Below are 55,570 nucleotides of genomic sequence, written 5' to 3'. Positions count from 1 at the left end.
GCAAAAAAGTGCTTCTAGACTAAGCATGAGGGCAAACCAGGCATGAGATTTTGCATTTTCAGCCTATCGGGTTTGCCCCTTTCTTGTCCCAGTTCTTATCCCGAACTCAGGTTAGATAAGTAGCTAGGTGTAATTATTTGTCAGACACATTGAGACTTCACGTTCGACTAAGCGCCCTTCGGCTTGAGCGCTCCGGTCGAAAGCTCACGCCGAAGTCTCAATCTCTTTTGTGTGAGCGGGTTGAGCGCAGTCGAAACCCGGTCTCCAAGTGGTGCTTAATTTAGCCCTCCTACTTAGATGTGCAGCGGCAATTAAGAAGCGCTGCGATCGCCCACACTAACCTTCGATAAAGTCAATCATCTCACGCATGGAGCCAGGTTTAGTCACTACTAGGATGGTTGAACCTGCTTCCAGCACTGTGTTGCCGTTAGGAATTGCCAGTGCCATGTGTGGATGTGGTTGATAGCCGATAATCAGTGAACCGGACGGAAAGCGCCGATCTTGCGCGATTTCTGCCACGCTGCGATCAACCACATTGCAGTTTTCTGGCACGGCTAGCTTCAGCACCTCAATCTGTCCTTGCTCAAAATGCATCATTGATTCCACCTGGGGATATTCGATCGCATTTGCCATCGTTGAAACCGCTAGGTCGATCGCGTTAACAACGTGCGTTGCTCCAGCAATGCGGTAGGGCTCTGTGAAGTCTCGATGCCGCATTCTGGCAAGGATGTGGTGCACGCCGTTGTGCTTTGCCAGCATAATCATTGCCAGATTTAGAGCATCGTTTCGCAATACGGCTGCCAGTGCATCTGCCTTACGAATACCGGCTTCGAGCAGCACTTCTGTATTAACCGCACTGCCTTCAAACGCCATCACGCCAAGCTGTTCGCGGGCATAACGGCAGGCATTCGGATCAATATCAATCAGTGCTACGGTGTGCCCCAGGTCTACTAATCGTTGCGCCAAACCTAAGCCAACTAACCCTGCACCACCAATAAGTACGTACATTGCTTCAATTACGCTTTTGCATGAAGAAATCTTGGCATGGTTGGATGCCATGCCGAGCCGATCGTCAGCTCACTGGCAGTTTAAGCTTCTACTAAGTAAATGGTCATAAGTAAACAGGGCTTTTCGTAAGATGGGTTAGCAATAGCGTAACCCATGCTGTTCAAGGATTTGATGCGTTACGGTTACGCCCTTTAGTGAAGCCATACCGCAGGCTTTACACATCCTACGTTTAATTAGGGTGACCTGCTTAGTGATAGCTAATGGTTCAGTGCCGTGCTGACTTGATCATAGTGCTTTTTACTCTGCCTGCAACTGCTTCTCCACCGTCCTCTGAAGCTGTAGCTGCAAGGGTGCGTCTGGTTGGATCAAAAGACCAGGACTACTGGCGACCGTTGGTTCTAGTTGAGCCATTGTCCACAAGAGCCAGCGACTGCCAGGAGGCAAGGTTGTTAACCCAACTGGATTCTGCGTCAGCCAAAGCAAGGGAGCATCGGGCAACTGCTCTGCACGAACGTCTTCACCCGCTTGAACGGCTGCCAGCGTTTCGAGGACGGCTTGGCTCCCCTGAACGAGGCCGGTGCCTGCCGTCCACAGCCTGACGCTGAAATTGTGGCGTGTTGCATAAAAGTAGAGGGACGCAGCCGCAACAACCGCTTGCTCAAACGGCTCGATCGAATTGGAGGGATCAAGCTCCGGTTGCCAGGACATAGCGCTATCGAGACAAATAATAAGTTCCTGACCACTGATAAATGTTTCTAGCTCGCGTACCCGCAGTTCACCGTAGCGAGCGCTCGTACGCCAGTGAACAAAACGAATGGGATCGCCCCAACGGTAAGGACGGAGCGATCGCGTTAGTCCTTCGCTGGCATTTTGGGCATGGCGATCGTGGGTAAACTGCAAGCTGGCATCACGACCGATCGCATCAACTAAGGGGCATTGAGTCAGAGGTAGAACCGTGGGATAAACCACGGCGATCGCGGCGGCTGTTTGCGATCGCCGGCACCAAAAAAGTCCTAATGGGGCAGCTGTTCTCAAATTGACAGTATGCCAACGATAAATGCCGCGTCGCTCCACTGTTTGCTGGTAAACCCAGTGATAACTGCTGTGTGGCGCAATTACTTCGATCGCGGCTGACACAGGTGGTGCTAATACAAAGGGCAACTGATCTTGAATCTGAATCAGGAGCTTTGGCTGCTTTGTCTTATTTGCTACTACCAGTTCAACCGTTAGCTGATCCCCCACTGTAACCGGAGCGATGGGACATCGCTGAAGCTGGATACGGCGCAGCATTCGTTCAGGCAAAATGGCTGCGATCGACAACAGGGCAAAACTGATGCCGCTGATAACATACAGCCAGCCCGCTAACGTATTTGTCGCTGAAATGAAGAAGAAGAGCGATAGCCCTCCTAGCAGCCAGCCACTGTAAGCCGGTGTTACCCAGTGAATTTCCAGCCAGTCAGCGATTCGTTTTGCAATGCTCATTAAAATTGCTACGCTAGACACACAAAAGTTGAACGAAGAATAAAAGCTTAAGCGTCTGGCAAAGCAAGCGCAGGGTTAGAGAGGTTTGCCTGAGCAGCCCTAACTTGTGATTTGAAACACTTAGCGCATCTCCTATCCCCCCTTAGAATATGCAAATTATTTCAAAGTGCGCTTTCCTAATAAACCCCTAAAGCTATCTAGGACGTTTTGCCATCAAAATAGACCTTTAGAACGGCTTTTGTGACGGTTAAACCCAGGTGTTGTTACGTTTGATTTGCGATCGGGTGAAACTGTCGAGCGATCGAAGTCCTAAAAAAGCAGCTCAGTGTAAGGTTACTCGATACAATAAGTGGATATTTGTCAGGCGTGTCGATACACTTCTAGTTGTGTTCAGCGAACTAGTAACGACTTAAAGCTAGCTTACCCATTCTGCTATTAATCGAACTAGTCTGTGTCAATTGAATAGCTTTGATCAAAAAAGACCTACCAGAGAAATACTAATGTCCGGCTTACCTGCACCTCGCCCCCAGGATCAACCATCCACTGCACCACCGCCGCCGCCCCTTGCGATGGCTGTACCAAGTCGCACTAAAGTGACTAATTCCATCGAACAGATGGTTCGAGATGCTCATGCTAGACAGGCATCTGACATTCACATTCGCATCGGTGAATTGCCACGCTTTCGTATCCGGGGGCAGATGGTGCAGCCGCGAGATCAACAGAAAGTCACACCTGAACTGTTCAAGCAATACTTAGGAGAAATTTTATCGGACAAGCAGCAGGCAGAATTTGAACAGAGTAAGGAACTGGATACTGCCATTTTTTATCCAGGTTTTTTGCGCTGTCGGGTTAATTGCTTTGAAACGTTGACCGGTGGCGCGATCGTGTTGCGCTTGATCTCACTAGAGGTGCCGTCAATTTTGAGCTTGGGGTTGCCAGAAGTACTTAAAGATCTAGTCAGTCAACCGCAAGGCTTGATTCTCGTTACTGGCCCAACGGGTTCTGGTAAGTCAACGACTCTGGCGGCAATGCTACGCCACTTGAATGAAACGATGACGCGGCACGTCGTCACCATTGAAGACCCAATTGAGTATGTTCACCCGTCTCAGAAGTGCTTGATTAGCCAGCGGGAAGTGGGGTTACATACTCATGAGTTTCACCAGGCGCTACGGGCAGTGCTGCGGGAAGATCCTGATGTAATTCTGATTGGGGAAATGCGCGATCGCACGACAGTGGAGACTGCTCTTAAGGCGGCTCAGACAGGGCATTTAGTTTTGGGCACGCTTCACACTCGAAGTGCAATTAATACTCTCAATCGTCTGCTCAACATCTATAACCCCGATGAGCAGCCAGCTATGCGAGTACAAATTACTGAATCGTTAATATCGATCGTGGCACAGCAGTTGATCCCCACAACCGATGGGCGACGTACGGCTGTTCACGAAATCTTGATCAACACGCCAGCGATGCAAGATTACTTACTGAAGGGTCAAGAAACGGATGCCTTCCAACTTATGGAAACGGACACGACTCAGGGGATGCAGGTGATGAACCAGGCACTCTGCGACCTCGTGTTGCTAGGTAAAATTAGCCCTGATGATGCTGTGAGGGTGTCACCGGATGCAGGCGATCTGAGGCGACGAGTGCGAAATGAGGGCTTTGACCCAGCGCGATCGTCTAATCGGGAATTCAACCACGCTTAAGCTAAACGTTAAAAACACGAAAGGGCTAAAGAGTTAATTCTCTTTAGCCCTTTCGTGTTTTTAAGCAGCTTTAAACAGGCGCTTTTACCTTATTTTCTGCCTGCCATCTTTTTCGCTTTATCGACCTTCCGTAAGCGGATTGACTGCGGCGTGATTTCAAGCAGCTCATCAGAACCGATATATTCCAGAGCGCGCTCAAGGCTCATCTCGACAGGCGCTTGGAGTTGTACCAGTTCTTCACCACCAGAGGCACGGTGGTTCGTCAACTGCTTACTCTTGCAGATATTCAGTTCCAAATCCTGGTTGCGGTTGTGTTCACCCACAATCATGCCCTTATAAACGCGGGTGCCAGGAGTGATGAAGAAAACACCCCGGTCTTCCGCGTTCTGCATTGCATAAACGGTAGAAACCCCTTCCTCAAAGGAAATCAGCACACCGTTACGCCGCGTTTCAATCTCGCCGCTAATGGCACGATACTCCAGGAAACTGTGGTTCATGATGCCAGCACCACGAGTCAGGCGCATAAATTCGCCCCGGAAACCAATCAACCCACGTGCAGGAACAACAAATTCCAGTTGCGTCCGGTTTGCCACGCCTACCTGCATATCCTGCATTTCGCCTTTGCGTTGACCAAGCCGCTCAATACAGCTACCAACGGCTTCTTCAGGTACATCCAGTACAAGGGTTTCAAACGGCTCGCGCGGCTGACCATTAACTTCGCGATAGATGACCTGCGGCTGCGACACTTGAAACTCGTAGCCTTCGCGACGCATAGTTTCGATCAAGATGCCCAGGTGAAGCTCACCCCGACCAGACACCAGGAACTTATCGGGTGAATCAGTTTCTTCGACGCGAAGCGCGACGTTGGTTTCCAGTTCACGGAAGAGACGATCGCGCACCTGGCGTGACGTGACTAACTTGCCTTCCTGCCCTGCAAATGGTGAATCGTTAACAGAGAAGGTCATTTGCAACGTGGGTTCATCAACTTTGATCAGCGGTAGTGCCTGGGGATCACCTGGATCAGTAATCGTTTCGCCAATGTTCGCGTTCGCAAAACCTGCTACAGCAACAAGATTGCCTGCGGAAGCTGATTCGATCTCAATGCGCTTCAAGCCCTCAAAGCCCATAAGTTTAGAGACTTTGGCTTTGACGATCGCGCCACTTTCTGTTACCAACGCTGCTTGCTGACCCGCCCGGATCGTACCGTTGTGGATTTTGCCAATAATAATGCGACCGAGGTAATCGGAATAGTCAAGCGTTGTCACCTGGAGCTGCAAGGGCTTCTCCGGGTCGCCAACTGGAGGTGGAACATGGCGCAAAAACGCATCAAACAGCGGTTTCATGTCCGTGGACTCATCTTCAAGGTGGTCTTTGGCAAAGCCAGCCAACCCAGATGCGAACAGGTAGGGGAACTCGCACTGATCGTCATCCGCACCCAGTTCCAGAAAGAGATCCAGCACTTTATCAACGGCAGTGTGAGGATTAGCTCGTTCGCGATCGATCTTGTTCACTAATACGATCGGACGCAAGCCCTTCTCCAAAGCTTTTTTCAGCACAAAGCGCGTCTGTGGCATAGGACCTTCGTTGGCATCCACAATCAGCAGACAGCCATCGACCATACCCAGCACCCGCTCGACTTCGCCGCCAAAGTCAGCGTGACCAGGTGTATCAACAATATTAATCAGCGTGTCTTTGTAGCGTACCGCTGTGTTTTTCGACAAAATGGTAATGCCCCGCTCCCGCTCCAGGTCGTTAGAGTCCATCACGCAGTCTGGAACCTCTTCGCCTTCACGGAAGGTACCTGCTTGTTTCAGTAGCGCATCGACAAGAGTTGTTTTACCGTGGTCAACGTGAGCAATGATCGCAACGTTGCGAATAGGAAGAGTCATAACGGGTTCCGTAGGGAGAGAATATCGAGAGGGACGTGGGACGGGAGGTTGGGAGCTATGAGCGCTGAACGTGGGATGAGAACGCTTAAGTGAGCTGCTGTTGAGCCTACTATTCAGCATTCGGCAACAGTGTTAAGCACTTCTTCAAGTATCGTTCCCAAACAGCTTTCCCAAAAAAGCTTTTTCAAAAACTCGTGCCAAGTCTAGTAAAGAAGCCTTAACAATTCTATCTTAGCTGTTGGTGTCACAAAGGTGTGTTAAGGAAGCCTTGTTTGGGGAGAATTTGGAGCAATGCCCTGTGATCGTATGGTATGCCTCCAGTTTTCTACCCTTGTAGAGTACTCTGACAGCACATTGACCGATATACCATGGATTCATCGTCTAGCGGCACATCATCGAGTCATGTCTAAGTAATGATGAGTGGTACTGACGACCGAACAAGGGCCTGTGCAACTGGATTACTTTAATTCTAGCTGGGATAGAGTGATGCTGCGATCACGATCGCTTGACGTTTCTCTTGACAAAGAATGGATCATTTTTGGCGCTTCTGGAAGGTTCAGATACCTGGGGCAGTTGTAGTAACAGGCACATGGTTGTGGATTTGGTTTGCTGTCGAAGATTTTCTATCAGTAAAATATTTGGCTGTCCCTTTTCCATTCTTCGGAACAATTGCTTTTTTTGTAGGATTAATATCCAGTGTGCTCGCCACACTCCATCAACGTTCGATCAAGAAGGGATGCTTAGCTGGCTTAGAGTTTTTTCTAGAAACTTTAGTCGGTTCATATACTGGATATACAATTGGATGCTTTCTAGTGAAGCTAATGGGTCCGATAAATGTTGGAGTGGGAGCAGCAGTCCTAGTCATGACAGTTTCGGGCATAGGATTGATTATTGGAGTAAGTTGGCAGGGAATTGGTCAGCTAGTGCATCAAGATTTGCAGAAAAACCGGGCTTGATGAGTAGGGCTTCTGCGATCGCCCCACGCAACGTTTCTTTAGACCCGACGTGATAGAAATGCTGGCAAACGCGTCTTTCTAAATCCGACCAGCATTCCTGAATATGGCTGTTCCGACGGTACTGATTTTCAAACCACATGGATACTGCAAAACCGCAGGGCAGTTGCTTTGTTACAACCGCTAGTTTTTCCGCATCTGCTTGCTTCCAAGCGTTGTAGTAATCAGTATGGCGACCGATATACGGCGGATCAAGGTAGACAAAATCACTTAGTTGCGCTTCGGCAAGCGTTTGCTGCCAATCTGCGACTCGAAATTCCCAATCTTTGCCTGCTATTTGTTTCGCAACCCAATCAACTTGATTGGCAATTTTAGTGATGTAGCTTTGCGAAAAGCGCTGCGGTTTGCGACAAAACGGAACGTTGAATCCCCCCTTGCTGTTAAACCGCATCACGCCATTAAAACAGGAGCGATTCAGGAAGAGGAAGTCCAGGGAGGAAGCCGATTGATTGAAGCGATCGCGCACTTCGTAATAGTAATTTGCTCCCATTGTAAGAAGCTTATTGCCCTGATCTTGTAAAAATTCGGCTACTATTTTTCGATCAATATCGCCAGTTTGAATGCCTTGATAAAACGCAATAAGATGCTGATTCGTATCAGTCAAAAGGGCACATTTGGGTGCTAGATTAAATGCCACAACACCCGACCCTAGAAACGGTTCAATCCACTTCGATTGTGCTGCTTCGACCCATTGAATTTGACTTAGGATAAAGGGCACAAGCTTTGTTTTAATGCCCTGGCACTTAATAGGTGGAATTTTGACGTGCATGATTGGGAAGCTACCGCCAGTCGGTAAGATGAAGACACCGACTCTAGGACGATTGAGGCAATGAATTTACAGCAAGCGATTCCGGTGGAAGCGATCCGTTACGACGATCGCGGGTTGGTTCCGGCAATTGTACAAGATTACCTGGACGGCACCGTGTTGATGATGGCATGGATGAATCGGGAAGCGTTGCAGAAAACGTTAGACACGGGCGAAACCTGGTTCTGGAGTCGATCGCGTCAGGCATTCTGGCATAAAGGCGAAACCTCTGGGCACTTTCAGAAAATGCACGCCATTCGTTACGACTGCGATAGTGATGCGCTGCTTGTTAGTGTTGAGCAATTGGGTGACAGCGCGTGTCATACCGGAGAACGGAGCTGCTTTCATCGCGTGAATGATTCGATCGTCCCACCGCCAGCGGATATGCTGTCGCAGGTTTTTGATGTCATTTGCGATCGCCGCGATCGCCCGTCCGACAGTTCCTACACCTCTAAGCTGTTGGCAGATGGGGATAACAAAATTCTCAAAAAAATTGGCGAAGAAGCGGTAGAAGTCGTAATGGCATGCAAGGATGATGACCCCGACGCGATCGCAGGTGAAGTGGCGGATTTGTTCTACCACAGCCTTGTGGCACTGGCACACCACAATGTAGATCTGAGAGCGGTGTATCAGAAACTCCAAGAGCGACGACGCTGAGCAGATTCCCGACTTCTTAAAGAAGGGGAACTCACTGCTTGAGTTGTTTCATCATGCGATCGAGCCGTTGCAAAACCAGAATCGTGATGCTGACACTGAACGCTAACCCAATCCATAAGCCGTGGGCAACAGGCGTTGACTGATCCAGTGCCCAGCCACCGAGCGGTGGACCAATGAACGCGCCGATCGCCCAGCACTGCGAATTGACCGCCAAATATACGCCTCGCAGCGATTCTGGTGCCATCTCAACCGTAATCGATGAGGCTGATGGCATATAGGCAACCGTTGCCAGCGCCAGCATACCCAGAGCCAGGATTGCCCACAGCAGATGATGCGAAGAGACAACCCCCGTTACCCACACCAGCCCAAACCCTGCGCCCCATAATATGGCGGATAAGATCAAACCCTGAGCGCGGCTAAAGCGGTTGAGTACTTGCACGGCGGGTAACTGGCAGACAACAGCCACAACCATGTGCCAGGTAAAAAGGGCGCTCAAGGTCGGTGGCGAGAAACCAGTGGGTAGATTAGAAAGAAAATTGGTGAAGTACAGCGGCATCGTGCTGTTGATCTGCATTAGATAGGTTGTAAACAGCACATTCGCAACGGCATAGGTCAGCAAACGGCGATCGCGTAAGGCTTGCTGCCAATCTCTGATGGCTTTATGGTCGCCTGTCGGTTTATGCGATTCGGCAATCGCCCAATACACCACAGCAAACAGCACCACAAACGAGATCGCATCAATGACAAACAAGGCTCGATACGCGCCCGTTGTGCCAACCAATAGCCCACCGAGCACAACGCCTAGACCTAAGCCCAAGCTATCGCTAAGGCGCGTTAAGGCAAATGCCTCATTGCGCTGTGCAGGTGTCGTCAAATCAGCGACCATTGCCTCGTTAGCGGGCCAGTACAGTCCTATCCCCAACCCCATCAGCAGATTGCCAGCTACAAACACAAGAAAATTGTGAGAAATAGCAAGCACAATGGAAGCGATCGCTGACACAATTGCCGATAGCAGGAGCGTTCGTCGTCGTCCCCAAAACGGCGAGTCGGCAAACGAGCCGCCTAACAAACGACCGACTACTCCTGAAATTGACGCACTACCCAAACCAACACCCACCTGCGTCGCCGACAAGCCCACTTGATTGACGAAAAAGATCGGTGCGTAGAACAGCGTGAAGCCTGATCCCGTCTGAGAGAGCAGCCGTCCTGCCGCCAGCACCCAAACCTGATAGTTTAAAGCAGGTAACCAGGACAACAGCTTGGATTGGCGGATGGGCATGAACAAACCGTAAACAAGGAACAACCTCAAGTTTGCCTGAGTTTCCAGTATTGGAGTAAGCCAATTGCTGAAGTCGCGGCTGCAAAAGCACCTGTTACGCTTAGAATGCTGCTGCGCCCACCATTCCTACCCATTTCCAACGTTTGCGATCGCTCAACGTTAAATGATCAGCTTGAGTGGAAAACCCCTTTACCCTACAGCAATCGTTTATGGTCATTATCCAATGGCTATTACTGGGGCAATGTCAAAGCGATCGTCGGCAATATCTCCTCTGCCTGCTGCCCTGTTCTCACAATGAAATTAACCACTCGCGGACATTACAGCGTCAAAGCCCTCCTCGACCTGACATTGCAGCCAGCCTATGGTCCAGCGTCAGTGAAGGCGATCGCGCAACGTCAGGATCTACCCGCTCCTTACCTCGAAAAACTGCTGATTGAACTACGTCGCGCAGGCTTGGTGCAGTCCATACGTGGTGTACAGGGTGGCTATCAGCTCGCCCGATCGCCCGCCAGCATTTCGTTAGGACAAATTCTAGAAGCGGTTGGTGAAAGCATTGACCCGCTTCCCCGGCACTCCCCCGACGGCTCACAGGCAGAAGATTGGGTCACGTTTACCGTCTGGAATCGGCTTCACCAAAAGCTGAAAGAATCCCTTTACAGCATCTCGTTAGAAGACCTGTACTTTGATGCCCGCAGTTGGCAAGCGGCACAGGGAGAGGAGACAAGTTTTGTCGTGTAGAGGCGGTGAGGAGAGGGAGGTAAGGAGTGAGGAGAGTTGAAGGGTAGGAAAGCTTTAGCTTTTAGCTTTTAGCCTTCAGCCTTTTGCCTTTTGCTTATTGCCCATTCCCCACCAATGACTGCCCATTGCTTGTCATTACTGGCGCGATCGCTGCACCGTTGCCTTCTTCGCTGCCTGGTTTGTTGTACGAGCACTTGACGGTGATTTTAAGATTGCTTTGGGCTTTGCCGCTAGCAATGTAAGGAATACCAGCGTCGGCGCTGAGATTAACACCAAACTCTAGCGTAACTTCATCAACGTTCGCTGCGGCGCAGTTTTTGAAGGCATTCAGGCAATAAACGGTGTAGGTGCGGATGGTGTTTTGCACCATTTCCATTGATTGGGTCGGGCTAGGACGAAACGGCATTCTAGGATCGCCCAGACCTTTTGCGCCGCCTCGCCGCTGCTCGCCTTCTTCAATGGGAACCTGTGGCGCGATCGCGGACGTTTCAGTTTCATCCTGCGCTTCAATGTAAAGCACGGTGCCGTTATCGAGTTGGACGGGGACAATCTTGGTCAAAACGTTTCCTGCCAGTGAGGGTAGATGCGATCCTGATTTTGACCAAGAACACGTACTTTCCTTTAATGGGTGACACCCCTCATGTGATGCGATTTTGCTGTCGATTAATGACAATCGTCTGGCAACTGCGGTTATGAGAGGCAGGGTAACTACCTGGTGCTACGTAACAACCGTCACCCTTTGAGTGATCGAAGCGTGAAGCTCGTTGCAAAAAAGAGCGATCGTCCCCTTCAAAAGCTAGGCTGGATATAAGTGTACGGTCGTGTAGCAACTCGATGGGGGAACCATAGCCGCTCTCAATTATTCATGAACAAGACCCAATCAGCTTTCCCTGCTATGCATGGTTTTCTTAATCTCAATAAACCTGCGGGGTTTACGTCTCACGACTGCGTTGCCAAAGTGCGGCGGCTTTTACAGATGAAGCGCGTTGGACACGCAGGCACACTCGATCCAGCCGCGATCGGAGTGTTGCCGATCGCCCTTGGTAAAGCGACCCGTCTGCTGCAATTTCTCCGGCAGGATAAGGCATACCGAGCCACCGTGCGCTTGGGAGTGAGCACAACGACCGATGACTTAGAAGGTGAAGTATTGCTGGCTCATCCCGTTGCAGCGCTCGATTTGACGACAGTGGAAACAGCGCTTCAGCAGTTTCAGGGCACTATCCAGCAAGTTCCACCCAACTACAGTGCCATTCAGGTAAAGGGTAAGCGGCTGTATGATTTGGCGAGGGCAGGCGAACCGATCGCAGTCAAATCTCGCGCAGTGCAAGTGTTTAGCCTGGAAGTGCTGGACTGGCGATCGGGCGACTTCCCCGAACTAGATTTAGCGATTGCCTGTGGTCCCGGTACGTATATTCGGTCGATCGCCCGTGATCTAGGTACCGTCTTGAAAACGGGTGGCGCACTAGCCGCCCTTACACGCACTAGCAGCAGCGGCTTTGATCTGGCAGACAGCCTGACACTGGAAGTATTGGAAGCACAGCAAGAGCAAGATAGCTTTCAGCCCATTGAGCCAGTGGAAGCGCTAAGGCATTTAAGTGCAATTACGCTCTCGGCAACGATCGCCCGTCGCTGGTGTCAGGGGCAGCGCATTACGATTTATCCTACGGCTGACGATCGCTGGGAGAGCGTAGAAGATGGGGAGACGGGGAAACACAAGGATGCAGACAGTACTCAGGTTTACGCGGTCGATCCATTGCAACAACCGTTACGCGTTCACCATGAAGATGGTCGCTTTCTCGGCATTGGTAAGCCAACCGATACGGAAGTAGGGATTATCTTGTTATCGCAGATGGTCTTTGAGAGTGATGAGCAAGCTGCCAACTAGGTAGTGCCCGTCGAAGAGAACGCTAAGACAGACATAAACCTTGAAACCTCCTTTATGCCAGAGCTTCGATTCATCCCTCATTCTTTTGCCATAGGCGCGTATTAGCACGATCGTAACCGTGTCAGTACCAGCACAATTTCATCCACAGCACCTCTCACGGTAGCGGTTGAGGTGCCAGCATGGTTAGTTAAAACACTGAAGGCGAGATCGGGATGGTTGGGTGGCGTAAGGTAGCCAGAGAGCGCCACAACACCTCCGATTGTGCCCGTTTTGCCTTGTAGTTTGCCTTGTGCTGCTGTATTGCGAAAGCGATTTTTGAGCGTTCCGTTAACACCAGCGATCGCGAGTGAGTTGCGATACACTGCTGCATCGGGACGTTGTGCCATTGCCTGGAGGGTTTGCACCAGTGCTTCCGAACTAGCACGATTGCGGCTTGCCAAACCTGAGCCATCGACCATGCTGTACCCAGCCGCATTTACACCTAGAGGAGTCAAGGTTGCTTTGATAGCAGCAATACCGCTGGTGGTTGCATCCTGGTTATTGGCGGTCTGTGTCACTCCTAGCGTTTTCAGCAGCGTTTCGGCGTAAATGTTGTTGCTTTCACGATTCGTTTCAACAAGCAATTGCGCCAAAGGGGGTGACTCAACCGCCGCTAGCTCGACTAAACCAGGCGGGGCGGGTGTCATTTTCACAACGGTTGATCGCTGCACAACGATATTGGCTGCTGCCAGCACTGTACGAAACTTGTCGATTAAATAGTTGCCTGGATTGGGCACTGATACGGCAATTGTTTCTGCTTCTGACCCCACTCGCAGTTGCCCAGTCAGCCGCATGAGTGCCTGGTTCGAGGCACGGGCGGCATCTACAAACTCACTTCCGTTAGCCGAGACAGTTACCGTCTGATTGCTGGTACGCCATGTACGTGCGTCCGTTGGATCATCCCACTGCACACGCAATGGTTGCCCGACTCGCTGCGGAAACAAAGTGACGCCGATCGCATTTTGGTTCAGCATCAGGCTGTTGACTGGCGCACCATAACCCTGTGTCGTATCGTCTGCATCCCAATAGGGATTGGTGGCAGCGCCGCGAAAGTACGTATCGTCGCCAATCAACTGCTCTACCTGCTGCACACCTTGCTGACTCAACTGCTGCGCAAGGGTTTTGAGTTGCGGCGTCGTTAAAGTGGGATCGCCGTGCCCAACAATCCGTAGTGTTGATTGGCTCAGATTAGGCTGGGTGCGATCGCCCAAGACAGCCGTACGAAAGCGATAGTTGGCACCAAGAGCAGTAAGTGCTGCTGCTGTCGTCAGGATCTTGACGTTAGAGGCTGGGATGAGTAGCGTAGCTGCGTTACGGGCAAACAGCGTTTGACGACGAGTGGGATTATCCAGGGTTTGCACCAGAATGCCCCAACGAACGTTTGCCAGGGCGGGACGATTGGCAATGCGATCGATCGCGCCACCTAACTGTGCTGAACAAACAGCACCAGATGTACTTGCCTGTGCCAGCACAGTCGATCGCTGCAGACTCATTGGAGGTGACTGAGCGAAACTACGGGAACTTAGTGACAGCACGCTAGTGGCAAGTACAACTGCCAGCAAAGGCTTCATACTGCTAACAAAGTAAGCAAATTTCATGCAGTGATTCGATCGTGTGAGGAGAGATTTGAGAGCTATGCCTTTTGAGCCTGCGTCTATCCATAAAGTTCCGAGTGCGGGTAATGTAGACAGCTGTGTTTGGAAGAGCTTTGAATGGGCAATCAGCGTCACTTCATTAGAAAAGTTGCTTTGAGGCTCCACTATGCTGCTGGTACCAGTTCTGTAAAACGAGGCGATGAACTTCCCGCCAAGGAAGCTGCTGCTGTCGTGCAATCGCAGCACAGTCTTCATATTCAGGCTGTACGTTAATCGGGTGAGTGTCGGCATGATCGCGCCATGCCACTTTGACTTGTACAGCACCATAGACAGTCTCCACAGTTTGCATTTTGCGGTGGAGGATCGTGCGCTGCTGGAGCGATCGCCGAATGCCCAACGTCGTTGTTTCCCGAAAGATCACGTCTTCACAGGCAGACACGCCCTCCGGATGGCATACCACTGTTAGCAGCACACCGGGTCGTGCCTTCTTCATCCCGATCGCCTGGGTAAACACATCCACTGCACCCACAGCAAACAGCGCCTCATAGATATAGCCGATCGCCTGTGGGTTGAGATCGTCGATTTGCGTTTCTAGCAAAGCGATCGTTTGAGAAGTTTGAGTAGCGCGTTGCGCCGCATTGCTAGAGGGTTTTGAGTTTTGAGTTTTGAATTTTTTTTGATCCTCTGCTGCCCCTGCTGACCTTACTTCCCCTGCCTCCCTTGCTCCCGCCTCTCCCTTCTCTTCCCCAATCCACAAGCGCAAAATGTTTGGCAACGGCAGGCTGATCGAACCTGCACCTAAGCCTACGCGGAGCAGCGTCATGGCAGGCGGCGCACCAAACTGAGTGGCTAACGTGGTGGCGATCGCCGCTCCCGTTGGAGTAACCATCTCGCGCTCAATGCCGTTGCTGTAGATGGGCACCTGACGCAACTCAAACAGCTTGAGCACAGCAGGCGCAGGCACAGGCAAACGACCGTGTGCGGCTCGAATGGTGCCACCACCCGTAGGTAGGGGAGAACAGTAAAGGTGATCGATGCCCAACCAATCCAGCCCCAGACAGGTGCCGACAATATCGACGATCGCATCCGTAGCCCCGACTTCATGAAAGTGGACTTGTTCCGGCGGCACGCCGTGGATTGCGCCTTCTGCCTCTGCAAGCTTACGGAACACTGCCAAACTCCACGCCTCGGCTCTAGCTGGCAGTGCGGCGGCTAGAATCAGACGTTCAACTTCAGGCAGGTGGCGCACAAGGTCATGAGGGCGATCGGTCGCAGTAGAAGTCTGACCGTGAGTATGAGTTTCGTGGCTATGGCTATGCCGACTGCGGGTAGGGTCGCTGTCGTGTGAGTGCGCGTGAATCACGTCTGTTTCAGTTGCAGCAGACTGTTCTGTGGCAGAGTGAAGGTGGGGCTTGGCAGAATGCTCTGTCTTGGTATGGGCGCGATCGTCCGTTTCATGATGAGCAAAAACATTCAGGCTTAAGTCCACATGGACTTTCGTTGCCCGCTGCCCGTTACGCTGCACGTCTTCTGCCCATAAGTGATATTCCTTTTCAATGCCAAGGCGACTCAGCATTGCCAGTAAATAGTCTAGTGGCACACCCGCATCCACCAAGGCACCCAGGCACATATCACCTGCAATGCCAGTCGGACAGTCTAAGTAGGCAATTTTAGGCATTGATTCAGAAGGTCAGTGGTTAGTTGTTAGCAGGCAGGGGCAGAAGGCAGAAGGCTAAAGGCTAAAGGCTAAAAAGTACCGCGTCGCTTGCTTCTCTAAAAGTTGGCTAATCGCTTAAAGGCTAAAGGACAAAGGCTAAAAAGCTGACCGCTGACCGCTCTTCAAACTCTCTTCAAACTCAAAACTCTTTCATCCCTCATCCCTTATCCTTCATCTCTTTTCCCCTCCATGTCTACCCTGTTCACGCTTCATCCTGAAAATCCCCAGACGCGGGTCGTTGACCAAATTGTGGCAGCGCTACGGGATGGGGCGGTCATGCTGTATCCCACCGACACTGTATACGCGATCGGCTGTGACCTCAACTCTAAGAGTGCGATTCAGAGAGTGAGGCAGATTAAGCAATTCTCCAACGACAAACCGCTAACGTTTCTTTGCCCATCACTTTCTGATATTGCTCAGTATGCGGTAGTGAATGATCCGGCGTATCGGCTCATGCGACGGCTCATCCCAGGACCCTATACCTTTTTGCTGCCAACGACCAAGCTGGTGCCCAAACTGGTCATGCACCCCAAACGGAAGACAACAGGCATTCGCGTGCCTGACCACCCCATTTGTTTGGCGTTGCTCAATGCGCTGGGTAATCCCGTTATTTCAACCTCTGCCCATTTCATTGACCCGTCTGAGTCCAGCCATGCTGCGACCGAATCGAATGTTTCGCGCTTTGAACTCTTTGACAGTTTAGAAAAGCTGGTTGATTTGGTTATTGATAGTGATGTCGAACCAGGTAATCAAGCTTCAACGATTTTGGATCTGACAACTGAGGAACCGATAATTGTGCGGCGCGGTCTAGGATGGGAGGCAGCGGCAGCATGGGCAGTGGAAGCAAGTTAAATCCACTGGTCTAACTGTCTACTACTGGCAGCAGATTTTGATGAGGTTTCTACAAGGGCGATCGCACCCCCCTAACCATTAACGGCTGATGGGTGTAGGCTAAATCAAGCGCGATCGTTGGCGCGTTACTCTCAGTACAATTTCTAAGCATCCGGATAACCATCTGAAAAAGTGACCCAGCCTGACCTGCCTTAAACCGTAGCGGCTCATTTTCTATGTGTAGATGGCAGTGCTGAATCGAACGGGAGGAATTTTCAGAGTTGAGTGTTGCCTTGACTGAATCAACTTAAGACTCCCTAGCATAGCGGCGCAAAGCGCTACTCAAAACGTCTCGTTCCCTGATCTATTGTTCTCGTCCCTGTGCATTACCAGAGCCATGAACCTCGACTCAACTCCTTCTCGCCCCCCGACGGCAGACCTAACGGATGTAGCCCCTACCGATGCCCCTACCGCGATCGCCCAGCAACCGCTTGATGTTCGGGATGAGTCGGCTTACGAGCCAATGGCAAACGCTAGAACAACCGGCGACTTTTTGGACATCCCCACGCTGACAAGAATTTTGTCGCAGGAGCTTTATGCTGAGGTCAGTACGACTGGTAGCAACATTGAGCAACTCGCCAGCCGGATTGCCACCGAGGTCGATCGCATCTGCCATAAAAGTGGACGCATTCAAACCTCCGGCAGGGTGAGATCGTGGCAGCTCTCACTTGCCCGCCATCGCCTGCAAAAATGCCTGAATTACTATCAGCTTGGCTCCCGGCGGGGACGTGTAGACTTGCACAGCACGCTTGGCTCGATGGTGTATCGCCACATTGCCCCTAGTCGCTTGCAGCTTGGTTTTCAGGCACGTTACAGCCTAGTCGAAGACTTTTTGCAAGGGTTTTACACTGAGTCGCTTAAGGCATTTCGGCGCGAAAATGCACTACCAGAAGACTACCAGCCTCGCACACGGCTAGAGCTAGCGGAATACATGGCGTTTACCGAACAATACGCCAAGCGCCGAATCTCTTTACCAAATGGACATAGCCAGCAATTAGTCGTGCTGCGTGCTCAACGGTTTGGGCAACGACAACCGCTAGAAATGTCGATCGACATTGAACAGGCACTAGAGTCACCCAAAGGTGAGGAAGCAGAAGCACATAACCGTTCGCCGTTGGCACATCAGTTACGCGAACGTATGGTTGCTGATGCCGTTGATGCACCGTCTGAGGCTGTCTTGCGCGATCGGGTGATTGCTGAACTCATGCAGTATTTAGACGCCCAGGGGCAGACCGATTGCGTAAACTACCTGACGCTCAAGCTGCAAGACCTCTCTGCTCCAGAAATTGACGATGTGTTAGGGCTGTCTGCCCGTGAGCGCGACTACCTGCAACAGCGCTTCAAATATCACGTTGAAAAGTTCACCCTTTCTCAAAATTGGAAGCTGGTGCACCAATGGCTGGGTGCCGACATCGACCAAAATCTCGGGCTATCAACCCAGCACTGGCAGCGCTTTCTGAGTCAACTGTCGTCCGATCAGCAGCAACTCCTGACCCTCAAGCAAGCACAGGCAACCGATCAAGATATTATCAAAGTGCTGAAGTGTACGCCCAAGCAACTGCAAAAACGTTGGGGACAACTCTTAGAATTAGCACGACAGACGCGGAACCAGAATTAGAGAGCAGAGGGTAGAAGGCAGAGGGCAGAGGGCAGAGGGTTAGAAGTATGGTCAGTGGTCAAACTAACTTAAGACTCAAAACTTTATCCTCCTATTAGCCTCGATAAGGATCAGAATGGGTAGCCCAATGCTCATAATACGTGTGTCGGCTATCGTATTTGGCATAGTCCCATGCACGATGAAAGCGTCCATTTCAAACGTCGCCGTTCTACGGGCTTACAGCGTCGATCGCTGACGTGGCTACCGCTGAAGCTAGCAAGTGCTTATTTCATCATTGCTGCTTTGTGGATTCTTGGCTCTGATTTTTGGCTAGGTACGCTCGTTTTGCACCCAGACTCGCTAACCTCTTTTCAAAGCATCAAAGGTTTGCTTTTTGTCAGCGTTACCACCTTGGTGTTATATGGGCTGTCACGACGATCGTTCCGTCTCCAGCAGCAAGCAGACATGATGCTGCGGGAGAGCGAAGAACGGTTGCGGTTAATTCTGCAAAATATGCCCGTGATGCTAAGTGCCTTTGATGATCAGAACAATATGAGCATCTGGAACCATGAGTGCGAGCGGGTAACGGGCTATAGCGCAGCAGAAATAATTGGCAATCCCCAGGCAATGACGCTGCTCTATCCAGAGGCAACCTACCGTCAACAGATGGTTGCTACCTGGGCAAAGCGGGGCAACAACTACCGCGACTGGGAATGGGAAATGACCTGTAGCGATGGCAGCGTAAAAACGGTTGCCTGGTCAAATATTGCTGATTGCTTTCCCGTGCCTGGTTGGCTGTCATGGGGCATTGGTGTCGATGTTACCGATCGCAAACAGACGGAAGCTGCCCTTCATGCTCGTAACCGAGAAGTACTAACGCTGCACAAAATTTCGGAAATCACTCTTAAGGCGCAATCGCTCAAAGCTGCCTTTCAAGACATTGTGAAGGAAATTAGCGCGGCGACAGCCTTCCCGATTGTTGCGATCGAACTGTACGATGCGGCTCGTCAAGTCATGGTTTTTGAAGGGACGGAGGGCATTCCCCTACTGCCAGATGGTAAACCGATCGAAGTGCCCGTCACCCAAGCATCATCTAGAACCGTAGTGGAAACGGGGCAAATGCTGGTGGAAACCTACAATCCTCAAGAACCCAACAAGTTTGATACCCATCGATTGCTCGGTCAGTTGGAAATCAAGACCTTTATCTGTGTGCCGATGACAGTCAACCAAACCATTATTGGAGTTTTAAGCCTGGCACATCCTGAAGCGGTATCAACGAAAGATGACTTCTTGCAGTGGCTAACGAGCCTTGCCAACTACCTGGCAGTGTTAACCGATCGTCAGCGTACCGAGATTGCCCTACGAGAAAACGAGGAGTTCTTTAAACTTGCTCTAGACTTTAACCGTATTGGTAGCTGGGACTGGCACGTAGCTAGAAATGAGGTCATCTGGAACGATAATCACGCACGTTTGTTGGGCTTCGTGCCGGGTGAGGTGCAGGCAAGTTATCAGGCGTGGCGCAATCGCGTTCATCCTGATGACATCAGCCATGTTGAGGAAGCACTGACACAGGCATTAGCAACCAGGGCTGACTACGAAGCGGAATACCGCGTGATTTATCCTAATGAAGACTGTCGCTGGATCGTTGGTAGAGGGCGAGGTCTTTATGACGCTTCAGGTCAGGTCAACCGTATGATTGGGGTCGTGCTTGACATAACCGATCGCAAGCAGGCAGAGCAGAAAATCCAACAGTTGAACCAGACTTTAGAGCAGCAAAATCTTGTACTAGAGGCACTCGTTGAGCAACGTACGGCTGAACTCGTAACCTTCATCAATACTCTACCCGACTACATTTTTGTCATCGAGCGTGACACCATGCAAACGCTCTTCTGCAATGACCGAAATGCTTGGTTAGGCGGCTGTGAAAATCAGAATCAGATGGTGGGTAAAACGATCTTTGAGTGTTACGAACCCGAACTAGCTACCACTTTTGCTGAACAAAACCAGCGGGTCTTTACCTCTGGTGAAACCCTACATTTTCAGGAACACTACACCACATCTCTAGGCACCTTCTATTTTGATACCTACAAGATTCCACTCAAAAAGCCGAATGGTGAAGTTTACGCATTGATTGGTAGTTCCCGCGACATTACAGAATTAGTGGCAGCGCGTCAGGCGTTGAGCGATCGCACCGTTGAGCTTGAAAGCGTCAATCGCGAGTTAGAATCCTTCTCTTACTCTGTCTCCCACGATCTGCGTGCCCCCCTTCGGCACATCAGTGGCTTTGTTGCTGCCCTACGCGATCGCCTGCTGCAAAATGGACATCTGACCGACCCAACAGCCATCCACTATTTGCAAATCCTTCAAGACAGCAGTCACCAAATGGGTCTGCTAATCGACGGTCTGCTGACCCTCTCGCGGGTAGGACGGCGACAGATGGCAGCTATTCCTGTCAACCTCAATCAACTGGTAGCCAATGTCTTAGCACAATTGTCACACCACCCTGCCAGCGACACTGCCATTACTGGTAATGACGCCATACAGTTCATCATTGGCGACTTACCCACGGTTAAAGGCGATGCGACCCTGCTTCATCAGGTGTTTGTCAACCTGCTGGATAACGCCATCAAATTTAGCCGTCCGCACCCTGCCCCCATTGAAGTTGCTGCTTTAGCAGACGGCACCATCTTTGTACGCGATCGTGGCGTTGGCTTTCAGATGGAGTATGCCGACCAATTGTTTGGAGCCTTCCAGCGCTTACATTCACGGTCAGAGTTTGAGGGTACTGGCATTGGGTTGGCGATCGTGCAGCGCATCATTCATCGCCACAATGGCACCATTTGGGTAGAAAGTCAGCCGGGTCAAGGGACGACCTTCTATTTCAAATTGGGCGATCATCCATCAACACCTTAGAAATGGGAATTAAATAAGTTCGATCTTTGGTAGGGGCGGGTTTTGCTGTCAAAGCTATTGCAGGCTACCGTTTGGTCTGCTAAAACCCGCCCGTACAGTTTGCGATTGATTAAATTTACGATCCTTAGCTCTGTAAGCAGGATAAAGCGTTGCAATGGTAATCGGTTGCACGCTGCTTATAGTCATAGCCAGTGCGAGGGTTAAAGAGCCAACCTGTCTTAACAATCCGACTACAGCAATCAACGCTAATTAACACAAGCTATTTAATATTTCGCCTCTAGAGTATTATAGAGAGTGCGGAGCGATCGCGTTAAGCATGTTCAAATGACTGACAAACATGACGCAGATACGTGAGGGCATCTCGCAGATCGAACCAACTCGTATTTTGCTAGTAGAAGACGACCCCAACGATGTGGAGTTGATTCGGCTTGCGTTTCGCAACTATAACTTGGTGAATCAGCTTGATGTGGTCGCCGATGGCGAACAAGCGCTTCACTACTTACTGGGTCAAGAAGGCATACCGCTACGTCCACTGCCACGCTTTGTTCTGCTAGACCTAAAGCTACCCAAAATTAGCGGTATCCGCGTCTTACAAACTTTACGCAGCCATCCCCGCACACAGCAACTTATTATTGTCGTCATGACCTCCTCGCAGGAAGACAGTGACCTTAATACTTGCTACGATTTAGGGGTTAATAGCTATATTGTCAAGCCTCTGGATTTTCAGCAATTTTTAACCGTTACGCGGGATGTTGGGCTTTATTGGATGTTACTGAATAAGTCCCCTTTATTTCCCTTTTGAAATGTTTGTTATGTCTGATGGTCAGCAACCAACGCTTCAACCAGGGTTAATTATGCCATCAACTCTGCGTGTGCTGATTGTAGAAGATGAGCCAGTGGATGCTGAATTAGTTATCCTGGCTATGACAGCGGGAGACATTGAGCTGACGTACAAAACAACTGATACGCTGGCAGGATGCCAGCAGTTGTTGGAAAACCACTTGTGGGATGTGGTGCTGTCAGACTATCGGCTGAAAGGGTTTACGGCGTATGAGGTATTGGCGTTACTTCAGCAGTCAGACCAGCAAATTCCGCTGATTTTAGTGACTGGCAGTCTTGGTGAGGAGGCAGCAGTCGCATGCATCAAAGCAGGCATGACTGACTATGTGCTCAAAGATCGCCTGTTTCGTCTGCCAACAGTGCTGGAGCGATCGCTCCGTGAGTTTGAGCTACATCGACAGCAGCAAGCGGCAATGGCGCAAATTCAGCAGCACGCAAAACGAGAAACCATTATTAATCGCATTGTGCAGGCAATGCGTGGAACCCTGGTGTTGCATGATGTGCTGCAAACGACGGTTGATATGGTCAAAGAGGCTCTCTCCCCTACCTGTTGCCTTGTCGTTCGCCCCTCTGAGAGCGGTGAGATGATCGTCCGCACCATCAGCGACGCACCCCAAGACTGGAAACTGTTGCTCGGTAAGCCCTGCAATGTCTTTGGGCATCATGCTAAAGCTTTGAGGCAAGGTGAGCTTGTGGTGATCAACAAAATTCCTCAGTCTCCAGGGTCAGAGCTTCAAACACTTGCGGCACAGTACAACATTCATGCTTTTTTGCTCGTGCCCTTGATGCATCAGCAAGAATTTTTAGGTGAGTTGTCTTTGTATCAATGCGATCGCGATCGCACGTGGACAGCGGATGAAGTGTCGATGGTGAAGGCGATCGTTGACCAATGTGCGATCGCAATTCATCAGTCACAGCTCTTTCACCAGGTGCAGCAGCAAGCGCAGAAAGAGAAGCTACTCAACCAGATTGCCCGCATTATCAACTCTAGCCTTGATCCAACGTATATTTTGAAAGAAATAACCCGCTTGACGGGCACTAGCTTTGCGGTCGATCGCGCCTTTATTTTTGAAATTAAAGACGAGCAAATTCAGATTTTGGATGAATGGCGGCTGAACACCCAGGAACCCTCAAGGATTGCCACTACCTTTCCTGTAGCGGACTGGTCAGACCTGCTCGATCCTCATTCTGACTTCTACGTCCAGCGTGTCTTTTACACACCCGATTTGGCAACGCTTGAACAGACTCCTGCCAGGCTGATGCAGACCCGTGACTATCAAATTTGCTCAGTTCTAGCTGTGCCAATTTTGATTCGGGATCAACTTTTTGGGGGGCTTTGCCTGAACACCACGGCAAAACGAGAGTTTACAGAGAACGAAATTCACCTGTTGCAGCAAATTGGCGATCAGGCGGCGATCGCCCTCTACAATGCTCAAAGCTACGAGCGCTTAGAGCAACTGGTTCAGGAGCGCACTCATGAGCTAGAGCTAGAAAAACGGTTCTCTGACTCTGCCAATCGGTCGAAGAGCGAATTTCTTGCCAATATGAGTCACGAACTGCGGACACCCCTGACTGGCATTTTAGGGTTTTCTAGCTTGCTCCTTAAGCAGATTTTTGGTCCCCTTACTGCCAAGCAGCAACAGTATCTTGAGAACATTAGTGCGTGTGGTGATCACCTACTGTTGCTCATCAACGATCTCCTCGATCTGTCAAAAATCGAAGCAGGACGAGATGAGCTATTGCTGGAAGAGGTTTTTATTGAAGAAATTTGTACCGCTTGTCTTGCTTTTATTCGAGAGCAAGCGGACGATCGGGGCTTGCAGGTGAGTTTGGCGATCGCCCCTGAGGTCACAACCTGTACTGTCGATAGTCGTCGCCTGAAGCAAATTCTTGTCAATCTGTTGGCAAATGCCGTCAAGTTTACCGAACAAGGGACAGTGACGCTTACCGTTGAGAAGACCCAGAGTGCAGAGCCAAGGAGTAGCAAGTCCGGCTTAGGTAATCAGCCACCAGCCTTTATCCTTTTTCATGTTGCCGATACGGGCATTGGCATTGCCCCTCACGACATTCCGACTCTGTTTCAACCGTTTCAACAGCTTGATAGCGGCTTAAACAAAAAGTACCAGGGCACAGGCTTAGGTCTGGCACTTGCTCGCAAGCTGGCTCAACTGCATGGTGGCGATCTAACTGTTAGGTCTGAACTCAATCAGGGTAGTTGCTTTACCCTAAGCCTGCCGCACGGCAACTATGGTTAAAGTCGGCAAGTCCTTACCGCAGGTGATCAATAACGGTTTGTAAGCGCGATCGCATTGCCTCTGCCATGCGGTACGTGCGCGTTTGGGTTTGCTTCTCTCCCTGCTTGACAGACTCCCAGGGTTGCTCAAGCGGCTGCACATAGTACTGCAAGCGTGATCGCATTGCCCAAACACCCATTGAGGGAAAGAGTATAAATGCCAGCATCAATGGCGATAGTGGAAACAGCGGCAAGCCAGTACGACGGGCTAACCAAGGCAGGTTGGTCGCTAGTGGATGCAGCGCCTCACTGCCAATGCAGGCTACTGGCAGTACAGGCACGCGATCGCGCAAACTCAACCGCAAAAAACTAGGGTCAAACGTTGCCAATTGATAGCGCCGCCACCAACCTTTGCTTAAGCCCCGCCAACTTTCTGGCGCGTACAACAAACTGTTTTTTTTGGTATCACTGTTCTGTAGTGCTGCCTCAAAACTGTGCCGTTCTGCCCGCACACCACCTAGCACGTGTGCCCATCCGCTCGGTAGCCACCAGATCAGCCAAGGATGGTCAAAAAAGATAGGATGCGCTAGCGGCTGTACAAACCAATCACGCTGCTGGCTTAACAAGTAGCCCAGACTGACAAAATCCCACGGAAAGCACATCCCTGCATGGTTCATGGCGACGATGAGTGGACCGTTTGCAGGCAAATTTTCAACGCAGTGTAACGTGGCGCGAAAGTAACGAGTGACGATCGGTGTCAAAATCTCGCGCTGAAACGCTGCTTGATAGGCTGGGTCAGGTGTGACGGGCGTTGAGACGAGCGATCGACCCAGCAATCGTTTGACTTGTAGCCGCAACCAACGGCTTACCAGAGCGAGATAAAAACCACCTGGAAGCAAAAAGAGCAAGTATTCTAGCCAGTTCCAGCCATTGACATCAGGCTTGTAATGCTGCCAATGACGATTAAACAGAATAAGCCAACCGGGTGGATACCAGAGACAAAACCAATCAAACCAACCAAAGCGATAGGGTTGAGTCAACACACTAACCGGCTAATGAGGCTTCGCTCTCCGACGCTTGTCCAGTAGCAGGCAGCTCGAGACAGTAGCCTGCACCATACACAGTCTTAATGTAGCTGGGACGACGTGGGTCAGGTTCCAGCTTTGTTCTTAGATGACGGACATGGACCCGAATTGTTTCAATGTCGTCATTGGGGTCGTACCCCCAGACTTCTTTAAGGATCTCGCTAGGTGAAACGGTCTGTCCATGCCGTTGCAGCAGGCAGTGCAGTAGCTCAAATTCAAGGTGAGTCAACTTTACCGTTTGGTCGAACCAAATCGCCTCAAAACGCTCTGGCACAAGAGTTAGGGGACCGTAATTTAGAATCTCGCTGTGCTTGGCGGCTTGGGGAATCCGATCAGTTCGACGCAAGAGTGCCCGCACCCGTGCCAGCATTTCCTCTACTTCAAAGGGCTTGGTGAGGTAATCATCGGCACCGGCGTTAAAGCCTTCTACTTTATTCTGCGTCTGACTCAGAGCAGTCAGCATTAAAACAGGGATATCAGAGGTGCGTTCATCACGGCGCAAACGCTGACAGACTGTGAACCCATCGACTTTAGGCAGCATAAGGTCCAGCATGACGAGATCGGGCTGAAGCTGCAAAGCCATTGCTTGACCCTTGATGCCATCAGCCGCTTGGCTCACGTCATAACCAGCCATTTCGAGATTTACCGCGACGAGTTCTGAAATTGCAGGGTCGTCGTCGATGACGAGTATCCGGGGCATCGTTCAAAGGGAGTAAAGGAGCTGATTGCTTGCAACTGTTGAAGCAATACGAAGATGTCTGTACAAATTATAAGCAAGGAATCTAAATCTTTTTTAAAGAAACCAAATCTTCCTGAAAAGAAAAGCAGTGAGGTGGTTTCTTGAAGCCCTGCGGTACACTTGGGTTGACTGCTGGACCCAGATTGGTAAGGCAGCCCAAGCAGGCACTTTAGAGAAGTCGTACATCGAAAAGCCGTCCCTTGGATCATGCCCCAAATCAACTTAATCTTTAAGCTGGACAGAACCTACCGTTGTTAAACCTTTGATATTACTTGCAGTGACAGTGATCGCTCTGATCGGGGTGATGACTTACTCAGCCAGATTACGTCGCATTGCTGAAACCGCTCCTAAACTGGCGATCGCAGTCGATCCCGTCAGCGTTGTACCACTAGATGACTCAGCCACAGTTTCTACCGTTTCAGTTATCATCCCTGCTTACAACGAGGCAGAAAATATTGAAGCCTGTGTGCGGTCTGTTTTACAAAACGCGATAACCGCAGAACCGTTGGACGTGTGGGTGGTTGATGACCAGTCGAGTGATGCCACGCTAACGATCGTCCAAACGCTTCAGCAAACTCTTAATGATTCGCGCTTACGGGTGCTAGTGGGCAAACCGCGACCCGAAAACGAAATCTGGTCAGGCAAAAACTGGGCGTGTGTTCAGGCAGCGACGCAGGCGACCGGAGAGTTCTTGTTGTTTCTGGATGCGGATGTGAGGCTCAAGCGAGGGGCGATCGCTGCGGCAGTGAAAACGGTACAACAAAAGCAGATTGATTTACTAACCCTTTGTCCTGAGATTGTTTGTGGTTGCCTTGCAGAATGGTTGGTGCAACCGTGGATGATGAGTTTACTCATTGCCGGATTCGACTTTAATGAAGTGAATGACCCTGACGCTGAGGCAGCTTTTGCAGCCGGAATGTTTATGCTGTTTCGGCGCACTGCATACGAGCAACTCGGTGGACACCAGGCAGTTGCCGATCAAGCAGTGGAAGATGTTGAACTGGGGCGACGTGTCAAGCAGAAAGGGCTGACGCTCTACTATGCCGCTGGTGCAGAGCTGGCATCGGTGCGTATGTATCGATCGCTAGCTGCGGTTTGGGAAGGCTGGACTAAAAACTGGCATCTAGGTTCCCGTCGTCAGCTTTCTACGAGCCTTTTTTCAGCCACAATCATGGTCTGGGTTTGTGTGCTGCCCTGGTTAGCGTTAGTTGCCGCACTCTATCAAAGTGGCACCATTGGGTTCAGTCTCGTGAACCTGCTGGCGATCGTGCTTGCCCTGGTTGCGATCGGGTTACAGTACGACCTGCGTCGCTCCATTGAGCGTGTGACTGCTATGCCGCCCCGTTATTGGTGGCTCACAGGTATGGGCGGTGTGCTTGTGGCAGCGATCGCAATTGTTTCAATTATCAAGACCGAAACTGGCTGGGGCTGGACGTGGCGCGGACGGGCCTTGCAACTGCCAAATGCCGATAGTAACGTTGGGGCAAAAAGTAAAGGGTAATGGGGTCAGTGTCTAGCCGTTCAGGGAATTAACCAAGTGAAGAGAGCCACAAAAACAGCACTACAGCAACGTTCAAACGGGTCAGCCACAGTTATTTTCTTGTTAAAAAGTGAAGCGATCGAAGGGGAAGGAGGTGGGGCTGCTTCTAAAGGAAACGCTATCACTCAAAACGTGTTGGCGTAGTAGCACAGCAACGCCTGCCTCACTTCTTCTCTCCTCCTCACGACTCTTCCCCTTCTTCTACCACTCCAATGAAATTCGATATTATCGTCCATGTTCTAATCGAAATCCTTATTGTCATCGGTCTTTCCCGTGTCGTTGGGTTAGGTTTTCGTCGCCTTAAGCAGCCGTTAGTTATTGGTGAGATTGTCGCTGGAGTGATGCTAGGACCGTCCCTACTCGGATTGCTAGCACCCAGTTTGGCGACTGCGCTTTTTCCACCCGAAACGATTCCCTTTCTGAATGTGCTGGCTCAGATTGGGCTGATCTTTTTCATGTTTTTGATTGGGCTGGAGCTTGACCCTAAGTATCTACGAAGCCATCTCGATATAGCGGTGCTGGTCTCTCATGTCAGCATTTTGGTGCCGTTTTCGCTGGGATCGCTGCTGGCGCTGCTGCTCTACCCTCTGGTTTCAAGTGGGGTCGTCTCGTTTACAGCGTTTGCGCTTTTTTTAGGTGCGGCAATGTCCATTACGGCGTTTCCGGTGCTAGCGCGAATTATTACCGAGAATAACCTCCAGAACACGCGGCTGGGGACGATGGCATTAACGTGTGCGGCAGTCGATGACGTAACAGCATGGTGTCTGCTGGCGCTGGCGATCGCGGTGACGCGCACAAACAGCATGGCAGGAGCGATTCCTACTATTGTGCTGTCACTTGTCTACATTGCGTTTATGGTGACGGTGGGGCGGAAGTTTCTGAAAACGTTTGCCGCCTATTACGATCGCAGTGGACGGCTGAATCAGTTCGTTCTGGCGGTTATTTATATGGGTGTTGTGCTTTCTGCCTTAGTTACAGAGCTGATTGGCATTCACCTGATTTTTGGTGCCTTCTTGATTGGCGCAGTCATGCCCAAACATCCGGGGCTAACGCGCGAACTGGCGCAAAAGACTGAAGATTTTGTCCTGACGTTTCTCCTACCCGTTTTCTTTGCCTACAGTGGGCTGCGGACTCAAATCGGCTTGCTCAATACGCCGTTTTTATGGCTGCTGTGCGGTTTAGTTGTCCTGGTGGCGATCGTAGGCAAATATTGTGGCACGTACTTTGCAGCTAGGGTTTCTGGAATTGAAAAGCGAGAAGCCTCAGCGCTAGGCTGGCTGATGAATACACGCGGCTTGACCGAACTCATTGTGCTAAACATTGGGTTAAGCCTGAATGTCATCTCGCCACTGCTGTTTACAATGCTGGTGATTATGGCGTTGGTGACAACCTTCATGACCTCGCCGCTGCTGGAGTGGACGTATCCTAAACGGTTGATCCGCAAGGATGTTGTTGAATCGACTACGGATGAAATCGAGCCAGCGTACCGAATTATCGTGCCTATTGCCAATCCCAATAGCCAAAAAGGTTTGGTTGAATTGGCAGTGACGATCGCGCTGGGTGGCACTGACCAATCCTTGCAGCTAGCACCCGCTGCCATTTATCCCCTGAGCCTGATCCAGCTTGATGAAGAATATGCGTTTGGTGGCACTCCAGCCGAGGCAGAGCGACTCATTGCTGAACGCGAACGGCAATTAGCAGCACTCATAGCAAGCCTCGAGCCACCGTTAGTACGACCCTTAGTGCGTCCGATCGTTCGGGTTGCAACCGATGTCGCCCAAGAAACAGCCAGAATTGCAGACAGCGATCGTGCCGATCTCATTTTAATGGGCTGGCACCGTCCTGCCTTTAGCCGTAATCGGCTGGGGGGGCGCGTGGGGCAAATCCTCAGTACTGCGCGTACAGATGTCGCTGTTTTTGTTGACCGTCAGCACAGCAAGCTAGAACACTTACTGGTGCCATACGTTTCTGATTTGCACAATGACTTAGGGCTAGAAATTGCCTTACGCATTCTTGTGAACAGCAAAAACTCCTCTCTGACAATTCTCAGCCTTACCCAGGGACATCAAGCCAACGATCGCACCTACGAGTTTCGGACGCTGATGGAGCAGTTACCCTCTTCAGTGCGCGATCGCATTCACACGCCACAAATTGAGTCAAATAACCCGATCGCTGCTGTTGTAGAAGCCTCGGCTAAAGTAGACTTAACGATCGCCGGAGCCAGCCGTGAATGGGGTCTGGAACGTCAAACGCTGGGCTTTTATGCCGATCAATTAGCAGTACAGTGTCACTCATCCTTGCTCATCACCCGCCGCTATAGTCAAGTGACGGCACACCTATCATCCGTGCTTAACACCGCTACTGGGAGAGGGCTGAACGAGCCAGCAGTAATCACTTCGGCGATAAGTAAGGGAGAAACGGATGAGGAATCGAAGATGATCGATGAGGGGTAAGGGCAGATTTTAAGTTGCTTTTTACCTTCTCACTACCTACAGACAACGACCTGCAAAGTTAATCATTAAGCGCTGACCGATGGGAAATCATTTCAATCTCAAATCGTTGACTTTCTACGCTGTCGCGATCACGTCTGTCGTTACCTTGTTCAGTGTCGTCACGGCATACGGCGAAGCGAACCTCAAAGCGGCTCAAAAAATTGACGGGCGCTACCAGATTCCCGCTCAAGACTTACCAGGATGCTTGAAGTCCGATCAGCTTGTGCTTCTGGTGCAACAGTCTGGCATTTACCTGACAGGTTCGCTATTGGTGGCAGACACGATCGAAACGTTGGGCAAACGGGCAACGGAACGCCCCTCCATGACTGGAAACTGGGAGAACCAACGACTGACACTACAAGGAGAGGCAAGTTACTTACCAAAATGCCAGGGCACCGTGAAAGTACAAGGAACGATCGCCGAGCAAACCCTCAATGGCACGCTGAGCCTGAGTTCTGCTCCTGGTGAGATTCCTTTCACCGCGCAGTACGAAGCCTCTCAGCCCAAAGCTGCGGAGCATTAAAGCGACGCCTGGTAGACAAAAGCATAGACACTTTTTTTAGCGTTACGTTTTTGCTTCTAGTACCACATGAGTTCGACGAACAGAAATTGATACAAGAAAAGCTGAACCTGGTTTTGAAGTAGCGGTCTCAGCTAGGAACACCAGCGTAGCGCGCCTCGACACCACACCTATATAGTGGACACTGGACGACTTTTGTCAGCCGCTTGAGCACTCCTGCCAACGTCAAGCACACGCCAGCCAATACTGTTCGTGTAGCGTGTGCGAAGCACTAAGACCACAAACCTGTACCGGAGCTAAGACTTGCTAGGCAAGCGTTTTGGCAACCGCAGCCCTGTCTGAAAAGCCTTGTTTGAACAGTTGTATGAGCACGAGCGTTGGCTCAGCATCTGGATAAGGGATAAGGGGGAGCAAAGGCGGCGAGGGGAGCAGAGAGGAGGAAAGCTGTGATGACTAAACTTTTAGCCTTGAGCCTTTACCCTTTTACTGTTTTACCCTTTCACCTTCTGCCTTCTGCCTTCTGCCTTCTACCCCTCTCCTCTAAAGCTGCCTCAACACGTCAGGCAACAAATTTGCAGGCACTTTAGATAGCGCTAGGGATTGCCCTTTGGAGCCAAATTCGCTGTGGAAGGCACGTATAGTTTGGATGACGTAGCTAAACACGGTTTTGTAAAGGTCTGGTTGGGTTTGCCAAGCCTGTAGTGCCTGAAGATGATGGTGTAGGGCAGCTTCCAGGTTGGTAGTGCGCTGGGCAGTGCTGTCACGGTGATGTTTAGCGATCGCAAGTTGGTAGTAGGCGAGTCCCAGGTTGTTGTGGGTGGCAGCAGGGTCAAAGGAAAGTGAGGGGAAAGAGGTGCTGGCGGTTGCCAAGTATTCCACAGCAGCGATCGCCGCTTTGTAGGCTACGATCGCCTGCTGCAATTGCTCATAGCGTTGGTCAGGCTGGCTCTCTAAGAGGGTAGCAAGTTGCCAGTACGCCGTACCAAGATTGTTTTGTGTCGCGGCATAGGCAGCAGGGGCAACATCCAGGGTGCGATAAACCAGTGCGGCACAGTAAGCAGCGATCGCCCGTTCCAACAGGTCTGCTGCGGAAAGACTTTTGCCTGTTGCTGTCCCTACACCAAGATTTACTTGGGGTTGCTGCGCCAGATTCCAGTACGCTGTGCCGAGATTGTTTTGGATCATGGCGTAGTGCATGGGTTCGCAGGTGGGGCTGTAGTAGCGCAATGCCTCGAAATAGGCAGCGATCGCTTGCTTAAGCCGTCGCACGGGTTGCTGATACTGTGCCAAATTCCAGTAAGCCGTACCGAGATTATTTTGCGTGGCGGCATAGCGTGCTGGGTCGTCTTGCAGTGGGCGATAGCGTAGCGCTAACTCATAGGCTGCAACAGACTGCTCCAAACTTTCGGCTGGTGTACGAAACCGTGCCATATCACCATATGCAGAACCAATGTTGTTCTGAATCATGGCGTAGTTGTGGGGGCGTGTGTCGGGATTGGTTTTTGCCAAGGCTTGCTGATACGCGGCGATCGCCTGATCCAGATACGTCAGGCTTTCGTCTACTACAGACTCTTGCCGCGATAGCATCCAATACAGGTTGCCAATGTCATTCAGCACATCTGACCACAGCAGCGAAGCATCGTCCAGCCACGGCAGCGTTTGCTCATACACACAAACTGTGAGCAGCAAGTGTTGTGAAGAGGCTTCCCCCTGCTCAATGCGATCGCGGCAAAGATTGCCCAGATTTTGGTATGCCGCTAACAGCGTTGCTTTTGGAGCCTGTTGCAAATGCAGTTGCTCAATCTGCTGCAAGGTCTGAATGATGATGGCATTTTGACTAGAAGGCGTTTTGCCCACTTCTTCAGCCATCACTGCCAGAATAAGATCTGCTAATGCCAGTGCTGCCTGACTTTGATCGGGAGTATCAGCACTGACAGTCGGTGGCTGTGTCGGCGTATCAGTGAGCGCTACAACTGGTAGGACGCTTGCCGCAGAATGTACTGCTATAGAGTTAGCGACCGCAGGAGTCACTGGCAGGAGTTTGGCTGCCTCGTTTGTTGGATTCGTTGGTTGGGTGATCGCAGCCTCACTGTCAACAGTTGCGATCACTGGCACTGCGGCTGGGTCGGGATCGGTCGGTGCTAGCGGTTGCGATCGTGATAACACCTCTTGCTCAGATGCTTCTTGCTCGGATACCTCTTGTTCTGATGCTAATGGCTTCGGTGCATCCAGCAGCGCTAGATCATGGCTGAGAATATCCCACAGATTTTCTTTGGACGGTTCTTGTAATGATAGGTCTGCGGCGGGTGTTGTGGTAAACGCCTCTGTCGTGGCGTTACTGACGTGATAAGAAGGGTCACTTGGCTCACTACTAAAGCTCTGCGTCTGAGCTGGTGCTGCATTGTTAGTCACTAGCCGCACGGCAACAGATCGCACAGGGGTTGGATCGCCCTCAAATTCAAACAGAGCAGTGTGCCAGTTCCAGAAGTCAGGAGCAGACTGCTGCACTGCGTTGAGCCAGGGGCGCGGCAACCAGAGCAGGAGCGGTGACTCTAAACAAGAGAGGTAATGCTCGATCTGCTGGAGCGAATGCAAAAACCGCTTTTGCACGGGAGCGGGCTGACGAGTAAGGCGCTCAACGCCCAAAATTTGGAAGCCGGGCGATCGCAATCGTGGCTGGCAACCCTTTGGTGGTGGATACTCAGCCAACCACTCCGCAATCTGTACCATTGGGTTCGGTTCACTCAGGTTGAGGTTCAGGCTCACCAACCGAGGATAGAGCAACCGCGATGGTCGCGACGCTCTTGGCAGTCTGGAGGCATCGTGTTCGTCGGCAATCACCGACAGGCGATGATCTAGAGGTGAGATGACGCTAGCCGAGTCGTCTTGTGGTGCTGGCACAGCATCAGTTGCCAGCAGCTTGGGCGATGGGTACGCCAGTTCTGCATAGAGGCGAGCCGCAATTCGGTTACGCAGTGCCAGGTCATCGCAGACTGCCAGAAAAATTTGTCGGCGCAGACCAAGGCTGAGTGCCAGCTTCAAGCGCAAGTATGCCGTTTGGTTTTGTCCCGAGAAAACCTGAAGTGCGCGATCGCCAGCAGGAGGAGCCGTTAGAGAGCAGTCAGCGAGTTGCATTGCAGATAGTACGCCGGGTCGTACGAAGCCGTCTGTGATTGGAGCGAATACAACTCTTTTCAGCGGCTTGGGCTTCGCTCAGGATGATTGGCTGACATTCCATAAGCCAGCCAGTTGCCCAAAAAAAAACCGGGCGCTTACATTTAGCAAGCTGCCCGGTTCAATTCCATCGTTCATTCTAGAGAGTTTTTTTCTTAAAAACCACCAAAAAACTGATGTCAAAAAGATTGCAATTACGACACAGATGCCGCTACAAAAAGAAGTCCACCAATTAACGCGACTGCTCCAACACTCAGAATGAGGTAGTTACGCTTTTGATTTTGGGTGGGCGGCTCCGCCTGATACATTTTTGGCTCAATCGCAAAATTATTTAACCGACCACCTTCTTCAACGGTGTAACGCATAAGTTAATCCTCAGATATTTCAAGAATTGTAACAAAAAATCAGGGATAACTCACACAGCCAACAAAAAGATTCAGCGATTAGGCTAAATTCTTTGCAAACAACACCGATTGCAACATTGCTTAACTTACTGTCCCCGTTGTTGGCGAGCTTGGGCTGGCGTAGGTTTTGATGGGAATACGCCCTGCTTGATAAGCCAGTCGTCCAGCGATCGCGGCTAAATGCATCGCGCGTGCCATGCCAGCCGGATTTTGCGCCTGGGCGATCGCGGTGTTAATTAGCAGCGCATCGGCTCCCAGTTCCATTGCCTGTGCGGCTTCACTGGGCACCCCAATCCCAGCATCGACCACGACTGGCACCGTGGCATTCTCGATAATGATCCGAATATTGGCGGCATTATTTAGCCCTTGCCCAGAGCCGATCGGCGAACCAAGCGGCATGACGGTCACACAACCCACGTCTTCTAAACGCTTTGCCAGAATGGGATCGGCGTTGATGTAAGGCAGCACGGCAAAGCCTTCTTTAACGAGCTTTTCAGCCGCTTCGAGGGTGCCGATCGGGTCGGGCAGCAGATACTTGGAGTCGGGAATGACTTCCAGCTTGACGAAGTTGTTGTCTTCTTGACCCAGCAGTTTTGCCATTTCGCGCCCCAGACGAGCCACGCGCACTGCTTCGTCTGCGGTTTGGCAACCTGCGGTATTGGGCAACATCCAGATTTTTGTCCAATCCAGCGCGTCCGCCAGCCCTTCATGACCGGGAGCATTGGTTTGCACACGCCGCACGGCAACGGTGACAATTTCGCATTCGCTGGCGGCGATGCTCTGGCGCATTTCGTCAAAGTTGCGATATTTGCCAGTACCTGTCATCAAGCGTGATTTAAAGGTGCGTCCGGCGATCGTCAATTGATCATTGGCAGCGCGGTCTAATGGTCGGTCTAACATTTGCATGGTGATAAATCCTTAACTCGTCGCATCATTAGGGTTATGTCCGAGCGCCTGTAGTTGCGCTTTGAGCCGCTGCACTTCAGCCTCTGCTTGCTGGGCGCGACGTTCGGCAGCATCGGCACGTTGGCGCTCTTGATCAGCGCGTTGGCGTTCGTGGTCTGCCCGCGATCGCTCTTGTTCTGCTCGCTCTGCAATTTGCTCGTAGGTCTCAAAGGGCTGTCCATTAGGACGAATCAGTACAAGATCGCCTTCCGGTGTTAAGCCAAAACAGACGTTTAACCGAGGGCTAACCCAGGCTTCCATTGATTCGATCGCTTCCAGGCGATCGTCCTGACGCAGAAACCCACCCAGGCTGGCGCGATCGGGGTCGTAAATGTAGTATTCCTCTACACCATAGCGCTCGTAAAACTGAAATTTGCGGGTCATTTCGGGGATGGTGTGACCGGGCGCAATCACCTCAAAAACAACGTGCGGTGGTGTATCGTCTTCGAGCCATTGCTGGTAGCTGGCGCGATCGCCTTTGGGTCGGTCAAACACGACCATAGCATCGGGTGCCTGTCGCAGCTTGTTATCGCCTTCAACGGGATACCAGAGCAAATCGCCTGCAACGAAAACCGATGGGTCGTCAATAAACAGCCAATCCAGTCCTTTTTTGATGTACACAATCCACTCAAACTGGATCGTGTTCTCTGCCATTGGCAGTCCGTCTGATTCTGGGTAGATGATGGGCGATGTCGTTACCATTGGCGTTCCTTTCTGCTGCTCTTTCCAGCGTAGATCGTTCCTGCACAGATCACAGCAGAAGTTCTGGTTACGACTTTTGCAACTTTCAAGTATCAGGGTTGCAGACACCTACGTCAAAAATGTCTCGGACGGAGCCACAATCGCTTAGTTTGGCAGCCGCTGCTACGTGTTCGGGTACATGAACCAGAAACGTATAAACAAGCTCCGTGATTTCGTCGTCACTCAGTTGATCGGCTTGCTCCCAGATTTTCGTCATTGCTTCCAAGTCTCTACGCCAATCGGTTATATGAAAGGCGATGTCTCGCGCTGTGTCTATTGGAACTCCAGACGCAGCAAACGCGAGCGCAATTTTGCTTTGCACGATATGACGACTTAACATCTCAGTCATGCTTGTTCCATCTTGTTTGCCAAACTCTCCATTATGAGCGATCGGGGTAAGGTGAGGATGAGTGGTGAGGGGCGATTGTGACTAAGAGAACTTTGCCGCCTGCGTGAAGCTATACAGAGACTTGTAGGATAGCTTCGGTAGAGATATATAGAGCCTTACAAAAAGCTTCAGCGTAGTATTAGTAAGCTTACAAAAACATTGATTCAAGTAGCCCTTTGAGTAACGTTCTATGCTTTCTGTAGTGAGTGCGATCGGGCGAGGGCGATCCAAAGCAGCAGGCAGCTCCGTTGTCTCGGTCTCGGCGCTATACTCAAATCAGCCTTAGATGCAGTGGCTTATTGATAGAAGGAAAGAAAGCTGTGTTAGACGAAACAACGCTTGAGCAACGCCTGTTAACACTTGAAGCAGCCGTTTCCGACCTTCAGCACAAGCTTGAAGAAAAGCCAAACTCTAAAAACTGGTTAGAAAAACTCATTGGCTCAGTTTCTGATGAAGCAGCTTTTCGTGAAGCCCTAGAATATGGGCGCACCTTTCGTCAGGCTGACAAGCCGAATGATGAAAGCGACCAGTAACCATGAAGTATTTGCTTGATACCGATCATATTAGCTTTCTACAGCAACGCCGAAGCCTGGAGTTTGCTCGTTTAATAGCTCGTATCCAACAATTCGAACCTGATGATTTTGCACTGTCGGCTGTTAGTTTCCACGAGCAAGTGCTTGGCGATCATAGATTCATTAACCGTGCCCAAACAAATGTTGATTTAGCCCGTGGTTATGCTTTGCTTCTAGAGATCCTTGATGGTTTTGCTATGGCTCCAGTTTTACCGTTTGATGCCAAAGCTATTGCAGTTTTTGATGGCTTACGACAGCAAGGAATTCGTGTTTCCACGATGGATTTGAGAATTACCGCAATCGCGATATCTCATAATTTAGTCTTGTTAACTCGAAATGTAGGCGACTTTCGTAAAGTGCCAGGATTGGACGGCATAGCGATCGCTCTGACTCAACATTTAACTGCTTTCTGTAATGGGTGTGATCGAGGCAAAATCACACACTAAGAAAGCCAAAACGTTAGGCTTTTCCATCGCTGCTTAAACCACATGAAATTCTTTTAACGCAGGCAGAAAGTTTGCGTTTTCGTGGCTAGAGCGGCTGAGCTTGATGAGTGCAAAGCGCTGGACAGGGGCAAGTGCTGCCCACTGGTCGATCGCGATCGCAGCACTATTTTCCTGAGCTTTTTCCTGCACGCTAGTTGGAATCGTAGACTCATCGAGCCATGCGGGTGCAGGATCGATCGCCAAGTCAGTTGCCACTGTACCTGTTCGCTCTTGAATCAGCTTTTGCAAAAAATGGCGGTAGGCTTGCACTTCGGCTTCAGAGTTGCAGGGTAAAGCAATGAGCGATCGGCGATCGTCCTGGTTAAATTGATTCCACTGTGCCAGTTTCAACTTCACACCGCAGGTATCGAGCTTAAGGCGCACCTGCATCGGCACACAGCGGAGCGATTCCACAAAATCGGCTTCAAATTGAAAAAACTGAGTCATATGCCATCACCAACGTCATACACCTTCTACCCTACACTCCAGCCCCGTCTGACCCTCTCAATCATTAGAGTCATGGTGTCGTGAGCGACGGTTTACACCACGCACAAGCCAATAGCTGATTGCCAGCGATAGCACAGTAAATGCCAGCGCGATCACCTCCAAACCAGCAAGCTTCTCCAAATCCAGAATAATGATTTTTCTAGAGACTGCCACCAGTGATGTTGCAATCACTAACTCGACCTGAATGGCATGATGTTTCAGGTAAGCTGTAATGTTTTCGAGAATCTCTAGTGCAATGAGAACGTTGAGAAATAAACCAAAAATGGTAAAAAGTGCCGTGCCAAGGCGACCGTATGGCTCAGTGGTAAAAACATCTGTAACCAGAAAAAGCAGAAGATCGTAAACTGCCAGCAGGATCACAAAGATCATGGCAATCGACAGCACTTTTGAGATAAACCCTTCAAAGCTTTGCAGCATCTTTGAAAAGCTCTCATCGCTGAAAGCCTTCTGTAGTAAGTGAATGAGCCGTCGCCAAAATCGCATTGCTTGCCTGTCAGTCTTGATGGTGTGAGGATACCCGATGAACCAGATGAGACGCAAATCATTGGTCACGTTTCTAACAGTATCCTGCTGCAGTCACCAGATACCGTAGGGATGCGTCGAATCAGTTCGCTGGAGCATCATTACAGCGATCGTGGTTAGCCAAAGATCAGCCAAACTACAACGGTCGGTCAAGAGGTCGGTCAAGATGTAAAGTAATCTAAACCGGAACACCGCATCGTTTGACACCGTGGATAAGTGATAACTATGACAAGCCTAAGTGAACTGCTAGAGCCGATTGCTGACTGGTTTCGTAGCCTGGGCATTCCAGCACCCATCACCCAATGGGGACATCCTGCCATGATGGGTATTGTGATCTTCGTTATGGGCAGCTATGTTGCCTATGCAGGGTGGCGCGGACGGCTTGCTGCCGATAAAGAAGTGGCTGCCAAAAAACGTGCTGACCATCGCAAGCTAGCGCCCCTGATGTTTTTGTTTCTGGCTTTAGGTTACACAGGCGGTGTGTTGTCGCTGGTCATGCAGCACAAGCCCATTCTCGAAAGCCCTCACTTTTGGACAGGCACGGCAGCGATCGGTCTACTGGCAACGAATAGCAGCCTCTCGCTAGCTGGCTTTTGGGGCGACAAATCTGGCTTGCGGATGCTTCATGCCTATCTAGGCACTGTGGCGATCGGCTTATTGGTTGTGCACACGGCACTAGGCATCAAGCTGGGGTTGTCCCTCTAATAACATTCATGTTTCAGTCCCAGGCTTCTAGTTCTGTAGACCAATAGTTCATCAAGGTTGAAATTTGGGTGCGGCGGGCTTCAAACGTGGCGGCAATCCAGATAAACGCGATGCCTAGAACGATGCCCATTGACCATAACGGCAGCGATTCGCTGGCAAACCGTGCGACTTGTCGGAGCACCTGAATCATAAAAACAGCCGTGCCAACGAAGAGAAAGGCTCGGATACGGAGTCGCAAGCCCGCCAAAATAAACCCAAGCGCGATCGCAATGCTAAGAATGCCTGGTAACAGCAGTGGCGCACCCGCAATACCTACCTCTGCTTGATAAAACGCTGTCAGGCAAACTAGCGCCGCTGCCAAACTTCGTAGCAAATGTCGTCTTTCGCGTTCGTTGGACGAGCGCAACGCTGGATCAATCTGCGTCAAGTACAGCAATGATGCGCTGAACACTGCCGCGTACCAGAGTGACTCTGTTGCACCAATCTGGTTAAGCCAGCGTAAAAGCGCCCAATCTGCCAGCACCACACCGAGGTAGCTCAAGCGCACTTGTCGCGTTACTTTTGCCAGCCACGCGTAAAACGCGGCAGCAATCAACAAGCTCTGAATAGTAGCCATTCCAGCCGTCAAGAGCGACACAGCAACAGGCAAAAGCGCCATCGATCGTCGCCACGGTTCGCGCTGCCAACCCCAACGTTGCCAGGGAAGCTGGTACAGCCCGAATGCCACGCCAGCCGCGATTGCCCCTCCCCACGCCAGCAGTACCGACTCAGGCAACAACTGATGGAGCAGGTAAGCAAGAGCCGCGAGCGCCTCAATGATGCCTGCGTAAGTCCAGGTAAGAAGTGAAGGGGTGGAAGGGTGATGGGGTGATGGGGTAAAGGAGTGAAGGGGGCTTCCTGCCTCATCAACGCTTGCTTCACGCACGGATTGAATACTGTACTCCCGTCTCTCTTCTCCCCTCTCCCCTTGCCACCGCTCGTTACCCATGACTAGCGCATAGGCTGCTAGGGTAGCCGTAACGCTAATCCACAGCCATGCACCAGAAGCACTGAGCGAACTAGCAATCGCTGTGGGTAGAAGTGCGCTGCCAAAGCCCCAATGCAAATGCGCGATCGCCGCAACTTCTTGAGCCGTCAGCCGCAGGTAGGGAATGAGCCACCGTTGCAGTAGCCGATTGGCGATCGCGATCGCGGCAGCTAGACCTGCAAGTAACACAATGCCGTCGCCCGCCCTGCCTCCCTCTGCCTGCAAAAGCTGGTAAACGAGCAATTCATAAGCGGCGATCGAACTAAACAATAGCGACAGATACACCAATAACCTAAAGGGCTTTCGTCGCCCGACACCAATGCCCACTAGTGCGGCTGCCAGGGTAAAAAGACCCGTCGTAGCAGTGAAAGAGCGGTGTTGGATCAGCAAGCCAACGAGCGCATAGAGGAGGGGGATAATATGCCAGCTAGAAAAAGGTGAGGGAATGGAGGGGTCAAGGGATGAAGGAGTGGAAGCAACAGAGGGCTGACTGTCGATCGCTGACCGCTGAATTGCGGCCCCTGGAACGCCTCGGCGAACGAGCCACCAATCCCCCAGCAGTTGCGTTCCCAGTCCGAGTGCCAGGTTCGTGATCGCGACAGCATCCAATGCTTTCCCCGTGAGCGCCAAGCTACCTGTAACAACAAGCTCCAGGCTCCAGGCGATCGCGTAGAAGCTAGCATTCTGAGGTTGCCTCCAGGTGCGGTAGCCTGTTGCCACTAGCAGCAGCACAGCTACAGAAAGGTACTGCCAATCAGGTTCTTCCAGCCCGCCGTAAATGACCAAATGACAGAGCGTAAGCAGGAGCAAAGTTCCAACAGCCACTGCGATCGCCCATCTGTCAGTTGCCTTTCGATAAAGAGTTGCCAGGACGGTAGTGCGGCGCTGCAACCAACCCCACAAGAGCCAGAGGAGGAGAACGGCGATCGCCAGCAGGTTAATGCTCAACTCGATCGTAAGCTGATCCGTCAATGCTTCATAGATCGCAACGGCAGCAAACGCTAATCCAAAGCCCACCGTAACAACGGCCACTGCCAACTGCCGTAGTTGATGCGTGTTAATCAACAGCAGTACGGTAGCTGTTCCCAGACCGATCAGCCGTTCTGGGGCCGAATCAAACAGGAGTACCTGCACCAGAAAGAGCGCTACGACGCTAAACCCGCTTGCCAGCCGTTGCTGTGCCAACCCTCTGCGACTACCCAGTACAGTCAGCGCGATCGGCGTGATTAACCACATCAGTCCCCCTGTCATGCCATCGGTCAAGAAGGCATTTCGCAACAGCAGGTAGCTGCTAGCTGACAATACAAGTCCCAGGTGCCAGGTGCTTTGCTGCCAGAGCTGCTTGGCAGTAAGGGACTGCGGCACCGTGGAGGGAGTATCGGGTGCCGAGTGCCGGGTAGCAGGTGGCGATGGCAGGATGAGACTAACCCCCCATTCCACAACCATGCCAATGAGCAACAGACCGGCCCAGGTATTGAGGTTCAGATTAGGGAAGCATACGTGAATAAGAGCGGCGATCGCTGCCACACCAGTGGCATGAGTCAGATAAACCAGGGGTAATTCAGGACGGGTGCGTCCTCGCAAAACGCTGATAAGAGCGAGAGTCGATAGCGCTAAGTTGCACGATCGCGTCAGCCCATTGCCAAAACTCACTGCTGCCAGGGCAACACCGAGGATCAGCGCCAGCAGTTCTGCCCGTTGTGCTAAAGCTGCTTGATGCCAGCGACGTAGGCGAAACGCCAGCCACACGGTCAGTACTAGATAGGGAAAAAACCACAGACCCAGCAGTGAGATCGGCATCGCCTCCGATCCCGCGAAACGGACGCTCGTGGCAATGAGGCGCTGCTGCCAGTCAGGTGAAATGACGCGCCACAGCAACCAAACAGCTTGCAGCCCCACTAGCCACCCTGCTGTCAAATATTGCCCCTGCCCCGATCGCCACAGTCGATCGCCCAGTAGCCATAGGCTCAAGCCACTAATTGCGATCGCCTGCCAGGGTGGTGTCACGGTCACTGCGATCAACCAGCCTGCTAGCAGGAGCCCTGTCCCGCCACGTTGCCAACTGAGGCGACTTGCATCCCGTCGTCCTAGCCAGCACAGTAACCAGCCACAAATGCCGATCGCTAACCCCAAACGGTCGATCGACACTCCTGCTGCAAAAACGGCACGACCAAGCAGTAGCAGTGTGGCAATCGCGATCGTGATGGTGGAAAGGGTGAGGGAGGGTGAGGAGGAAGGGGTGGAAGAGTGAAGGGGTGAGGGAGTGTTTGAAGACTCCAGTGCTTCCTGTGTTTGAGATTCCCTACTATCAGCACTACCAGATACAGAACTGTCAGATATTGCTGCTGGCTCTGAGTCCTGCCCACGTTCGGCTGAACGCTTATGTCGAAGCCCGGCTCCTAGCTCTCGCTCTTGATAAACCAGTGCGATCGTTGCCCCGATCGTCCCCACGTACGTTGCTACAAGTGGAAAACCTGTCCAACCCCAGCCCCAATGCAACCAACTGAGCGCGATCACTACTCCTAAAGGTAGCCATACTCGCAGCCCAGAGTCCGCACCTCGGCTCCCTACTTCCGCTCTCAGCAGTTGCACCGTAATGCCTGTTAGCACTAATGCTGCGATCGCTGCCGCCACCCAACCCAGCCCGCTTTGCCACAAGCGGAACCCGTCCATCGTCCAAAAGTTGACTGGAATAATCAGCAGCGTCGCGACCTGGAGCATCCGTGCTGTCAAATGCAAATTGGGTTGTCGCCCCGTCCAAACACTCGCCGCCCAAAAAGCCAGCGTATAAGCAAACAAAAGCCCGTATTGTGCGACTGGAGAGAAGTTGCGCCACTGGGTTGCTGCCAGCACCCCTGATGACACCACCACCATAAAAACGCCCAGGAACAGCAGCCAGATGACGCTGACCTCTGCCATAAATGACTGGATACTGCGTGCGACCACATTGGGCGATCGCTCTTTTGCCGCACTTGCCCCCACTGGCTCGGGTACTGCTTCCGTCGCAAAATCATTGGCGATGGCAAACGTCTTGTCGCCCGATCGCACTGCAACTGACTCGGACAGTAGACAGGTGAGATGATCCTCGCAAAGCTGCCGCACCGTTTCATCCGACAGCAGCCCCAAACGCAGCCAAACGTCTAGCCCTTCCAAAATGGCTGGGTGCGTTGAGCGAACAACCAACTCAAAAATAATCGGGCGATCGAGGGGGGAAGCCATTGTCGTTTAATGCTGCACGGATTAAGGCTGCTGGAATGACTTTAAGATCAAAACCAACTGTTATCTTACTTTGCTTAAAGGATGACACTCGATTCTAGTTACAGGTTCTACAGACAGCTCAAAGCTGGTTAGTTAAGATGATGAATTGATCAGCAGAAGCTTCAAAGCGATTGGCGTGCGATCGTCTGTACTCCAACGCACTAGGCTTTCAAACGAACTAAGCCTTTAGACTGCTCAAGTGTGCTTTTCTAAAGCGTTTTGGGTTCTTTGTAGAAATATGAGAAAAATCAGGGGTTCCAACACGTTATGACTACTGTCGCGATCGACGTTAACCGCTATTTGCATCAAAAAAAGCCGCTGTGGAATACGCTAGCGATCGCTTACACGCTGGTGAGCTATGTGGGCGGTATTGCACTGTTGCTGCTGCCAAACGGCTGGCTAAATGCTGTAGGAGTAGTCTTTTTGACTCACAGTCTGCTTTGTTCGGCATATTTGGCGCACGACTTCATGCACAGCGCTATTTTTGAAAGCAAGGCGTGGAATGTTGCTTTTGGTAACCTGATGCTCTGGCTCAATGGCGGTTGCTATGCCCGTTTTGAGGACTTGGCACGGCTGCATATTGCCCATCATGTCAATCGAGTTGATTTTTGCCGCTTTGACCTGGTGACGTTTTTGCAAGGAATGCCTGCGCCGGTGCGATCGCTGCTGCTGGCATTGGAATGGCTCTACTTTCCCGCACTAGCATTTTTGTTGCGTCTCCGCTCGATCATTGCACCGTTTTGGGACGAGGAGCGTAAAGATGAGCGCTGGCGGAACACTTTTACTTTGCTGATCCGGGGCGGACTGTTCACACTGTTGGTGATCGTGTCACCGAAAGCGCTGTTGCTCTACTTTTTTGCGTATATCGGAATGCTGACCGTCCTGCGGTTTGTCGATGCGTTTCAACATACCTATGAGGTGTTTCCCGTTGGCAGCGAGATTCCAAAGCGTGATCGTGCCCACGAACAGGCAAATACCTTCTCAAACGTAGTGTCGTTGCGCTATCGGTGGCTCAATTTGCTCTTGCTAAACTTTGGCTACCACAACGCTCACCATGAGTTGATGAAGTGTCCCTGGTACAGTCTGCCTGACCTCGATCGGGATTTGTTTAACGGTGACGAAGTACACTACATCACCTTGCCCGCCTTGTTGGGTAACTATCATCGCTATCGCCTTTCGCGCCTCTACTCCGGGCAGGGTCATGGTGTCAATGACCAGGGCGAGCACAGCCTAGAGACATTCTATGGTGCGATCGAGGTATCCTTTCTGGTGTTACCTGCTTAGGTGCATTTGTGACCCAGTCTAAAGTTCGGGCATCTTTGCCAGGTATTGGCTTTGGCATTGCTACAGCACTCCTGTTTGGTGGCACTACGCCTCTAGCAAAGCTGTTTCTTAACAATGTGCAGCCATGGATGCTGGCAGGTCTGCTCTTTTTGGGCGGTGGGTTGGGGCTTTTGCCCATTTATATAGTTCGCACTTATCTCCTTCGTCAGCAGACTGACACCTCCGATCGCTTGCAGCAGCGCGACTGGGGCTGGCTAGCAGCTTCCATCTTGACTGGCGGTGTCATTGCACCTGTGCTGCTAACGTTGGGCTTAGTAAACACAACGGCAGCGGCAGCCTCTTTGCTGCTGAACTTTGAATGTGTCTTCACAGCAGTGTTGGCATGGACGCTGTTTGGGGAGCGCTGGCAGTGGCAGGTTTTTCTGGGCATTGTGGCGATCGTAGCGGGAGGCATTGTGCTGGCTCGTGCCGAGCACTCGGGAGTAGGGATGACGTGGGGCGCACTGCTGATTCTGGGAACCTGCTTTCACTGGGCGCTGGATAGCAATTTCACTAGCAAAGTCGCGACGAAAGATCCCATCCAGGTCGCCATGCTGAAAGCAGGTCTCGCTGGCAGCGTGAATGTGGCGATCGCCCTGTTGCTGGGACAACAGCTACCAGCGCTACCCGTCCTATGTAGCGTTTTAGTCGTTGGCTTCTTTACCAGTGGGCTAACGCTGGTTTGCTTTGTCATGGCGTTGCGACATCTGGGTGCGCCGCGTGCCGGTGCCTACTTTGCTCTGTCACCCTTTGCTGGAGCCACCGTTTCAGCACTGTTGCTTAGGGACAATATCAACACTTCGTTCGCGATCGCTGCCGTTTTGATGGCAGCAGGAGCCGGTTTATGTGCAAGAATCACAGATTAGTCTTAGGAGGTAGAACTGCTTCTGTATCGTTGTTTGAATCTGTAGCAGCGCCATTTTGAGGGCAAAAGTTGAAACGGCGATCGAGGGATGTAGGCAGTTTGCCGTTTTAGCCGTTAAAATAATGAAAGGTTCTTCTGCGACGTTGGTGACTGCCAATAACGTTTTTTGATCTATTCCTTTTGAACATGGGAACCGACCGCTGGGCGGCAGTATACCGGGCTTGTACTCGGAAACTTTAAGTCACAGCACATTGGTACCCACCTGGTGTTTTAACCAGGTCAAAAACTGAGGTAAGACGGCGTTGCGGGGAGCCTTAACAAGTTTTTTGGGATAGGGGCGCATGAAAATGTGCCCCTATTTCTTTTTAAACCGTTGGCTTAAATCGTTTGGAAATGTGGTACGGATGCTGGCTGGTATCAACACTGAATCGAGCGTTCTCTAAGTCAAACTTCAAGCTAAATTTCACGGCTGCAAGAGACCTACTGGTGTAGCTATATTGTTAGAAATCTTCATCATAGAGAGGAGAGGTTAAGCGTTGACGTTAAACGCGGCGCTAAGTAGGAGGGCTAAATTAAGCATTGCTTAGAGACCAGGTTTTGACTGCGCTCAACCAACTTACATATAGAACGGAGAGCATTGAGACTTCGACGTGAGCTTTCGACCTGAGTGCTCAAGCTTCGGCGTTGAGTTTAGCCGAAACGTTGAACGCGAAGTCGAAAGGCAGCTTATCAGTAATTACGCCCAGCTATTGAGTAACATCTTTCCTTCGCTGCTGGCTAGATAAAACTCATCTTATTTAAGGTGAGTTTGTAGCTGGTTGACTGGCAAAGCGCCCTCACCTTCATCCGCTTGCTTGAATGCCCAAACGATTAGAGTGAAGGCAATACGGGTAAGGCTTAGGAAAGAGTTGCCAGCCCATCAGATTCGTTAGATAGAGGACAAGTCTTGAAAGTTTTTAGCACTCTAGAGCCAGCAACCCGCCGCAACCTGTTGCTCTTGTTTGCCGTTGGGTTACTGTTCTGGGCAAGTTTGGCAGCGTTACTGCCAACGCTACCGCTTTACATTCGTGATGTTGGCGGCACAAAGTCTCAGATCGGTGTAGTGATGGGAGCGTTTGCGGTTGGGCTGCTGTTGTTTCGTCCGTGGCTAGGACAGTTAGCCGATCGCCGGGGTCGTCAGGTGGTGTTATTGATTGGTCTAGTTGCGGCGGCGATCGCACCGCTTGGCTATCTGGCAACCCAATCGATGCCACTCCTGATTGCGGTTCGGGCGTTTCATGGACTCAGCATTGCAGCCTTCACTACCGCTTACAGTACGCTAGTTGTGGATCTATCGCCACCGTTAAACCGGGGTGAGGTGATTGGCTACATGAGCCTGGTGAATCCAGTTGGAGTGGCAATTGGACCTGCGATCGGTGGCTTTTTGCAAGAGTGGGCAGGGTATACGCCGCTCTTTTTGCTATCAACTGGATTAGGGGTTATGGGGTTTGTAGGCGCCCTATGGATTCAAGCACCTGTACCTGTTGCGCAACCGATAGCAAGCACAAGCAAAACAACCCTTTGGCGCTTGCTGTGGAGTCCACGGCTGCGAACGCCCACGCTGACATTGATGCTTGCAGGGATGGCGTTTGGCGTTTTGAGTACATTCGTGCCGCTATTCATTCAAGAAGCTGGGGTCAACCTTAATGCGGGGCTATTCTATACGGCAGCAGCCGTCGCAAGCTTTAGCGTCCGGCTGTTAACAGGGCGTGCCTCCGACCGCCACGGGCGGGGGCGGTTTATTACGCTTGGTCTGCTGCTATATGCCGTGACAATGCTGCTGTTGTGGTCTGCTCGCAGTACGGGTGTTTTTCTGCTGGCTGGGCTGCTCGAAGGGGCAGGTATCGGTATCTTTTTGCCGCTGATGATTGCGCTGGTTGCTGATCGCTCGGAGGCGCACGAACGGGGACGAGTTTTTTCTCTATGCGTCGGTGGTTTTGATCTCGGCATTGCGATCGCCGGTCCAGCACTGGGGCTCTTTGCTGAACAAATTGGCTACCGCGGGCTGTTTGGGCTGTCGAGTGGTCTAGTCTTCCTGTCTGTGATCGTTTTTGTGACTCAGAGCAGCAAGACGTTAAGCCAATCGCTCCGTTTTGCGTTCGGTGAAGGTAGAGACTTTTACGCGCTTCCTCACGGCAAGTAGTTAATCGTAGTTAGTCAAGTCTGCCTTAACAGAACACGACAGACGGCGCTACGACCGAATGTCGCCATGAGTTAAAGAAACAGCGAATGATCCGGTTCTTCGGGTCGTTCTTCTGAAGCTAGAGAGTGCGCATGTTCACTATCCTCCGCCTCAGTGGCAGTAAAGTCGCTTAGATTAGTCTCAGCGACTCCCAAGCGATGAATTTGGATTTGGTGTAAACGAGGACCTTCAGCCGAGATGATGGTGAACTCAGCATCGCCGTAGTGCAAGTTTTCGCCAAGCTGTGGAATTTTTTGGAGCTGAAAAAGGACAAAGCCGCCAAGCGTCTGGTAATCATCGGCTAACGGCAATTCCAGATTTAACGCCTCATTGACTTCCTCTAGGTCGATTTGCGCCTGGACTAGGAACGTTCGCTCATCCAAAATCTGAATGCTTGCTGTATCATCATTGTCAAGTTCAGCCGTATCGCCCAAGATTTCGGCAATTAGGTCTTCGATCGTCACCAAACCTGCTGTACCACCATATTCATCAACGACCATCACCATTGGCTGGCGCGATCGTTGCATCAGCGGTAGTAGCTCACTCAGCAGCATATATTCTGGTACAAACCGAGCGGGACGCAACCAGTCTCGAATAGGGCTGTCCAGGTTGAGTGCTTCCTGCGCGAGTGGAGCAGCTAACTCCCGAAAATGAAGCAGTCCGCGCACATCGTCCAGTGACTCACCCACTACTGGATAATGCGAGTGACCTGACTCGGCAACTTCTTCGAGAAACATCTTGAGTGTGGCATCGTAGGGAATGGCAGCAATACTAGTACGCGGCACCATGACTTCACCTGCTGACACATCGCCAAACTCAAAGACATTGCGTAACAACTGCCGCTCTTCCGCTTCCAACCCAGTGGACTCGCTCGACATGGCAATGATGAGTTGAAGTTCTTCCGGCGTCACCTGATTTGACCAGCCCTGTCCGGTATATTGAATGCCGCCCAACCGTAGCAGCAGCCGAGTCGATTGGTTCAAAATCCAGATAAACGGGTGAAAGATGCGGGCGATCGCCAGACTAGGAGCCGCAAGAGACCGCGCCAGTTGCTCTGAATACAGGAGTGCGACAGCCTTAGGGCACAACTCACCCAGCACAATTTGCAGGTAAGCAAGCAGCAAAAACGTGATGGGGATGGCGATCGAATGAGTGAGCACATGCCGATTGTTTTCTGCTAGCGGTAGCTGGCTCAACGAATTGGAAACCAGGCCTGCCATCGCACTCTCCCCAATCCAGCCTAGCGCCAAACTTGAAAGCGTAATACCCAGTTGGGTTGTAGACAGTAAGCGCTCAATACTTTGCTGTAGGTTCTGTACAGTGCGTGCCTGAAGATCACCGGCATCGACAAGCTGATTAATGCGCGATCGTCGCACAGAAACCATTGAAAACTCAGCCGCTACAAAGAACGCATTGATAGCAATCAGCAGCAGCACTGCTGAAAGACGCGCCACTATATCTGACCAGGTGAAATTCGTCGTAGGGGGGGTAATTAACCCGATCGGGATGACGAAACGATGAACGACAAAGCTAAGGGGCAAGCAGCCTATCAGGTGTAGCACGGTCGAAGGATCTCTCCTAGAGGGGTATGGAGCGAGAAACTTCTACCGAACAATCGGTACATTCGGTAACTGAAGCTGAAGCTGCTTGTCAGGATAGCTGCTGAGGGAAAGAGCGACGTTTTTTACCCCTTCAAGGGACGTAGCAGGAATGCTAATCGTGCCAGGAAAAGCACCGCTAGACGCTGGCAGTTCCGCAGGCAAGCCATCAGTCGTGGCTTTAAGGGTTTGCCCTTTCTCATCCGTGATCGTCAACGCATCGTAGACAAACTGTACTGGCTGCTGACCTTCATTGCGAAGGCTAACCGTCAAGACAAAAAGCTCTCCCTGTTGACGCGCCGATTTAACTTCTAGTACAACTTCCTGGCTTTTAGTGGTCAGTGGAAACTGCGGCACCGCACCTTGAACGATCGGTGCTTTTGCAGCGGGCGGTTCAGGCGGGCTAACCTTTGAGCCTTTCGCCGCACTGCCATTCATGCGGGCTTTAACATTAGTAATAATTGTGTTTTCTGGCAAAACAGTGAGTCCTTCTCGCCGAGCAGCACCTGTTTGCCCCCCAGCCTTGTTGTTCGTGGGGCGAGTATCTGGTTGCGTAATGCCTTTGAGTGCTTCTCGCCCTAGCGCAGTGCCCCACGAAGCGCTGATTAATCCGGCGGCAACCATCGACACCAGAAGAATCAAGGTCAGTGCTACGGTAGAATTCAGTTTCATGAGCTGGTGTTGGGTAGGCTGAGGGCAATGAGCTGAGGGTAAGAGCGCTAGCTAATACGTTAATGGCAATCGCTCTAATTCTAGACACAGACGCTCATGATGCAGCATAAAATTTTTAAACGACTAGAATTTTGCAGTAAAACTTTGAAGATAGAGGCATTGACCCTGTCCTTCTCAGAGAACCAAAGCGTAAACCAGGAACGGCTGAGGCAAGTCAAAAAAATCGAGGTACAATAATGGCACCCAGGGTTGGCCGAGCGGTTTAGGCAGCGAACTCATAATTCGCCCCAGGCAGGTTCGACCCCTGCACCCTGGATCCGCAAGTTCAGCATCAAACGTATAGACCTAAACACATAGGGACGCAGAGCGAAGGCTTTCCTCACTCTGCGTCCCTATAGCTTATTACCCAAGAGCCTTACAACAAACGATCGTGGTTCAAGCGTAACCTACCAGAGTGCGGGCACTTGGGGTCTTGTTTGCAGTGGCGTTGGTCTCGGTGGAGTAGAGTCGATAGGAGAAAAAGTCGTTGCTGGCGGCAGCGCCGTTTCAACTGGCAGTTCTCGAATGGATAGATTAAATTGGTTGGGCAGATCAGGCGTACGAACCACAGGACGGCTTGACATCTGACGCGCCAACAGATCCTGGTAGAAGTCAAAGATTGCTTTGCCATCACGAGCAATTTCATTCTCTGGGAAAGAATTGCGGATGAGAATGCCAGGACCAAAGATATAGCTTACCTGTCTGGGAATGGAGCGATTGCGGAAATAGTCGCGATCGTTGGAAAACTGTATGTCGCTTAATTGATCAGGTATGTTGTTGGGCACCCCAGTAGTAGGAAGGTCGAAGTCTTGCTGTGCACTCACGGCTGAAGCAGTAACAGTAGAGAGTGCTATGACTGCGAGCCCAATAATTGTACTCTTGTAGCTGATGCCCATAAAATCACTCCTCAATAGTTTGATCTGTGGATATTTGCGCTTAAAACTAAGCTAAGACTCGGATGGCTGATCGTTAAGCTGGTAACTCAAAATCAGTTGGTGACTCAAAACGGTTAGGCTCAGACGCTTTGTATCCGATTGCTATCACCGCACTTGCTAATCTATTGATTGCAGTCTACCCAAACTTATGCCCTAGTCTGCATCAATTCTACTGAGTTTACGCAAATCTATGACCAAAATTGATCGATCATTAACCGATGCGCCGCAGTCGATTGCGACCGTTGATCTAAGTACCTTGCGCCAGCAACTTTTGGATTTATTTTGTCAGGTTGCTTATCAAGAAGGAGACTTTTTACTCACCTCCGGTCAACGGGCAACCTACTACATTAACGGCAAGCAAATTACGCTTCATCCCCAGGGCGGTTTGGCGGTGGGTCGTTTGTTGCTGCCGTTGCTGCCCGAGGGAACGCAAGCGGTGGCTGGGTTAACGTTAGGAGCCGACCCTATTGTGACGGCTGTCAGCGTAGTGGCTGCCTATGAGGGGCGATCGCTGCCTGCCCTAATCATCCGCAAAGAAGCAAAGGGGCATGGCACTCGCGCCTATATTGAAGGTCCTGGCTTGCCGGAAGATAGCGCGATTACAGTGTTGGAAGACGTTGTTACCACTGGGCAATCTGCACTCAAAGCGGTAGAACGCTTACAGCAAGCGGGCTATCAGGTGAACGGTGTAATTTCGCTGGTCGATCGTCAGCAGGGTGGCGCGGAGCTTTACCAAAAGGTTGGTCTACCTTTTCAGGCTATTTTTGCGATCGCAGAAATCCAACAGCGATCAGCAGAGTTAAGGGAGCAAGCAACAGCAAGTTAAAACGTTACATTGTCTTACAGAATGGTTCGCCAGCCTAAACGCTCCAGATTTTGACGCTGACCGCAAACAATAGTGTTCGTACTTGGGCAAACAATAGTGACGCTTTGATGGAGGTCAATGGTGCGGATGTAGCAGTCCGCTGCTTGCTTTATATATCGATCGCACACTACTTTCTGTCCAACTTTCCAGCTCATTACAAACGTCTGCACATTACTTACTGCTAGCAGCATAGAGTGGGTTACAGCTGGAGCGCATCCTGCGATCGTCCACCGTTTAGGTAGTTTGGTGTTGCTACAGTCAGGTGGTTCGTTTCGTTGTTTGCCTACGGCTCCGGCTTGAATTAGTTAAATAGTACTGAGTATTGCTAAACTTGCTTGTCTTTATAATTGGAATTAAGTAGTGCCTCAACATCGTACTCGCTTTAACCTTCTTCAAGCTTTACGCTTCTTTGCGGCATTGAATGTTGTTATCCTTCACAGCGGGTACTACATCAAAGTCAACGGAAATCGCTCCGAAGCTTTCCTGCTTCTTTTCAATGAGAGAGTGCTTGGCTACAGCGTCTTCCTATTCTTTGCCATTAGCGGTTTCGTGCTCATGCCCACCTTGGAGCGATCTACCACTACTCAATTCTTGGTACAACGCTTTTTGCGGATTTACCCAGCTTTCTGGGGTGCAACTTGTCTTTTTGCTGCCGCGCACTTTGTAATCTTTAAAGAACCAATAGCTCTTGATTGGCGATCACTAATCCTACTGCCGCTTGGTGTTTTACCCTACCCACTTGGGGTCGAGTGGTCCCTGATATATGAAATTTTCTTCTACCTAATGCTGGCAGCACTCTCTCTTCTACGTTCCCGTTTACTATTTAACTTAGCTCTAGCTTTCTGGGGGCTGATTATTTTAGTAGGCTACTTTACTGTGGGTTCACTTCTAACACAACCACTGCCAACTTGGAATATTATTCCTTTCTCACTCATGAATCTGTCCTTTATTGCTGGTATTGTTTCTTATCAGCTCTATTCTTACATCATCCCGTACCGTTGGTTATTGTTGCCAGTTTCGCTTGTCAGTTTGTGTATTGCTCGTTTTAGCTCCGACCCGCTCCTGGTTTTCTCAGGACTAGCGATTGGTTGTGGATCTCTGGTGACTTTTGCTGCGGCTCAGGCTACGGTAAGAGATTTGAGCGCTAAGTCTTTTTTAGTAAAACTGGGTAATTATTCTTACGGTACGTACTTGCTGCACGTACCTGTGCTGCTGCTAATAATCAAGCTATCGACACCACGGGTATCTACTTGGATACTATCTGTCCTCTGCATTATATTAGCTTTACTGGTGGGAGCTATATTTGGGTGGATCGAGCTGAGACTCTATCAAAAGACTAAACATTTCATTACTGCTAAAAAACGAGATTGACTGAATATTACATAAATAAATTTAAGAGGCATCAACTATAAGCAATCTGAGTTGGGGCGTTACCATTGTGACTAAACATGACTACTGTAGCACTCCAGGGGTAGCGACGTTTATAATAAGCGCCTCACCGATAGAACTGCCATATATTTGCCAGTTCTATTTCTTTCTTATATGTATCCGCTAATTCGGACTCAAAAGTTTAGTGGTTTAACCTCTAATCAGTGTTTCAGCTTCTATACAATAGAGTTTCAGCTATTCAGTCAAATGGCTGAAATGGCTGAATATTACGGACAAAGTTATTCAGTTATTATAATCTCGTTAGGGTTATCCAGAGTTAAACGATCAAACCACGATGAGGTTGCTCGGTCTTGGGTTAAAGTGCTTCTTCAAATTGAAGAAACGCTCATTCAAAATGGCATCTTGGATGATGAATTTGTTTTCTACGTGCTGAAAAAGAAGTAGCCCTAAAGTAATGACGTTTTCACTTATGGCTCTCTACTAATATTTGAGCGTAGACAACTCCTAAAGCGACCATAACCAGATCGAAGACATTCGATCGTGCTTTGGGTAAGTTGTTAGGCAATCTATGATAGTGACGGTTGCAGCACCAGAGCGCTATCACCAGCTTATAATCACTTCTTTACTGCCCCACGGAGTAATCGTCTTAGCGACCTATTAGTGAGCGCTTGCTAGGGTGACACAGCTGATAGCTAACGCTGTGTTGTGGCTTTTAGCATGCTGAAACAACCTTCCTCAATCTGATCAACGGTGTTGAGGCGCTGCAACACTAGCGCCGTCTGCTAATATATTTAAGTTGTTCAGGTTGATAGCATCGTTGAGTCAGTCCATAGACCTGCCCAAGGTAGACGATTTTTTACAAGAACTGGCGACCATTCAGCAAACAGGCGCGAAGCGCATTGCGCTGCTAGGCTCTCGTCACGTTCCCATTACGCATCAGAACTTGATTGAAATGATGAGCTACGCTCTGGTGTTAGAGGGCAACCGCTTAATTACGTCTGGTGCTACAGGCACAAATCAGGCGGCAATTCGAGGTGCGATGCGGGCAGACCCAGCGCTGCTAACGGTAATTTTGCCGCAAAGCATGGAACGCCAGCCGCGTGAATCGCGCGAACAGTTAGAGCAAGTCATGCATCTGGTGGAAAATCCTGGCAACAATACCCTGTCTTTGGCAGAAGCAAGCGCACTCTGCAACTCTGAAATCATCTCGCGCTGTCAACAGCTTATTTGTTTCGCCTTTCATGACAGCCAAACTCTCCTCACAACCTGTCATGAAGCCGAAGACCAGCGCAAGATCGTGACGTTGTTTTACTTCGATTAGGCGATCGCTCAAGCGCTTGCGCTTGCCGTGGCTACCTAGTTCTTTCAGAACGTTGGGAGGCTGGTGTTTAGAAGCGCTCCTTCATGCCTCGTAAACGGGCGAAGGTCTGGATGTCATTCTCAGCGTTAACAATACCTCGTAGCCCCAGATCATCCCACCGCAAAAAGGGATTGGTGCGCTTCTCTACACCTAAATTTGACGGAATAGTGGCTTCGTTATGACTACGAGCAGTTCTCACCGCTGCTAACCGCTCTTGTAACGCTATATTTGCGCGATCGACTGTCAGAGCAAACTCCAGGTTCTTCAACGTGTATTCATGGGCGCACCACATGCGCGTTTTGTCTGGTAAGGCGCGGAGTTTACTCAGGGAATCGACCATTTGCGTTGGCGTGCCTTCAAACAGCCTGCCGCACCCACCTGCAAACAGCGTATCGCCACAAAAAAGCTCGCCTGGTTCGTCCACTGTAGTGGGCGCAAAGTAGTAGGCAATGTGAGCGCGAGTATGACCGGGTACAAAGAATACTTCGGCGCTGCGGTTAGCAAAAGAGACACGATCGCCCTCCTGCAAAAAGATTGTTTGTCCGGGTATTCTGCCCCGGTCTTCTGCCCCACCATAAACGATAGCCTCAGGAAACTGCTGCAAGAGTCTAGTGTTGCCGCCCACATGATCTGAATGGTGGTGCGTATTGAAGACTGCCACTAGCGTTGCGCCCAGCTCTTTCAAGCGTTCTAGCACAGGGCTTGCTTCAGCCGGATCGACAACAGCTGCAATGTTTTGCTCTGGCTCATGCAGCAAAAAGATGTAATTGTCAGAGAGCGCCGAGAGCCGATAAACCTGCATGGCTAAACATCCTAAAGTAGTTGCTACCCGCTTACCTTAGCAAACAGGTGAGAAAACGCGGTGGCGGAGCATTGCCATAACTTCATTAATGCTTCATCATGCTGACCCCTATG

The 55,570-nt window shown here is 50.9% G+C and carries 43 protein-coding genes, 1 tRNA gene, 1 other RNA gene and 1 pseudogene; 23 read left to right on the top strand and 23 right to left on the bottom strand.

What is annotated here, in order from left to right; genetic code table 11:
• Window positions 1–336: 336 nt before the first annotated feature.
• The gene (locus H6F76_RS15455; protein WP_190446190.1) at window positions 337–1,008 is read right to left on the bottom strand and encodes a TrkA family potassium uptake protein; all 672 of its coding nucleotides are present in this window, start codon (window positions 1,006–1,008) and stop codon (window positions 337–339) included.
• A gap of 297 nt (window positions 1,009–1,305) precedes the next feature.
• A complete protein-coding gene (locus tag H6F76_RS15450; protein ID WP_190509495.1) occupies window positions 1,306–2,490 on the bottom strand; it encodes a DUF58 domain-containing protein in 1,185 nt (394 codons plus the stop codon).
• 500 nt (window positions 2,491–2,990) lie between these two features.
• Here H6F76_RS15450 and H6F76_RS15445 point away from each other — a divergent pair, with 500 nt between their 5' ends.
• On the top strand, window positions 2,991–4,193 hold the full coding sequence (locus H6F76_RS15445) for a PilT/PilU family type 4a pilus ATPase (protein ID WP_190509493.1): 1,203 nt from the start codon (window positions 2,991–2,993) through the stop codon (window positions 4,191–4,193).
• A gap of 89 nt (window positions 4,194–4,282) precedes the next feature.
• Here the strand turns inward: H6F76_RS15445 and typA are convergent, their stop codons facing one another.
• Window positions 4,283–6,082 carry a translational GTPase TypA gene (typA, locus tag H6F76_RS15440; protein ID WP_190451878.1) on the bottom strand — a complete coding sequence of 600 codons (1,800 nt, stop codon included), beginning with the start codon at window positions 6,080–6,082 and terminating at the stop codon, window positions 4,283–4,285.
• Between the two features lie 888 nt (window positions 6,083–6,970).
• A complete protein-coding gene (locus H6F76_RS15435; RefSeq protein ID WP_190509491.1) occupies window positions 6,971–7,864 on the bottom strand; it encodes a Dam family site-specific DNA-(adenine-N6)-methyltransferase in 894 nt (297 codons plus the stop codon).
• A 60-nt stretch (window positions 7,865–7,924) separates the two neighbouring features.
• Here H6F76_RS15435 and hisIE point away from each other — a divergent pair, with 60 nt between their 5' ends.
• Window positions 7,925–8,557: a bifunctional phosphoribosyl-AMP cyclohydrolase/phosphoribosyl-ATP diphosphatase HisIE gene (gene hisIE, locus H6F76_RS15430; protein ID WP_190451875.1), complete on the top strand. Its 633-nt coding sequence runs from the start codon at window positions 7,925–7,927 to the stop codon at window positions 8,555–8,557.
• A gap of 31 nt (window positions 8,558–8,588) precedes the next feature.
• Here the strand turns inward: hisIE and H6F76_RS15425 are convergent, their stop codons facing one another.
• Window positions 8,589–9,836, bottom strand: coding sequence for an MFS transporter (locus H6F76_RS15425; protein WP_190509489.1), 1,248 nt, complete (start codon window positions 9,834–9,836; stop codon window positions 8,589–8,591).
• Window positions 9,837–10,130: 294 nt separating this feature from the next.
• Here H6F76_RS15425 and H6F76_RS15420 point away from each other — a divergent pair, with 294 nt between their 5' ends.
• Window positions 10,131–10,574, top strand: a complete 444-nt coding sequence (locus H6F76_RS15420) for an RrF2 family transcriptional regulator (RefSeq protein WP_190509524.1) — start codon at window positions 10,131–10,133, stop codon at window positions 10,572–10,574.
• Window positions 10,575–10,668: 94 nt separating this feature from the next.
• Here H6F76_RS15420 and H6F76_RS15415 read toward each other — a convergent pair whose 3' ends face one another.
• Window positions 10,669–11,133: a CU044_2847 family protein gene (locus H6F76_RS15415; RefSeq protein WP_190509487.1), complete on the bottom strand. Its 465-nt coding sequence runs from the start codon at window positions 11,131–11,133 to the stop codon at window positions 10,669–10,671.
• Between the two features lie 336 nt (window positions 11,134–11,469).
• Between H6F76_RS15415 and truB the strand changes: the two genes are divergently transcribed.
• Window positions 11,470–12,459 carry a tRNA pseudouridine(55) synthase TruB gene (truB, locus tag H6F76_RS15410; RefSeq protein WP_190509523.1) on the top strand — a complete coding sequence of 330 codons (990 nt, stop codon included), beginning with the start codon at window positions 11,470–11,472 and terminating at the stop codon, window positions 12,457–12,459.
• Window positions 12,460–12,560: 101 nt separating this feature from the next.
• On the opposite strand, the gene dacB is transcribed toward truB, so the two are convergent.
• Window positions 12,561–14,096, bottom strand: a complete 1,536-nt coding sequence (gene dacB / locus H6F76_RS15405) for a D-alanyl-D-alanine carboxypeptidase/D-alanyl-D-alanine-endopeptidase (protein WP_199322135.1) — start codon at window positions 14,094–14,096, stop codon at window positions 12,561–12,563.
• A 136-nt stretch (window positions 14,097–14,232) separates the two neighbouring features.
• The gene (gene larC / locus H6F76_RS15400) at window positions 14,233–15,771 is read right to left on the bottom strand and encodes a nickel pincer cofactor biosynthesis protein LarC (protein ID WP_190509485.1); all 1,539 of its coding nucleotides are present in this window, start codon (window positions 15,769–15,771) and stop codon (window positions 14,233–14,235) included.
• Between the two features lie 228 nt (window positions 15,772–15,999).
• On the opposite strand from larC, the gene H6F76_RS15395 reads away from it, so the two are divergent.
• The 5 genes from H6F76_RS15395 (at window position 16,000) to H6F76_RS15375 (ending at window position 24,306) form a co-directional block, all read left to right on the top strand.
• A complete protein-coding gene (locus tag H6F76_RS15395) occupies window positions 16,000–16,662 on the top strand; it encodes an L-threonylcarbamoyladenylate synthase (protein ID WP_190451867.1) in 663 nt (220 codons plus the stop codon).
• A gap of 502 nt (window positions 16,663–17,164) precedes the next feature.
• Window positions 17,165–18,319, top strand: a complete 1,155-nt coding sequence (locus H6F76_RS15390) for a HetZ-related protein (RefSeq protein ID WP_190509518.1) — start codon at window positions 17,165–17,167, stop codon at window positions 18,317–18,319.
• Between the two features lie 171 nt (window positions 18,320–18,490).
• On the top strand, window positions 18,491–21,211 hold the full coding sequence (locus H6F76_RS15385; protein WP_190509483.1) for a PAS domain S-box protein: 2,721 nt from the start codon (window positions 18,491–18,493) through the stop codon (window positions 21,209–21,211).
• Between the two features lie 337 nt (window positions 21,212–21,548).
• Window positions 21,549–22,013 (top strand): response regulator, encoded by a 465-nt coding sequence (locus H6F76_RS15380; RefSeq protein WP_190509481.1) that lies wholly within the window; start codon window positions 21,549–21,551, stop codon window positions 22,011–22,013.
• A gap of 10 nt (window positions 22,014–22,023) precedes the next feature.
• The gene (locus tag H6F76_RS15375) at window positions 22,024–24,306 is read left to right on the top strand and encodes a GAF domain-containing protein (RefSeq protein ID WP_190447203.1); all 2,283 of its coding nucleotides are present in this window, start codon (window positions 22,024–22,026) and stop codon (window positions 24,304–24,306) included.
• Window positions 24,307–24,319: 13 nt separating this feature from the next.
• Here H6F76_RS15375 and H6F76_RS15370 read toward each other — a convergent pair whose 3' ends face one another.
• Together H6F76_RS15370 and H6F76_RS15365 are read right to left on the bottom strand one after the other, a co-directional pair.
• Window positions 24,320–25,324 (bottom strand): 1-acyl-sn-glycerol-3-phosphate acyltransferase, encoded by a 1,005-nt coding sequence (locus tag H6F76_RS15370; RefSeq protein WP_190509516.1) that lies wholly within the window; start codon window positions 25,322–25,324, stop codon window positions 24,320–24,322.
• 4 nt (window positions 25,325–25,328) lie between these two features.
• Window positions 25,329–26,069 carry a response regulator transcription factor gene (locus H6F76_RS15365; RefSeq protein ID WP_190447205.1) on the bottom strand — a complete coding sequence of 247 codons (741 nt, stop codon included), beginning with the start codon at window positions 26,067–26,069 and terminating at the stop codon, window positions 25,329–25,331.
• Window positions 26,070–26,370: 301 nt separating this feature from the next.
• Here H6F76_RS15365 and H6F76_RS15360 point away from each other — a divergent pair, with 301 nt between their 5' ends.
• From H6F76_RS15360 to H6F76_RS15350, 3 genes are all read left to right on the top strand, one after another.
• Entirely contained in the window at window positions 26,371–27,609 is a 1,239-nt protein-coding gene (locus tag H6F76_RS15360) for a glycosyltransferase family 2 protein (RefSeq protein WP_242036677.1), read from the top strand.
• A gap of 251 nt (window positions 27,610–27,860) precedes the next feature.
• Window positions 27,861–30,101, top strand: coding sequence for a cation:proton antiporter (locus H6F76_RS15355; protein ID WP_190509479.1), 2,241 nt, complete (start codon window positions 27,861–27,863; stop codon window positions 30,099–30,101).
• Between the two features lie 79 nt (window positions 30,102–30,180).
• Window positions 30,181–30,663, top strand: coding sequence for a hypothetical protein (locus tag H6F76_RS15350; protein ID WP_190509477.1), 483 nt, complete (start codon window positions 30,181–30,183; stop codon window positions 30,661–30,663).
• A gap of 537 nt (window positions 30,664–31,200) precedes the next feature.
• Here H6F76_RS15350 and H6F76_RS15345 read toward each other — a convergent pair.
• The 5 genes and pseudogenes from H6F76_RS15345 to H6F76_RS15325 all read right to left on the bottom strand — a co-directional run bounded on the left by H6F76_RS15345 (window position 31,201) and on the right by H6F76_RS15325 (window position 36,273).
• Entirely contained in the window at window positions 31,201–33,795 is a 2,595-nt protein-coding gene (locus H6F76_RS15345) for a tetratricopeptide repeat protein (protein WP_190509475.1), read from the bottom strand.
• 233 nt (window positions 33,796–34,028) lie between these two features.
• Window positions 34,029–34,199, bottom strand: a complete 171-nt coding sequence (locus H6F76_RS15340) for a ssl1498 family light-harvesting-like protein (protein WP_190447209.1) — start codon at window positions 34,197–34,199, stop codon at window positions 34,029–34,031.
• Between the two features lie 120 nt (window positions 34,200–34,319).
• Window positions 34,320–35,108: pseudogene (locus H6F76_RS15335) on the bottom strand (thiazole synthase); the annotation flags it as partial.
• 48 nt (window positions 35,109–35,156) lie between these two features.
• Window positions 35,157–35,885 (bottom strand): Uma2 family endonuclease, encoded by a 729-nt coding sequence (locus tag H6F76_RS15330; RefSeq protein WP_190509472.1) that lies wholly within the window; start codon window positions 35,883–35,885, stop codon window positions 35,157–35,159.
• Window positions 35,886–35,970: 85 nt separating this feature from the next.
• Window positions 35,971–36,273: a hypothetical protein gene (locus tag H6F76_RS15325; protein ID WP_190509471.1), complete on the bottom strand. Its 303-nt coding sequence runs from the start codon at window positions 36,271–36,273 to the stop codon at window positions 35,971–35,973.
• A 359-nt stretch (window positions 36,274–36,632) separates the two neighbouring features.
• Between H6F76_RS15325 and H6F76_RS15320 the strand changes: the two genes are divergently transcribed.
• Together H6F76_RS15320 and H6F76_RS15315 are read left to right on the top strand one after the other, a co-directional pair.
• Window positions 36,633–36,845, top strand: a complete 213-nt coding sequence (locus tag H6F76_RS15320; protein WP_190509469.1) for a transferase hexapeptide repeat containing protein — start codon at window positions 36,633–36,635, stop codon at window positions 36,843–36,845.
• Between the two features lie 2 nt (window positions 36,846–36,847).
• Complete coding sequence (locus H6F76_RS15315) at window positions 36,848–37,330, top strand: type II toxin-antitoxin system VapC family toxin (RefSeq protein ID WP_199322134.1); 483 nt, start codon at window positions 36,848–36,850, stop codon at window positions 37,328–37,330.
• Window positions 37,331–37,363: 33 nt separating this feature from the next.
• On the opposite strand, the gene H6F76_RS15310 is transcribed toward H6F76_RS15315, so the two are convergent.
• Entirely contained in the window at window positions 37,364–37,816 is a 453-nt protein-coding gene (locus H6F76_RS15310) for a nitrate reductase associated protein (protein WP_190509467.1), read from the bottom strand.
• A 57-nt stretch (window positions 37,817–37,873) separates the two neighbouring features.
• A complete protein-coding gene (locus H6F76_RS15305) occupies window positions 37,874–38,359 on the bottom strand; it encodes a phosphate-starvation-inducible PsiE family protein (protein ID WP_190509512.1) in 486 nt (161 codons plus the stop codon).
• A gap of 264 nt (window positions 38,360–38,623) precedes the next feature.
• On the opposite strand from H6F76_RS15305, the gene H6F76_RS15300 reads away from it, so the two are divergent.
• Window positions 38,624–39,103, top strand: coding sequence for a DUF4079 domain-containing protein (locus tag H6F76_RS15300; protein ID WP_190509465.1), 480 nt, complete (start codon window positions 38,624–38,626; stop codon window positions 39,101–39,103).
• A 13-nt stretch (window positions 39,104–39,116) separates the two neighbouring features.
• On the opposite strand, the gene H6F76_RS15295 is transcribed toward H6F76_RS15300, so the two are convergent.
• On the bottom strand, window positions 39,117–43,349 hold the full coding sequence (locus H6F76_RS15295) for a hypothetical protein (RefSeq protein WP_190509463.1): 4,233 nt from the start codon (window positions 43,347–43,349) through the stop codon (window positions 39,117–39,119).
• 306 nt (window positions 43,350–43,655) lie between these two features.
• On the opposite strand from H6F76_RS15295, the gene H6F76_RS15290 reads away from it, so the two are divergent.
• From H6F76_RS15290 to H6F76_RS15275, 4 genes are all read left to right on the top strand, one after another.
• On the top strand, window positions 43,656–44,672 hold the full coding sequence (locus H6F76_RS15290) for a fatty acid desaturase (protein ID WP_190509461.1): 1,017 nt from the start codon (window positions 43,656–43,658) through the stop codon (window positions 44,670–44,672).
• An 8-nt stretch (window positions 44,673–44,680) separates the two neighbouring features.
• Entirely contained in the window at window positions 44,681–45,577 is an 897-nt protein-coding gene (locus H6F76_RS15285) for a DMT family transporter (protein WP_190509458.1), read from the top strand.
• Window positions 45,578–45,705: 128 nt separating this feature from the next.
• Window positions 45,706–45,891: non-coding RNA, 6S RNA (gene ssrS, locus H6F76_RS15280), on the top strand.
• 631 nt (window positions 45,892–46,522) lie between these two features.
• A complete protein-coding gene (locus H6F76_RS15275; RefSeq protein ID WP_190509456.1) occupies window positions 46,523–47,758 on the top strand; it encodes an MFS transporter in 1,236 nt (411 codons plus the stop codon).
• A gap of 71 nt (window positions 47,759–47,829) precedes the next feature.
• Here the strand turns inward: H6F76_RS15275 and H6F76_RS15270 are convergent, their stop codons facing one another.
• Both H6F76_RS15270 and H6F76_RS15265 read right to left on the bottom strand, forming a co-directional pair.
• On the bottom strand, window positions 47,830–49,251 hold the full coding sequence (locus H6F76_RS15270; protein WP_347276039.1) for a hemolysin family protein: 1,422 nt from the start codon (window positions 49,249–49,251) through the stop codon (window positions 47,830–47,832).
• Window positions 49,252–49,401: 150 nt separating this feature from the next.
• Window positions 49,402–50,067 carry a hypothetical protein gene (locus H6F76_RS15265; protein ID WP_190509455.1) on the bottom strand — a complete coding sequence of 222 codons (666 nt, stop codon included), beginning with the start codon at window positions 50,065–50,067 and terminating at the stop codon, window positions 49,402–49,404.
• A gap of 243 nt (window positions 50,068–50,310) precedes the next feature.
• Here H6F76_RS15265 and H6F76_RS15260 point away from each other — a divergent pair.
• A tRNA-Ile gene (locus tag H6F76_RS15260) sits at window positions 50,311–50,383 on the top strand.
• Window positions 50,384–50,513: 130 nt separating this feature from the next.
• Here the strand turns inward: H6F76_RS15260 and H6F76_RS15255 are convergent.
• Window positions 50,514–51,002 (bottom strand): hypothetical protein, encoded by a 489-nt coding sequence (locus H6F76_RS15255; protein WP_190509453.1) that lies wholly within the window; start codon window positions 51,000–51,002, stop codon window positions 50,514–50,516.
• A gap of 229 nt (window positions 51,003–51,231) precedes the next feature.
• Between H6F76_RS15255 and pyrE the strand changes: the two genes are divergently transcribed.
• The gene (gene pyrE, locus H6F76_RS15250; protein ID WP_190509451.1) at window positions 51,232–51,867 is read left to right on the top strand and encodes an orotate phosphoribosyltransferase; all 636 of its coding nucleotides are present in this window, start codon (window positions 51,232–51,234) and stop codon (window positions 51,865–51,867) included.
• A 14-nt stretch (window positions 51,868–51,881) separates the two neighbouring features.
• On the opposite strand, the gene H6F76_RS15245 is transcribed toward pyrE, so the two are convergent.
• Window positions 51,882–52,061, bottom strand: a complete 180-nt coding sequence (locus H6F76_RS15245) for a hypothetical protein (RefSeq protein ID WP_190509449.1) — start codon at window positions 52,059–52,061, stop codon at window positions 51,882–51,884.
• Window positions 52,062–52,266: 205 nt separating this feature from the next.
• On the opposite strand from H6F76_RS15245, the gene H6F76_RS15240 reads away from it, so the two are divergent.
• A complete protein-coding gene (locus H6F76_RS15240; RefSeq protein ID WP_190509447.1) occupies window positions 52,267–53,277 on the top strand; it encodes an acyltransferase in 1,011 nt (336 codons plus the stop codon).
• Window positions 53,278–54,112: 835 nt separating this feature from the next.
• Window positions 54,113–54,616 carry a DNA recombination-mediator protein A gene (locus tag H6F76_RS15235; RefSeq protein ID WP_190447224.1) on the top strand — a complete coding sequence of 168 codons (504 nt, stop codon included), beginning with the start codon at window positions 54,113–54,115 and terminating at the stop codon, window positions 54,614–54,616.
• A gap of 67 nt (window positions 54,617–54,683) precedes the next feature.
• Here H6F76_RS15235 and gloB read toward each other — a convergent pair whose 3' ends face one another.
• The gene (gene gloB, locus H6F76_RS15230) at window positions 54,684–55,457 is read right to left on the bottom strand and encodes a hydroxyacylglutathione hydrolase (protein ID WP_190509445.1); all 774 of its coding nucleotides are present in this window, start codon (window positions 55,455–55,457) and stop codon (window positions 54,684–54,686) included.
• Window positions 55,458–55,570 lie beyond the last annotated feature (113 nt).

It is taken from the genome of Leptolyngbya sp. FACHB-321, from assembly GCF_014695975.1.
Classification (GTDB): domain Bacteria; phylum Cyanobacteriota; class Cyanobacteriia; order Leptolyngbyales; family Leptolyngbyaceae; genus Stenomitos.
This window is presented reverse-complemented; position numbering and strand designations above follow the sequence as displayed.

Excerpts from the sequence above, each read along its gene's own strand:
- H6F76_RS15455 (WP_190446190.1), bottom strand. The coding sequence starts at position 1,008 with ATGTACGTACTTATTGGTGGTGCAGGGTTAGTTGGCTTAGGTTTGGCG.
- H6F76_RS15450 (WP_190509495.1), bottom strand. The coding sequence starts at position 2,490 with ATGAGCATTGCAAAACGAATCGCTGACTGGCTGGAAATTCACTGGGTA.
- H6F76_RS15445 (WP_190509493.1), top strand. The coding sequence starts at position 2,991 with ATGTCCGGCTTACCTGCACCTCGCCCCCAGGATCAACCATCCACTGCA.
- typA (WP_190451878.1), bottom strand. The coding sequence starts at position 6,082 with ATGACTCTTCCTATTCGCAACGTTGCGATCATTGCTCACGTTGACCAC.
- H6F76_RS15435 (WP_190509491.1), bottom strand. The coding sequence starts at position 7,864 with ATGCACGTCAAAATTCCACCTATTAAGTGCCAGGGCATTAAAACAAAG.
- hisIE (WP_190451875.1), top strand. The coding sequence starts at position 7,925 with ATGAATTTACAGCAAGCGATTCCGGTGGAAGCGATCCGTTACGACGAT.
- H6F76_RS15425 (WP_190509489.1), bottom strand. The coding sequence starts at position 9,836 with ATGCCCATCCGCCAATCCAAGCTGTTGTCCTGGTTACCTGCTTTAAAC.
- H6F76_RS15420 (WP_190509524.1), top strand. The coding sequence starts at position 10,131 with ATGAAATTAACCACTCGCGGACATTACAGCGTCAAAGCCCTCCTCGAC.
- truB (WP_190509523.1), top strand. The coding sequence starts at position 11,470 with ATGCATGGTTTTCTTAATCTCAATAAACCTGCGGGGTTTACGTCTCAC.
- dacB (WP_199322135.1), bottom strand. The coding sequence starts at position 14,096 with ATGAAATTTGCTTACTTTGTTAGCAGTATGAAGCCTTTGCTGGCAGTT.
- larC (WP_190509485.1), bottom strand. The coding sequence starts at position 15,771 with ATGCCTAAAATTGCCTACTTAGACTGTCCGACTGGCATTGCAGGTGAT.
- H6F76_RS15395 (WP_190451867.1), top strand. The coding sequence starts at position 16,000 with ATGTCTACCCTGTTCACGCTTCATCCTGAAAATCCCCAGACGCGGGTC.
- H6F76_RS15390 (WP_190509518.1), top strand. The coding sequence starts at position 17,165 with ATGGCAAACGCTAGAACAACCGGCGACTTTTTGGACATCCCCACGCTG.
- H6F76_RS15385 (WP_190509483.1), top strand. The coding sequence starts at position 18,491 with ATGCACGATGAAAGCGTCCATTTCAAACGTCGCCGTTCTACGGGCTTA.
- H6F76_RS15380 (WP_190509481.1), top strand. The coding sequence starts at position 21,549 with ATGACGCAGATACGTGAGGGCATCTCGCAGATCGAACCAACTCGTATT.
- H6F76_RS15375 (WP_190447203.1), top strand. The coding sequence starts at position 22,024 with ATGTCTGATGGTCAGCAACCAACGCTTCAACCAGGGTTAATTATGCCA.
- H6F76_RS15365 (WP_190447205.1), bottom strand. The coding sequence starts at position 26,069 with ATGCCCCGGATACTCGTCATCGACGACGACCCTGCAATTTCAGAACTC.
- H6F76_RS15355 (WP_190509479.1), top strand. The coding sequence starts at position 27,861 with ATGAAATTCGATATTATCGTCCATGTTCTAATCGAAATCCTTATTGTC.
- H6F76_RS15350 (WP_190509477.1), top strand. The coding sequence starts at position 30,181 with ATGGGAAATCATTTCAATCTCAAATCGTTGACTTTCTACGCTGTCGCG.
- H6F76_RS15345 (WP_190509475.1), bottom strand. The coding sequence starts at position 33,795 with ATGCAACTCGCTGACTGCTCTCTAACGGCTCCTCCTGCTGGCGATCGC.
- H6F76_RS15340 (WP_190447209.1), bottom strand. The coding sequence starts at position 34,199 with ATGCGTTACACCGTTGAAGAAGGTGGTCGGTTAAATAATTTTGCGATT.
- H6F76_RS15330 (WP_190509472.1), bottom strand. The coding sequence starts at position 35,885 with ATGGTAACGACATCGCCCATCATCTACCCAGAATCAGACGGACTGCCA.
- H6F76_RS15325 (WP_190509471.1), bottom strand. The coding sequence starts at position 36,273 with ATGACTGAGATGTTAAGTCGTCATATCGTGCAAAGCAAAATTGCGCTC.
- H6F76_RS15315 (WP_199322134.1), top strand. The coding sequence starts at position 36,848 with ATGAAGTATTTGCTTGATACCGATCATATTAGCTTTCTACAGCAACGC.
- H6F76_RS15310 (WP_190509467.1), bottom strand. The coding sequence starts at position 37,816 with ATGACTCAGTTTTTTCAATTTGAAGCCGATTTTGTGGAATCGCTCCGC.
- H6F76_RS15305 (WP_190509512.1), bottom strand. The coding sequence starts at position 38,359 with ATGCGATTTTGGCGACGGCTCATTCACTTACTACAGAAGGCTTTCAGC.
- H6F76_RS15300 (WP_190509465.1), top strand. The coding sequence starts at position 38,624 with ATGACAAGCCTAAGTGAACTGCTAGAGCCGATTGCTGACTGGTTTCGT.
- H6F76_RS15295 (WP_190509463.1), bottom strand. The coding sequence starts at position 43,349 with ATGGCTTCCCCCCTCGATCGCCCGATTATTTTTGAGTTGGTTGTTCGC.
- H6F76_RS15290 (WP_190509461.1), top strand. The coding sequence starts at position 43,656 with ATGACTACTGTCGCGATCGACGTTAACCGCTATTTGCATCAAAAAAAG.
- H6F76_RS15265 (WP_190509455.1), bottom strand. The coding sequence starts at position 50,067 with ATGAAACTGAATTCTACCGTAGCACTGACCTTGATTCTTCTGGTGTCG.
- H6F76_RS15255 (WP_190509453.1), bottom strand. The coding sequence starts at position 51,002 with ATGGGCATCAGCTACAAGAGTACAATTATTGGGCTCGCAGTCATAGCA.
- pyrE (WP_190509451.1), top strand. The coding sequence starts at position 51,232 with ATGACCAAAATTGATCGATCATTAACCGATGCGCCGCAGTCGATTGCG.
- H6F76_RS15245 (WP_190509449.1), bottom strand. The coding sequence starts at position 52,061 with ATGAGCTGGAAAGTTGGACAGAAAGTAGTGTGCGATCGATATATAAAG.
- gloB (WP_190509445.1), bottom strand. The coding sequence starts at position 55,457 with ATGCAGGTTTATCGGCTCTCGGCGCTCTCTGACAATTACATCTTTTTG.